The 57,671-nt window shown below is 73.0% G+C and carries 47 protein-coding genes and 2 tRNA genes (2 of these 49 cut by a window edge); 26 read left to right on the plus strand and 23 right to left on the minus strand.

Going from position 1 to position 57,671, the window contains the following annotated elements; translation table 11 throughout:
* Both malQ and ACF09E_RS06880 read right to left on the minus strand, forming a co-directional pair.
* On the minus strand, position 1 holds a 1-nt sliver of the coding sequence (malQ, locus tag ACF09E_RS06875) for a 4-alpha-glucanotransferase (RefSeq protein ID WP_392204197.1). It extends 2,081 nt beyond the left edge of the window; just 1 of its 2,082 coding nucleotides falls inside the window; the start codon is cut by the window's left edge — 1 of its three bases falls inside, at position 1; the stop codon falls past the left edge of the window.
* Between the two features lies 1 nt (position 2).
* Positions 3–200, minus strand: a complete 198-nt coding sequence (locus ACF09E_RS06880; protein WP_148004101.1) for a hypothetical protein — start codon at positions 198–200, stop codon at positions 3–5.
* Positions 201–438: 238 nt separating this feature from the next.
* Between ACF09E_RS06880 and ACF09E_RS06885 the strand changes: the two genes are divergently transcribed.
* Positions 439–3,609 carry a beta-N-acetylglucosaminidase domain-containing protein gene (locus tag ACF09E_RS06885; RefSeq protein WP_392204198.1) on the plus strand — a complete coding sequence of 1,057 codons (3,171 nt, stop codon included), beginning with the start codon at positions 439–441 and terminating at the stop codon, positions 3,607–3,609.
* A 103-nt stretch (positions 3,610–3,712) separates the two neighbouring features.
* Here the strand turns inward: ACF09E_RS06885 and ACF09E_RS06890 are convergent, their stop codons facing one another.
* Entirely contained in the window at positions 3,713–4,276 is a 564-nt protein-coding gene (locus ACF09E_RS06890) for an HNH endonuclease (RefSeq protein WP_392204199.1), read from the minus strand.
* Positions 4,277–4,533: 257 nt separating this feature from the next.
* Here ACF09E_RS06890 and ACF09E_RS06895 point away from each other — a divergent pair, with 257 nt between their 5' ends.
* The 14 genes from ACF09E_RS06895 to ACF09E_RS06960 all read left to right on the plus strand — a co-directional run bounded on the left by ACF09E_RS06895 (position 4,534) and on the right by ACF09E_RS06960 (position 23,582).
* Positions 4,534–5,595 carry a mechanosensitive ion channel family protein gene (locus ACF09E_RS06895; RefSeq protein WP_392204200.1) on the plus strand — a complete coding sequence of 354 codons (1,062 nt, stop codon included), beginning with the start codon at positions 4,534–4,536 and terminating at the stop codon, positions 5,593–5,595.
* Between the two features lie 214 nt (positions 5,596–5,809).
* Positions 5,810–7,024: an ROK family protein gene (locus tag ACF09E_RS06900; RefSeq protein ID WP_392204201.1), complete on the plus strand. Its 1,215-nt coding sequence runs from the start codon at positions 5,810–5,812 to the stop codon at positions 7,022–7,024.
* 60 nt (positions 7,025–7,084) lie between these two features.
* Entirely contained in the window at positions 7,085–8,428 is a 1,344-nt protein-coding gene (locus ACF09E_RS06905; protein WP_392204202.1) for an ABC transporter substrate-binding protein, read from the plus strand.
* 19 nt (positions 8,429–8,447) lie between these two features.
* Positions 8,448–9,407 carry a carbohydrate ABC transporter permease gene (locus tag ACF09E_RS06910; RefSeq protein ID WP_392204203.1) on the plus strand — a complete coding sequence of 320 codons (960 nt, stop codon included), beginning with the start codon at positions 8,448–8,450 and terminating at the stop codon, positions 9,405–9,407.
* Positions 9,408–9,410: 3 nt separating this feature from the next.
* The gene (locus ACF09E_RS06915; protein WP_392204204.1) at positions 9,411–10,307 is read left to right on the plus strand and encodes a carbohydrate ABC transporter permease; all 897 of its coding nucleotides are present in this window, start codon (positions 9,411–9,413) and stop codon (positions 10,305–10,307) included.
* Between the two features lie 8 nt (positions 10,308–10,315).
* Positions 10,316–11,581: a 6-phospho-beta-glucosidase gene (locus tag ACF09E_RS06920; RefSeq protein ID WP_392204205.1), complete on the plus strand. Its 1,266-nt coding sequence runs from the start codon at positions 10,316–10,318 to the stop codon at positions 11,579–11,581.
* Positions 11,572–12,561, plus strand: coding sequence for an N-acetylglucosamine kinase (locus ACF09E_RS06925; protein ID WP_392204206.1), 990 nt, complete (start codon positions 11,572–11,574; stop codon positions 12,559–12,561). The genes ACF09E_RS06920 and ACF09E_RS06925 overlap by 10 nt, the downstream gene beginning before the upstream one ends.
* 329 nt (positions 12,562–12,890) lie before the next feature.
* Positions 12,891–14,351, plus strand: coding sequence for a hypothetical protein (locus ACF09E_RS06930; RefSeq protein WP_392204207.1), 1,461 nt, complete (start codon positions 12,891–12,893; stop codon positions 14,349–14,351).
* Positions 14,352–14,362: 11 nt separating this feature from the next.
* Complete coding sequence (locus tag ACF09E_RS06935) at positions 14,363–15,400, plus strand: glutamate ABC transporter substrate-binding protein (RefSeq protein ID WP_392204208.1); 1,038 nt, start codon at positions 14,363–14,365, stop codon at positions 15,398–15,400.
* Between the two features lie 52 nt (positions 15,401–15,452).
* Positions 15,453–16,730: a hypothetical protein gene (locus ACF09E_RS06940; protein ID WP_392204209.1), complete on the plus strand. Its 1,278-nt coding sequence runs from the start codon at positions 15,453–15,455 to the stop codon at positions 16,728–16,730.
* Between the two features lie 62 nt (positions 16,731–16,792).
* Positions 16,793–19,348, plus strand: a complete 2,556-nt coding sequence (locus ACF09E_RS06945) for a tetratricopeptide repeat protein (protein WP_392204210.1) — start codon at positions 16,793–16,795, stop codon at positions 19,346–19,348.
* Positions 19,345–20,769, plus strand: a complete 1,425-nt coding sequence (locus ACF09E_RS06950) for a PP2C family serine/threonine-protein phosphatase (RefSeq protein ID WP_392204211.1) — start codon at positions 19,345–19,347, stop codon at positions 20,767–20,769. The genes ACF09E_RS06945 and ACF09E_RS06950 overlap by 4 nt, the downstream gene beginning before the upstream one ends.
* Positions 20,770–20,830: 61 nt before the next feature.
* Positions 20,831–22,165: a VWA domain-containing protein gene (locus ACF09E_RS06955; RefSeq protein ID WP_392204212.1), complete on the plus strand. Its 1,335-nt coding sequence runs from the start codon at positions 20,831–20,833 to the stop codon at positions 22,163–22,165.
* Between the two features lie 40 nt (positions 22,166–22,205).
* Complete coding sequence (locus ACF09E_RS06960) at positions 22,206–23,582, plus strand: FHA domain-containing protein (RefSeq protein WP_392204213.1); 1,377 nt, start codon at positions 22,206–22,208, stop codon at positions 23,580–23,582.
* Here ACF09E_RS06960 and ACF09E_RS06965 read toward each other — a convergent pair.
* Positions 23,563–24,537, minus strand: a complete 975-nt coding sequence (locus ACF09E_RS06965) for a methyltransferase domain-containing protein (RefSeq protein WP_392204214.1) — start codon at positions 24,535–24,537, stop codon at positions 23,563–23,565. The genes ACF09E_RS06960 and ACF09E_RS06965 overlap by 20 nt on opposite strands.
* A gap of 85 nt (positions 24,538–24,622) precedes the next feature.
* Between ACF09E_RS06965 and ACF09E_RS06970 the strand changes: the two genes are divergently transcribed.
* The 5 genes from ACF09E_RS06970 (at position 24,623) to ACF09E_RS06990 (ending at position 33,181) form a co-directional block, all read left to right on the plus strand.
* Positions 24,623–25,027, plus strand: coding sequence for a globin (locus ACF09E_RS06970; protein WP_392204215.1), 405 nt, complete (start codon positions 24,623–24,625; stop codon positions 25,025–25,027).
* A gap of 219 nt (positions 25,028–25,246) precedes the next feature.
* Positions 25,247–28,600 (plus strand): FtsX-like permease family protein, encoded by a 3,354-nt coding sequence (locus ACF09E_RS06975; RefSeq protein ID WP_392204216.1) that lies wholly within the window; start codon positions 25,247–25,249, stop codon positions 28,598–28,600.
* A gap of 86 nt (positions 28,601–28,686) precedes the next feature.
* Complete coding sequence (locus ACF09E_RS06980; RefSeq protein ID WP_392204435.1) at positions 28,687–31,509, plus strand: FtsX-like permease family protein; 2,823 nt, start codon at positions 28,687–28,689, stop codon at positions 31,507–31,509.
* Complete coding sequence (locus tag ACF09E_RS06985; protein ID WP_392204217.1) at positions 31,506–32,492, plus strand: ABC transporter ATP-binding protein; 987 nt, start codon at positions 31,506–31,508, stop codon at positions 32,490–32,492. The genes ACF09E_RS06980 and ACF09E_RS06985 overlap by 4 nt, the downstream gene beginning before the upstream one ends.
* 98 nt (positions 32,493–32,590) lie before the next feature.
* Positions 32,591–33,181 (plus strand): hypothetical protein, encoded by a 591-nt coding sequence (locus ACF09E_RS06990; protein ID WP_392204218.1) that lies wholly within the window; start codon positions 32,591–32,593, stop codon positions 33,179–33,181.
* A gap of 67 nt (positions 33,182–33,248) precedes the next feature.
* On the opposite strand, the gene ACF09E_RS06995 is transcribed toward ACF09E_RS06990, so the two are convergent.
* From ACF09E_RS06995 to ACF09E_RS07025, 7 genes are all read right to left on the minus strand, one after another.
* Positions 33,249–33,923: a hypothetical protein gene (locus ACF09E_RS06995; protein WP_392204219.1), complete on the minus strand. Its 675-nt coding sequence runs from the start codon at positions 33,921–33,923 to the stop codon at positions 33,249–33,251.
* A complete protein-coding gene (locus ACF09E_RS07000) occupies positions 33,920–34,342 on the minus strand; it encodes a thioesterase family protein (protein ID WP_189829675.1) in 423 nt (140 codons plus the stop codon). The genes ACF09E_RS06995 and ACF09E_RS07000 overlap by 4 nt, the downstream gene beginning before the upstream one ends.
* A gap of 2 nt (positions 34,343–34,344) precedes the next feature.
* On the minus strand, positions 34,345–36,009 hold the full coding sequence (gene ettA, locus ACF09E_RS07005; protein WP_361858088.1) for an energy-dependent translational throttle protein EttA: 1,665 nt from the start codon (positions 36,007–36,009) through the stop codon (positions 34,345–34,347).
* A gap of 259 nt (positions 36,010–36,268) precedes the next feature.
* A complete protein-coding gene (locus ACF09E_RS07010) occupies positions 36,269–37,720 on the minus strand; it encodes an LAETG motif-containing sortase-dependent surface protein (protein ID WP_392204220.1) in 1,452 nt (483 codons plus the stop codon).
* Between the two features lie 235 nt (positions 37,721–37,955).
* Complete coding sequence (locus tag ACF09E_RS07015) at positions 37,956–38,468, minus strand: single-stranded DNA-binding protein (RefSeq protein WP_392204221.1); 513 nt, start codon at positions 38,466–38,468, stop codon at positions 37,956–37,958.
* Between the two features lie 153 nt (positions 38,469–38,621).
* On the minus strand, positions 38,622–40,661 hold the full coding sequence (locus ACF09E_RS07020; RefSeq protein WP_392204222.1) for a GTPase: 2,040 nt from the start codon (positions 40,659–40,661) through the stop codon (positions 38,622–38,624).
* A gap of 1 nt (position 40,662) precedes the next feature.
* Positions 40,663–42,273, minus strand: a complete 1,611-nt coding sequence (locus ACF09E_RS07025; protein ID WP_388798665.1) for a dynamin family protein — start codon at positions 42,271–42,273, stop codon at positions 40,663–40,665.
* 303 nt (positions 42,274–42,576) lie between these two features.
* On the opposite strand from ACF09E_RS07025, the gene ACF09E_RS07030 reads away from it, so the two are divergent.
* Positions 42,577–42,649: transfer RNA gene (locus tag ACF09E_RS07030), tRNA-Arg, on the plus strand.
* Positions 42,650–42,838: 189 nt separating this feature from the next.
* Here ACF09E_RS07030 and ACF09E_RS07035 read toward each other — a convergent pair.
* On the minus strand, positions 42,839–43,612 hold the full coding sequence (locus ACF09E_RS07035; protein WP_392204223.1) for a DUF317 domain-containing protein: 774 nt from the start codon (positions 43,610–43,612) through the stop codon (positions 42,839–42,841).
* 297 nt (positions 43,613–43,909) lie between these two features.
* On the opposite strand from ACF09E_RS07035, the gene ACF09E_RS07040 reads away from it, so the two are divergent.
* Positions 43,910–44,245 carry a hypothetical protein gene (locus ACF09E_RS07040; protein WP_392204224.1) on the plus strand — a complete coding sequence of 112 codons (336 nt, stop codon included), beginning with the start codon at positions 43,910–43,912 and terminating at the stop codon, positions 44,243–44,245.
* An 18-nt stretch (positions 44,246–44,263) separates the two neighbouring features.
* Here the strand turns inward: ACF09E_RS07040 and ACF09E_RS07045 are convergent, their stop codons facing one another.
* Positions 44,264–45,760, minus strand: a complete 1,497-nt coding sequence (locus ACF09E_RS07045) for a S1 RNA-binding domain-containing protein (RefSeq protein WP_392204225.1) — start codon at positions 45,758–45,760, stop codon at positions 44,264–44,266.
* Between the two features lie 93 nt (positions 45,761–45,853).
* Entirely contained in the window at positions 45,854–46,213 is a 360-nt protein-coding gene (locus tag ACF09E_RS07050) for a hypothetical protein (protein ID WP_392204226.1), read from the minus strand.
* Between the two features lie 81 nt (positions 46,214–46,294).
* Between ACF09E_RS07050 and ACF09E_RS07055 the strand changes: the two genes are divergently transcribed.
* Complete coding sequence (locus ACF09E_RS07055; protein ID WP_392204227.1) at positions 46,295–47,113, plus strand: SUKH-3 domain-containing protein; 819 nt, start codon at positions 46,295–46,297, stop codon at positions 47,111–47,113.
* A 55-nt stretch (positions 47,114–47,168) separates the two neighbouring features.
* Here the strand turns inward: ACF09E_RS07055 and ACF09E_RS07060 are convergent, their stop codons facing one another.
* The 4 genes from ACF09E_RS07060 to ACF09E_RS07075 form a co-directional block, all read right to left on the minus strand.
* Positions 47,169–48,647, minus strand: coding sequence for a hypothetical protein (locus ACF09E_RS07060; protein ID WP_392204228.1), 1,479 nt, complete (start codon positions 48,645–48,647; stop codon positions 47,169–47,171).
* Positions 48,648–49,201: 554 nt separating this feature from the next.
* Positions 49,202–49,660, minus strand: a complete 459-nt coding sequence (locus ACF09E_RS07065) for an ASCH domain-containing protein (protein WP_392204436.1) — start codon at positions 49,658–49,660, stop codon at positions 49,202–49,204.
* Between the two features lie 17 nt (positions 49,661–49,677).
* Complete coding sequence (locus ACF09E_RS07070) at positions 49,678–51,759, minus strand: GNAT family N-acetyltransferase (RefSeq protein WP_392204229.1); 2,082 nt, start codon at positions 51,757–51,759, stop codon at positions 49,678–49,680.
* Between the two features lie 91 nt (positions 51,760–51,850).
* Positions 51,851–52,636 carry a hypothetical protein gene (locus tag ACF09E_RS07075; RefSeq protein ID WP_392204230.1) on the minus strand — a complete coding sequence of 262 codons (786 nt, stop codon included), beginning with the start codon at positions 52,634–52,636 and terminating at the stop codon, positions 51,851–51,853.
* A gap of 60 nt (positions 52,637–52,696) precedes the next feature.
* Here ACF09E_RS07075 and ACF09E_RS07080 point away from each other — a divergent pair, with 60 nt between their 5' ends.
* Positions 52,697–53,182, plus strand: coding sequence for a DUF4265 domain-containing protein (locus ACF09E_RS07080; RefSeq protein ID WP_392204231.1), 486 nt, complete (start codon positions 52,697–52,699; stop codon positions 53,180–53,182).
* 228 nt (positions 53,183–53,410) lie between these two features.
* Here ACF09E_RS07080 and ACF09E_RS07085 read toward each other — a convergent pair whose 3' ends face one another.
* From ACF09E_RS07085 to ACF09E_RS07095, 3 genes are read right to left on the minus strand one after another with little or no spacing between them, the layout of a single operon-like run.
* Positions 53,411–53,863, minus strand: coding sequence for a hypothetical protein (locus ACF09E_RS07085; RefSeq protein WP_392204232.1), 453 nt, complete (start codon positions 53,861–53,863; stop codon positions 53,411–53,413).
* 14 nt (positions 53,864–53,877) lie between these two features.
* The gene (locus ACF09E_RS07090) at positions 53,878–55,527 is read right to left on the minus strand and encodes a restriction endonuclease fold toxin-2 domain-containing protein (protein WP_361857961.1); all 1,650 of its coding nucleotides are present in this window, start codon (positions 55,525–55,527) and stop codon (positions 53,878–53,880) included.
* Between the two features lie 33 nt (positions 55,528–55,560).
* A complete protein-coding gene (locus ACF09E_RS07095) occupies positions 55,561–56,247 on the minus strand; it encodes a DUF6928 family protein (protein WP_392204233.1) in 687 nt (228 codons plus the stop codon).
* 80 nt (positions 56,248–56,327) lie between these two features.
* Here ACF09E_RS07095 and ACF09E_RS07100 point away from each other — a divergent pair.
* A tRNA-Arg gene (locus tag ACF09E_RS07100) sits at positions 56,328–56,418 on the plus strand.
* Positions 56,419–56,550: 132 nt separating this feature from the next.
* Positions 56,551–56,697 (plus strand): hypothetical protein, encoded by a 147-nt coding sequence (locus tag ACF09E_RS07105; RefSeq protein ID WP_392204234.1) that lies wholly within the window; start codon positions 56,551–56,553, stop codon positions 56,695–56,697.
* 43 nt (positions 56,698–56,740) lie between these two features.
* On the opposite strand, the gene ACF09E_RS07110 is transcribed toward ACF09E_RS07105, so the two are convergent.
* Together ACF09E_RS07110 and ACF09E_RS07115 are read right to left on the minus strand one after the other, a co-directional pair.
* On the minus strand, positions 56,741–57,181 hold the full coding sequence (locus tag ACF09E_RS07110; RefSeq protein WP_392204235.1) for a pyridoxamine 5'-phosphate oxidase family protein: 441 nt from the start codon (positions 57,179–57,181) through the stop codon (positions 56,741–56,743).
* Positions 57,182–57,340: 159 nt separating this feature from the next.
* A protein-coding gene (locus ACF09E_RS07115; RefSeq protein WP_392204236.1) for a GNAT family N-acetyltransferase crosses the window boundary here: on the minus strand, positions 57,341–57,671 show its 3' end. The gene runs 647 nt beyond the window's last position; only the last 331 of its 978 coding nucleotides appear in the window; its start codon lies beyond the right edge, outside the window; the stop codon is at positions 57,341–57,343.

A 57,671-nucleotide genomic window follows, 5' to 3' on the forward strand; every position in this document is an offset into this window, starting at 1 on the left:
CTTCACACTCCGGGGGACTCCGTGCCCGCACTTCCTGGGGCGCTGGGTTCGCTGGTGAGGGGGGCCGCCACGGTCAGCGGCGGTTCGCTGGTGAGGGGCTCGGCGTCGGGCAGCGGCGGCTCGCTGGTCAGCGGTTCGCCGGCCGGCGCCGTCTGCTGCGGAATCCGTATCCGTCCGAGGTGCTGGGCGGTCGTGGTCACGGGGATCTCCCGGTTCGTCTCGACTGGTGGGATCTGGGTAACGACTGAGCCCTACCCACCGCATCTCGTTTTACCGGCGGAATGTGGCGGAGTGACGTCACCTCGCCGTCGGACGGCCGGGCAAAGCCGACACATCGGCCATGTGCATTGACACCCCAGTGCGACGGGTGGTGGGGTCGTGACCCAGTCGTTACCGAACCGGCGGGCGGCCGGCGGCCCCGGTCGAAGGGAGACACCCGTGCACCTCGGGCACCTCGGGCGCAGCAGGCGCACGGCGACGGCCGTCGCCGCCGCCGTCATCGGAGGGCTCCTCGGCGGCGCGGTGCCGGGTGCGGCGCAGGCGGTCCCGGGGGTGGTCCCGGCCGGGAGTCCGGAGGCGGCGCCGTTCGCGCCGGGGGGCCCGGTCGCGCCCACGGCCTCCTCGACCCGGGCTCCTGCCGCGGCCCCCCGGACCGGCGCCTCCGCGCGCGTGCCCGCGGTCTGGCCGCGTCCTCAGTCGCTGACGGCCGCCGGGTCCGCGGTGCCGCTCGGGGACGAGGTGACGCTGCTCGCCGACGAGGACGCCGATCCGTACGCCCTCGCCGCCCTGCGCGAGCTGCTGCGGTCGGCCGGGGTGCGGACCGTCCACACCGGGCTGCCCGGGCGCGGACCGGTCCTGCGGGTCGCGGGTCCCTCCGGCGAGGGCGCCGAGGACGCCCTGAGCGCCCTGCGGGTGCCCGACCGCCTCGACCTTCCGCGCGGCGGCTACCGGCTCGCCACGGGCCGTCTGGGCGGCCGGGACACGGTCGTCCTGGACGGGGTGGGCGGCGACGGGCTGTTCCATGCCGTGCAGACGCTGCGTCAGCTCCTCGGCGCCGGGCGGGAGGTCCCCGGCGTGGTCGTCCGCGACTGGCCCGGAACGGCCGAGCGCGGGATCGTCGAGGGGTTCTACGGGACCCCCTGGACCGCCGCGCAGCGGCTCGCGCAGATCGACTTCCTGGGGCGGACCAAGCAGAACCGCTACCTGTACGCGCCGGGCGACGACCCGTACCGGAAGGCGCAGTGGCGCGACCCCTACCCGGCCGAGCAGCAGGCCGGGTTCCGGGCCCTCGCGGAGCGGGCCCGGGCCAACCACGTGACGCTGGGCTGGGCCGTGGCGCCCGCCCAGTCCATGTGCCTGTCCTCGCGGGCCGACCTGACGGCGCTGACCCGGAAGATCGACGCGATGTGGGAGCTCGGGGTGCGCTCCTTCCAGCTCCAGTTCCAGGACTCCTCGTACGACGAGTGGCACTGCGACCGGGACGCCGACGCCTTCGGGCGGGGGCCCGCGGCCGCGGCCGCCGCCCACGCGCGCGTGGCGAACACGGTCGCCCGGCACCTCGCCGAACGGCACCCGGACGCCGAGCCGCTGACGGTGATGCCGACGGAGTACTTCCAGGACGGCGCGACCGAGTACCGCAGCGGACTCGGCGAGGAGCTGGACGCGGACGTGCGGGTGGCGTGGACCGGGGTCGGCGTCGTGCCCCGCTCCATCACCGGCGGCGAGCTGGCGCGGACCCGGGCCGCCCTGGGCCGGCCGCTGGTCACCATGGACAACTACCCGGTCAACGACTACGCGCAGGACCGGCTCTTCCTCGGTCCCGCGCGGGGCCGGGAGCCGGCCGTGGCCGCCGGTTCGGCGGCCTTCCTCGCGCTCGCGATGGAGCAGCCCGCGGCCTCCCGCGTCCCGCTCTTCACCACCGCCGACTACGCCTGGAACCCGCGCGGCTACCGGCCGGAGGAGTCCTGGCGGGCGGCCGTCGACGACCTCGCCGGACCGGAGCCCGCCGCCCGCGAGGCGCTGCGGGCGCTCGCGGGGAACGGTGCCTCCTCCGTGCTCGACCCGGCGGCCGAGTCGGCGTACCTGAAGCCGCTCCTGGCGGCCTTCTGGGCCTCCCGTACGAGCGCGTCCGCCGACGCGGGCCCCGGGCGGGAGAAGGCGACCCGGGACCTGCGGGCCGCGTTCACCGTGATGCGCGAGGCCCCCGGACGGCTCGAGGACACGGCCGGCGGCACCCTCGGCGACGAGACGGGCCCCTGGCTCGGGCAGCTGTCGCGCTACGGCCTGGCCGGCGAGACGGCCGTCGACATGCTGGTCGCCCAGGAGTCGGGGGACGGTGCGGCCGCCTGGCGGACGCAGTTGGCCCTGGAGTCGCTGCGCGAGGAGCTGTCGGCCGGCCGGGTGACGGTCGGCGCGGGGGTGCTCGACCCGTTCCTCACGCGCGCGGTGGACCGGGCGAAGGCCTGGACCGGTGCCGACCGGACGCCCCGGGCGCGGACCGACCGCGCCCCCGACTCCTACACCGTGCGGCTCGACCGGGCGCGGCCCGTGGAGACCCTGACGGTGATGTCCGAGCCGGGTGCGGACGGCGCGGGGGACGCGCGCGTGGAGGCCTATGTCGAGGGCGAGGGCTGGCGGCCGCTCGGTCCGCTGTCGGCGTCCGGCTGGACGCAGGCCGAGCTGAAGGGGCTGCGGGCGGAGGCGCTGCGGGTCGTGTGGAGCGGCGGGGGCCCGGCCCCCGCGGTGCGCTCGCTGGTGCCGTGGTTCGCGGACGGGCCGCGCGCGGCGCTGGACCTGGCCCGGACGGAGACGGACGCGGAGATCGGCGGTCCGTCCCAGCGGGTGGACGTGGAGCTGTCGGGCGTGCGCGCGGGCGAGGTGCGGGGGCCGCTGTCGGCGAAGGCCCCCCGGGGGATCACCGTCCGGCTGCCGCGGCAGGCGGTGGTCGAGCGCGGCGCCCGGTCGACGGTTCCGCTGGAGGTGTCGGTGGCGGCGGACGCGCCCGCGGGCACGTACCGGGTGCCGGTGACGTTCGCGGGCGAGGAGCGGGTGCTGACGGTGCGGGCCTTCCCGCGCACGGCGGGCCCCGATCTGGCACGCACGGCGACGGCCTCCTCGTCGGGCGACGAGACGCCGGACTTCCCCGCGGCCCTGGCGGTGGACGGCGATCCGGCCACCCGCTGGTCCTCGCCGGCGGAGGACGGCGCCTGGTGGCAGCTGGAGCTGCCGGAGCCGGCCAGGATAGGGCAGGTGGTGCTGCACTGGCAGGACGCGTACGCCTCCCGGTACCGGGTCCAGGTCTCGGCCGACGGGCGGATCTGGCGCACGGCCGCGACGGTGGCGGAAGGCCGGGGCGGCCGGGAGTCGGTCCGGATGGACGCGGCGGACACGCGGTTCCTGCGGGTGCAGGGCGAGGAGCGGGCGACCCGGTACGGGTACTCGCTCTGGTCGGTGGAGACCTATGCGGTGGCCGGGGCGGAGCGGCCCGCGGGCGGGACGCCGCCGGAGCGGCCCGCCGGGGAGCCGGCGGACGGGTCGGCGGGCGCCGCCGCGGGTGCCGGACCGGGCGGTGCGCCGGCGGGCACGGCGGAGGAGCGGCCCGCCCCCTGAGGGGCGCACCGCTCCCGTGTCGCACCCGGCCCGCGTCGCCGCCCGCCCGGCCCCCGCGCCCGTGGGCGGAGGGCGGGGCGCGCACGGACGCGAAAGGCCCGGCTCAACCTGTCGCCAGCGCCCTCGCGGGGGCGTCGGCGGCGGAGTCGATCCGGGCCATCACGTCTTCGGCACCGTACGGCTGGAGGTAGGGCAGCCAGCGGGGGTCCCGGTGTCCGGTCCCGATGATCCGCCAGGCCAGACCGGTCGGCGGGGCCGGTTGGTGGCGCAGCCGCCAGCCGATCTCGCGCAGGTGCCGGTCGGCCTTGACGTGGTTGCAGCGGCGGCAGGCCGCCACGACGTTCTCCCAGGCGTGCGTGCCCCCGCGGCTGCGCGGGATGACGTGGTCGACGCTGGTCGCCACACCCCCGCAGTACATGCAGCGCCCGCCGTCACGGGCGAAGAGCGCCCTGCGGGTCAAGGGAACGGGCCCCCGGTAGGGGACCCGCACGAAGCGCTTCAGTCGCACCACGCTGGGCGCGGGGACGACTTGGGTCTCGCTGTGCAGGAAGGCGCCGGATTCCTCGAGGCAGAGAGCCTTGTTCTCCAGGACGAGGACGAGTGCGCGGCGGAGCGGTACGACGCCGAGCGGCTCGTACGACGCGTTGAGGACCAGGACATGCGGCACGGATGCCTCCTATGACGCCGGCGGCGCGTGGCTCGCGCCGGGACGAACTGCTCTCAGTCTCCCCTCATGCCTGGTCGGAACGCCACCACGTGCCGGGATCGGGGTGACGGCCCCGGCGTGTTCTCGACCACATCGGCATGTCTTCTCTCTGTCTGCCCGGGTGAGGTCCGTCTCTCCCTCGAACAGCGCTACGGGACCACGTCCGACGCCCCGTTACTGTGGATGCTCTGCGTACGCGATGCCCTGGAGGTCCACCCGTGTCCTGGTCCGCCCTTGCGGCTGCCACCGAACCCGAGCCCATTCCGGTGACCCTCGACGAGGCGGCGGAGAAGGCCACGAGTGCGGCGAGCTGGGTGGAGGAGAACTGGTCCACCTGGCTGAACACGGGGCTGCGCATCCTGCTGATCCTGATCGTCGCGCTGCTCCTGCGGATGGCGGTCCGGCGGGCCCTCACCAAGCTGATCGAGCGGATGAACCGCTCGGCGCAGGCGGTGGAGGGGACGGCCCTCGGCGGACTCCTCGTCAACACCGAGCGGCGGCGGCAGCGCTCGGAGGCGATCGGCTCCGTGCTGCGCTCGGTGGCGTCGTTCCTGATTCTGGGCACGGCCGGGCTGATGATCCTGGGCGCCTTCAAGATCGACCTGGCGCCGCTGCTGGCCTCGGCCGGTGTGGCGGGTGTGGCGATCGGTTTCGGCGCGCGGAACCTGGTGACGGACTTCCTGTCGGGCGTCTTCATGATCCTGGAGGACCAGTACGGCGTGGGCGACTCGGTCGACGCCGGCGTGGCCTCCGGCGAGGTCGTGGAGGTCGGCCTGCGGGTGACCAAGCTGCGCGGCGTGGACGGCGAGATCTGGTACGTGCGCAACGGCGAGATCAAGCGGATAGGGAACCTCAGCCAGGGCTGGGCGACCGCGGGGGTGGACGTGACCGTCCGGCCGACCGAGGACCTGGAGCGGGTGCGCGCCGTGATCGTCGAGGCGGCGGAGTCCATGGCCAAGGAGGAGCCGTGGAACGAGCGTCTCTGGGGCCCGGTGGAGGTGCTCGGGCTGAGCGAGGTGCTGCTCGACTCCATGACCGTCCGGGTCTCGGCGAAGACGATGCCGGGGAAGGCGCTGGGCGTGGAGCGCGAGCTGCGCTGGCGGATCAAGCAGGGCCTGGACCGGGCCGGCATCCGGATCGTGGGCGGGCTCCCGGCGCAGGCCGAGGAGGCGGCGGCCGATCCGACCGCGGGGATGGCGGCGCCCTCGGCCTTCGCCTCGGCGACCTCGCCGCAGTCCGCGGCGGCCACCCCGCTGCCGAAGACCGACCTCAACAAGTAGCCGCGCGCGGGAACGCGCACCCGGGACGCCCCCGGAGGTAACGCTTGGGTTGCCTTCGGGGGCGTCTCGCGTGCCCGGGTATTGACGCCCCCGTGACGGCCGCCTTATTTTCCTTCCACCGAATAGGAAACTTTCCTAACAGTGAAGTGGGAGAGACGGGCCGCCGCGAGGCAGCACAATGGCCCGACCAGCAGCCGAAGGCAGGTGCGACCTCATGGCCGGTACGACCCCGGGAACCCCCGGTACGCCCCGCGTGCTCCGCGCCATGAACGACCGGGCGGCGCTGGACCTGCTCCTGGAGCACGGCCCCCTCTCGCGGACCCGGATCGGCAAGCTCACCGGCCTGTCCAAGCCGACCGCCTCCCAGCTGCTCGCCCGCCTCGAAGCGGCCGGCCTCGTCGTCGCCACCGGCACCACCGCGGGCCGACCCGGACCGAACGCCCAGCTCTACGCGGTGAACGCGCGGGCCGCGTACGCCGCCGGACTCGACGTCAACCCCTTCCGCATCCACGCCGCCGTCGCCGACATCACGGGCGAGATCGTCGGCGAGTACGAGCTCCGCACCCCCGGCCGCGCCGCCTCCGGCGTCGTCCGCCAGGTCACCGACGCCCTCGACGGTGCCGTCAAGGCGGCCGGCATCACCCGCGCGGACGTCCGGCGCCTGGTCATCGGCACCCCCGGCGCCTTCGACCCGGCCACCGGACGCCTCCGGTACGCCTCCCACCTGCCCGGCTGGCACTCCCCCACCCTGCTGGAGGAGCTGGCCGCCGTCCTGCCGATGCCGTTCGAGTACGAGAACGACGTCAACCTCGTCGCCGTCGCCGAGCAGCGCGTCGGCGCGGCCCGCGGCCACGCGGACTTCGTCCTGCTCTGGAACGAGGAGGGCCTCGGCGCCGCCCTCGTCCTCGGCGGGCGGCTGCACCGCGGCTTCACCGGCGGCGCCGGCGAGGTCGGCTTCCTGCCCGTACCCGGCACCCCGCTCGTACGGCAGGTCACCAAGGCCAACTCCGGCGGCTTCCAGGAGCTCGCCGGCGTCCAGGCCGTGCCCCGGATCGCCCGCACCGTCGGGATCGACACCCCCGAGCAGCCCTACGTGCCGGTCGCGAGCGGGCTGCTCGCCCGGGCCGTCGAGACCCACGGCGAGGACCCCCGGTACGCGGACCTGCTCGACCGGTACGCCGAACGCGTCGCCATCGGGCTCTCCTCGATCGTCGCCGTCCTCGACCCCGAACTCATCGTGCTCTCCGGCGACGTCCTCGTCGCCGGCGGCGAACCCCTCCGCGCGCGCGTGCAGTCCGAACTGGCCGACCTCGCCGCATCCCGGCCCCGGCTCGTCCTCTCGGCCGTGCCCCGGCGGCCGGTGCTCCGCGGCGCCCTCGAAAGCGCCCTCGCCACCACCCGGGCCGAGGTCTTCGACACCTCGCGCTGACCCACCGACCCCCGCGTTCCCCCTTCCCCCGTAAGCCCTCCGCCACAGGGAGACTCCGTCATGCCCGCACGTCCGCGCAGAGCAGCCGCAGCGCTCGCCGCCACCGCCTCGATAGCCCTCTTCGCCTCGGCCTGTACGGGCTCCGCGAACAACGCGGCCTCCGACGACCCCAAGGCCGAGACCACCATCACCTTCTGGCACGGCTGGTCGGCGCCCGCCGAGGTCAAGGCGATCCAGAACAACATCGACCGCTTCACCAAGGCCCACCCGAACATCAAGGTCAAGGTCGTCGGGAACATCAACGACGACAAGCTCAGCCAGGCCCTGCGCGCGGGCGGCTCCAACGGACCGGACGTGGCCGCGTCCTTCACCACGTCCAACGTCGGCAAGTTCTGCCACTCCGGCGCCCTGGCGGACCTCAAGCCCTTCCTGGAGAAGGACAAGGTCGACCTCGACAAGACCTTCTCGAAGGTCCTCCAGAACTACACCCAGTTCGAGGGCAGGCGCTGCTCCCTGCCGCTGCTCTCCGACGCGTACGGCCTCTACTACAACAAGGACGCCTTCCGGAAGGCCGGCCTCGACCCCGAGGCCCCGCCGAAGACCTGGTCCCAGTTCGCCGAGGTCGCGAAGAAGCTCACCACGTCCAAGGGGGACTCCTACGAGCAGCTCGGCTTCATGCCGAACTACCTCGGCTACGAGACCGTCCCCAGCCACTACATGTCGCAGTGGAACCACCGGTACTTCGACGAGGACGGCAGGTCGCTCCTCGGCAAGGACCCGGCCTTCGCCGAGATGCTGACCTACCAGAAGTCGCTGGTCGACGGCCTGGGCGGATTCGCGAAGCTGGACAGGTACCGCACCACCTTCGGAGACGAGTGGGGCGCCAAGCACCCCTTCCACACCGGCCAGGTCGCCATGCAGCTGGACGGCGAGTGGCGGCTCAACTTCATCAAGGACGCCGGCGTGACCTTCGACGTCGGCGTGGCGCCGCTGCCCGTCGCCGACGACGAGGCGGCCGAGTACGGCAAGGGCTACCTCTCCGGCACGATCATCGGCATCGCCCCGCAGAGCAAGAAGCAGAACGCGGCCTGGGAGCTCGTCAAGTACATGACGATGGACACCGAGGCCGTGGTGAACTTCGCCAACGACATCGGCAACGTCCCCTCCACCCTGGAGGCCCTCAAGTCGCCGGACCTGAAGTTCGACGCCCGCTTCAAGACCTTCCTCGACATCGCCCGCCACCCCGCGTCCACCACCTCGGACGGCGCGGTCAACGGCAGCACGTACCAGGACACCTTCCAGGACTTCGCCCAGAAGTACGAGAAGGGCCAGGTCCCGGACCTGAAGAAGGGCCTCGCGGACACCGCCGCCCAGATCGACCGCGACATCGCCCAGGCGAAGTAAGACCCGGGGCCGGTATCTCATGTCCGACACCCTCGCCGGGCGTCAGGCGGCGCTGCGGTCGAAGCGCGTGCGCAACGCGCTTCGCACCGCGGCGTTCATGTCGCCCTGGCTGATCGGCTTCAGCGTCTTCTTCGCGTACCCGCTCGTCTCCACCGTCTACTTCTCCTTCATGCGGTACGACGGGCTCAACCCGCCGACCTGGCGGGGCCTGGAGAACTGGGACTACGTCTTCACCGACCTGCCGAAGTTCTGGCCGGCGATGCAGAACACCCTCTGGCTCGCGGTGGTCATGGTCGCCTGCCGGGTCGTCTTCGGCCTCGGCATCGGCCTGCTCATCACCAGGATCAAGACCGGCGCGGGGGTCTTCCGCACCCTGTTCTACCTGCCCTACCTGGCCCCTCCGGTGGCCGCGACGCTGGCCTTCGTCTTCCTGCTCAACCCGGGCACGGGGCCGGTCAACTCGCTCCTGGAGGGCATCGGGATCCCCGCCCCCTCCTGGTTCAACGACACCGCGTGGGCCAAGCCGGCCCTGACCGTCCTCGCCGTGTGGGGCGTCGGGGACCTCATGGTCATCTTCATGGCCGCGCTGCTCGACGTGCCGAAGGAGCAGTACGAGGCGGCGGAGCTGGACGGGGCCTCGGCCTGGCAGCGCTTCCGCTACGTCACCCTGCCGAACATCTCGCCGATCATCCTCTTCGCCGTGGTCACCGGGATCATCGGTGCGATGCAGTACTACACCCAGCCGATCGTGGCCGCGAAGGTCGCCTCGGGGGTGATGGGCGGCTCGGGCCAGACCTTCGAACCGGGCTACCCCGACGACTCCACGCTCACGCTGCCGCAGCTCGTCTACAACCTCGGCTTCGGCCGCTTCGACTACGGCGCGGCCAGCGTCGTGGCCCTCGTCCTGTTCGCCCTCTCCATGGCCTTCACGGCGCTGCTCATGCGCCGGCGGGGCGGCCTGATCGGCTCGGGTGACTGATCCATGACCTCCACGACCACCCTCGACCGGCCCGTCCGCCGGGCGACCGACGGCGCGGCCGCGAAGACGGCCCGCCGCAAGGCGCTCCTGCACTGGATCGCCGTGCACTCCCTCGGGATCGCCGCGGCCCTGTTCTTCGTGCTGCCGTTCGTCTTCGTCTTCCTGACGTCCCTGATGAGCGACCAGCAGGCCCTCACCCGCGACCTCACGCCGAACAGCTGGCACTGGGACAACTACGTCCGGGTCTTCCGGACCCCGGGCTTCCTGGACTGGTGGAGGAACTCGCTGCTGTACGCCGGACTCGGCACCGTCCTCGTGGTGGTGTCCTCGGTCCCGGTGGCGTACGCCCTCGCCAAGTTCCGCTTCCGCGGCCGGCACCTGTCGCTGCTGCTCGTCATCTCGATGATGATGCTGCCGCCGCAGGTGATCATCATCCCGATGTACCTGTTCTGGGCCAAGCAGATGGACCTGTCCGGCACGCTCTGGCCGCTGATCGTCCCCATGGCGTTCGGCGACGCCTTCGCCGTCTTCCTGCTGCGCCAGTTCCTGCTGACCATCCCGAACGAGTACATCGAGGCCGCCAGGATCGACGGGTGCGGCGAACTGCGCACCCTGCTCAAGGTCGTGCTTCCGATGGCGAAGCCCGGCATCGCCGCCGTGGCCCTGTTCCAGTTCTTCTACTGCTGGAACGACTACTTCGGACCCCAGATCTACACCTCCGAGAACCCGGCGGCCTACACGCTGAGTTACGGCCTGGAGTCCTTCAAGGGCGCGCACCACACCGACTGGAATCTGACCATGGCCGCGACCGTCCTGGTCATGGCCCCTGTGATCCTCGTCTTCTTCTTCGCCCAGAAGGCGTTCGTCGAGGGAGTCACACTGACCGGAGTGAAGGGCTGACTCACACCATGAAGCTCACTGTCGTAGGGGGCGGTTCCACCTACACCCCCGAACTGATCGACGGATTCGCACGACTGCGCGACACCCTGCCCCTCACCGAACTCGTCCTCGTCGACCCGGCGGCCGACCGGCTCGACCTGGTCGGCGGCCTGGCCCGGCGGATCTTCGCCCGGCAGGAGCACCCGGGGACGATCACCACCACCTCCGACCTCGACGCCGGGGTCGAGGGCGCCGACGCCGTCCTGCTCCAGCTGCGGGTCGGCGGGCAGGCCGCCCGCGAGCAGGACGAGACCTGGCCGCTGGAGTGCGGCTGCGTCGGGCAGGAGACCACCGGCGCCGGCGGTCTCGCCAAGGCGCTGCGCACGGTACCGGTCGTCCTGGACATCGCCGAGCGGGTCCGGCGCACCAACCCGGACGCCTGGATCATCGACTTCACCAACCCCGTCGGCATCGTCACGCGCGCGCTGCTCCAGGCAGGCCACAAGGCCGTCGGCCTGTGCAACGTGGCCATCGGCTTCCAGCGGAAGTTCGCCGCCCTGCTGGGCGTCGCCCCGGCCGAGGTCCACCTGGACCACGTCGGGCTCAACCACCTCACCTGGGAGCGGGCCGTACGCCTCGGCGGCCCCGAGGGCGAGAACGTGCTGCCCCGGCTGCTCGCCGAGCACGGCGACGCGATCGCCGACGACCTGCGGCTGCCGCGTCCGGTCCTGGACCGGCTCGGTGTCGTCCCCTCGTACTACCTGCGGTACTTCTACGCGCACGACGAGGTCGTCCGGGAGCTCGGCACCAAGCCCTCGCGGGCCGCCGAGGTCGCCGCGATGGAGAAGGAACTCCTGGACCTGTACGGGGACCCGGCGCTCGACGAGAAGCCGGCCCTGCTCGCCAGGCGGGGCGGCGCCTTCTACTCGGAGGCGGCCGTGGACCTGGCAGCCGGCCTGCTGGGCGGCGGCGGTTCGCCGTACCAGGTGGTCAACACGTACAACAACGGCACGCTGCCGTTCCTGCCGGACGACGCCGTCATCGAGACGCAGGCCGCCGTCGGTGCGCAGGGCGCCGTGCCGCTGCCCGTCGCGCCGGTGGACCCGCTGTACGCCGGTCTCGTCGCGAACGTCACGGCCTACGAGGACCTGGCGCTCGAAGCGGCGCTGCGCGGCGGCCGGGACCGGGTGTTCAAGGCCCTGCTCGCGCACCCGCTGGTGGGTCAGTACGCCTCCGCCGAAGGGCTCACCGACCGGCTGATCGCGCACAACCGGGAGCACCTCGCGTGGGCGTGAACCTGGACGGCGTCCTCCTCGCGATCGACGCGGGGAACAGCAAGACCGACGCCGCGGTCCTCGCCCAGGACGGCACCGTCCTCGGCGCGGCGCGCGGCGGCGGGTTCCAGCCGCCGGTGGTGGGGGTGGAGACGGCCGTCGACACCCTGGCGGAGATCGTCGGGCGCGCGTGGGCGGAGGCCGGCGGCGCCGGGTCCTCCCCCGCGTTCGCCCATGTCGCGGCCTGTCTCGCCAACGCGGACCTGCCCGTCGAGGAGACCGCCCTCCGGGCCGAGCTCCTCCGCAGGGGCTGGAGCCGGTCGGCGCGGGTGCACAACGACACCTTCGCGATCCTGCGGGCCGGGATCGACGAGCCGCGCGGGGTCGCGGTGGTCTGCGGGGCGGGCATCAACTGCGTCGGGATGACCCCGGACGGGCGGACCGCGCGCTTCCCGGCGATCGGGAAGATCTCCGGGGACTGGGGCGGCGGCAGCGGCATGGCCGAGGAGGCGCTCTGGTTCGCGGCGCGCGCCGAGGACGGGCGCGGGGAGCCCTCCGAGCTGGCCCGCGCGCTGCCGGCGCACTTCGGCCTGGAGACGATGTACGCCCTGATAGAGGCGCTGCACCTGGGGCACGTGCCCTTCGAGCGGCGGCACGAGCTCACCCCGGTCCTGTTCCGGGTGAGCGCGGACGGCGACCCGGTCGCGCTGTCCCTGGTGCACCGGCTCGCCGAGGAGGTCGTGGCGCTGTCCGCGGTCGCTCTGGGGCGGCTCGGCCTCCTGGAGGAGGAGACGCCGGTGATGCTGGGCGGCAGCGTGCTCGCCGCGCGGCATCCGCAGCTGGAGACGAGGATCCGCGAACTCCTCGCCGAGCGGGCGCCGAAGGCGGTCATCGGCTTCGTGACCGCGCCGCCGGTCCTCGGGGCGGGACTGCTGGCCCTGGACGAGGTCGCGGCGGGGCCGGTGGCCGCGGCGCGGCTGCGGGAGCACTACGGGGCCTGAGGCGCCGGCGGGTGCGGCCGCGGGGCGTCCCCTCCACCGGAGGGGACGCCCCGCCGGCATGTTCACCTGTTCGAGCGATGCCCGGAACGGAACCGATCACGGCCGGGCGACGTATTCAGAGTGAGGGGGTTCGCCCCGCGATGCGAGGGGGGTTCGCCCCGCGATGCGAGGGGGGTTCGCCCCGCGATGCGAGGGGGGTTCGCCCGCGGATGTGCCGGGGGCATACGGCACGATAAGAACAAGATCCAGTCAATCACGGTGTGCGGACGGCCCCCTGCGGCCATACTGCAGGCCGGACCGGCCGATGTCGGCGACCAGGGGGAGGTCACGTGACACACCCGCCGAACGCACCCGCCGCACCGGCGGGCAGCGCGGCGCAGGCGCCCGCGCGCCCGGCCGGCGTGCCCGCGCAGCCGTCGCCCCCGCCGGGTGCCGTCCCGCCCGCGGGGCGGAGCGCCTGGTCCGTGGGACGGGAGCGGCTGCGGGTCGCCACGACGACCGAGCCCGGCCGGCTGCAGATCCTCGGAGCCGTCCTGGCGCTGCTCGTCGTCGCGTTCGGCGCCGTCACCGCCCTGCAGGTCGACGACCGGACCACCGCAGCCGACGACGTCGTGAGCCGCAGCCAGCCGCTGTCCGCCGACGCCGCCGCGATCTACCGCTCCCTCGCGGACGCGGACACCACCGCGGCGAGCGGCTTCCTGGCGGGCACCCTGGAACCGGCCGCGTCCCGCGCGCGGTACGACCGGGACATCGCCACCGCCGCGCGGCTGCTGGTCAAGGCCGCGGCGAGCACCGACGGTTCGAGCGCCTCGGCCCGCGAGATCGCCACACTCAACGAGCAGCTCCCGCGCTACACGGGGCTGATCGAGCGGGCCCGCGCGGCCAACCGGCAGGGCCTGCCGCTGGGCGGGGCCTATCTGCGGTACGCGAGCCAGCAGATGACCAGCACGCTGCTGCCCGCCGCCGAGCGGCTGTACGAGGCCGAGACCGTACGGCTCCGGGAGGACGACGAGTCGGCCCGCACCTGGCCGCTGCTCGCCCTGGGCGTCGGGCTGCTGACCCTCGCCGTCCTGGCCTGGGCCCAGCGCCGCACCTACGCGCGGACGAACCGGGTCTTCAACCACGGTCTGCTCGCGGCGACCGCGGCGACGGTGGCCGTGCTGCTCTGGCTGCTCGCGGCGCACACGGTCGCCCGGGCAGGGCTCGACACCGCGCGGGCGCAGGGCCAGGAGTCCCTCCAGGCGCTCAACACGGCCCGGATCGGCTCGCTCACCGCCCGCGCCAACGAGAACCTGACCCTGGTCGCCCGGGGCGCCGTCCTCACCGAGGACGGCAAGAACGACAAGTACGAGGCCGCGTACACGTCGAGCATGGACACCCTGACGTCCGCGCTCGCCACGGCGCGGGAGCACGCGGACGACGACGCCGGCCGCGGCCCCGTCGACGAGGCGGCCTCCCGCACGGCCGAGTGGAAGGAGCGCCACCGGGACGCCCGCGCCAAGGACGAGGCGGGCGACTTCGAGGGCGCCCTCGAACGGACCGTCGGCTTCGGGGAGTCGGGGTCGGCGGAGCAGGCGGAGCAGGCGGAGAAGTCGACGGGACGGTCCTTCGACCAGGTCGACGCGGCCCTGGACCGCGCCCTCGCGCACGAGCAGGCCGAGTTCACCCGCGCCGCCGGGGACGCGAGGGACGCCCTGACCGCGCTGCCGCTCGGCGCAGCGGTCCTCGGGATACTGGGCGCGGCGGGTGCCGTGCTCGGCATCAACCGCAGACTGTCGGAGTACCGGTGAGAGGGGGCGGGATGCCGAACGGCACGTACCCGCTGGTGCGGCGGACGGCGCAGCGCTTCCGGGGCTGGGGCGGGGTGGCCGCGATGGCCGTGGCCTGCGGGCTCACCGCCTCGCTCACCCTGCTCCCGCTGGCCCACGACGGCGCCGACGCGGCGGCCGCCCCCGGCGCCGCGGGGCCGGGGCCCGGCATCGGCACCGGGGTGCAGATCAAGGCGGACACCTGCGACCGGCCCTGGGCCTCCCTGCCCCCCTCGACGGCGGACGGACCGGCGATCGAGGCGATCAGGAAGCGCGGGAAGCTCGTCGTCGGAGTCGACCAGTCCAGCTACCGCTGGGGCTACCGCAATCCGGAGACGCGTGCGCTCGAAGGCTTCGACATCGACCTGGCGCGGGCCGTCGCCGAGGACCTGCTGGGCAGTCGGGACGCCGTCATCTTCCGGGCGATCCCCACGAACCAGCGGATCGCCGCCCTGGACAGCGGCAAGGTCGACCTCGTCGTCCGCACCATGACGATCAACTGCAAGCGGATCCAGCAGGTCGCCTTCTCCACCGCCTACTTCCAGGCCGGCCAGCAGGTCCTGGCACCCAAGCTCGCCACCGACATCACCGGCTACGACACCTCGCTGAAGGGCAAGCGGGTCTGCACCGCCGAGGGATCCACGGCCTACGAGGCCCTGGAGGAGCAGTCGTTCGGCGCCCTCTTCAAGGACGAGGGCGACGGCACCAAGGACGACAGGGACCTGCTGACCGTGCCCAACCAGCTGGACTGCCTGGCCAGGCTCCAGATGGGCGAGGTCGACGCGGTCGTCACCGACAACGCGCTGGCGGCCGGTCAGGCCGCCCAGGACCCGGCGGTCGAGCTCAAGGGCAGACCGTTCACCACCGAGTTCTACGGCGTGGCCGCCAAGCTCGGCAACGACGACCTGGTCCGCCGGGTCAACCAGGTCCTCGTCGGCTACCGCAAGGGGCCCTGGCAGCAGGCGTACCGCACCTGGCTGGAGAAGGACCTGCCCGGGATCACCGGGCCGCCGGCCCCGCTGTACAAGTAGCGCCGGGCACCCCGTACGACCAGCCCCGTACACGGAGAGGAAGAGGTGATCGATGGGCGTCACGGGACCCCCTGGGCCGGTGATGGACCGGGACGAGGCGGACCGTGCGCTGGCGCGCCTCGGAGCCGAGCACAAGGCCGTCGAGGACTCGCTCCTCGCGCTCCAGGACCACGCGGGCCGCAGGCTGCTCGAAGGGGCGGAGCTCACCGGCACCACCCGGGACCGCTGGGCGGCGACCGAGCGGACCATCACGCTGCTCTGGACCTGCTTCGACGTGTACACCGGGGCCCTGCGGGAGGCCCGCGAGGTGCGCGCCCGGCGGCGCTGGCCCGGCCGTGACGAGCTGGTGGAGCTGACCGACCGGCTGCGCGGCGAGAGCGTGCACGTCGCGGGCGGGGCCGGCGAGCAGGGGCTGCTCGCCGAGCGGTTCACCCTGGAGGGCCTGGTCCGCCGGATGAACGAGCTGTACGCCTCCTCGCTCGACGTGGTGGTGACCGCCGACGCGGTCTGGTCCGCGCTGCCCGCCCGGATAGACCTCCTCGCCGCCGAGCTCGGCCGGACGCGCTCGCTCGCGCACTCGGTCGGGGTGCGGCCCGGGGAGCACCCGGCCGGGGACGAGCTGGAGGACATCACCACCGAGCTGGGCGCGCTGCGCTCCCAGGTCGTCACCGATCCGCTGGCGTTCTGGCGCCCGGCGACGGGGAGTTCGGCGCCCGGCGGAGGCCGTCCGGACACCGAGCGGTACGACCGGGCGGCGCTGGCGCTGGAGGACGTGCGGCGGGAGATCGAGGCCGTGCTCGCGGTCCGGCAGGACTCCGAGGACCGGCTGCTCCGGCTGCGGGACGTGCTGTCCCGGGCGGACCGGACGCTCGCCGAGGCGCGGGCCGCGCGCGGCGAGGTCCTCGCGAAGATCGCGGCCTCCGAGGTGCCGGCGGTCAGCGGGCCGCCGACGGCGCTCCAGGAGCGGCTGGTGGCCGCCGCCGAGTACCGCAGGCACGCCCAGTGGCACCGGCTCTCGCCGCTCCTGGAGTCCCTGGAGCGGGACGCGGAGGACGAACTGCTGCGGGCCCGCGAGTCGCTGACCGCGGTCACGGCTCCGCTCGCGGTCCGGGCCGAGCTGCGCGGCAGGCTCGACGCGTACAAGGCGAAGGTGGCGCGGCTCGGCGCGGCGGAGGACCCGCTGCTGGTGGAGCGGTACGACGCGGCCCGCCGGATGCTGTGGAGCGCGCCCTGCGACCTGCGGGTCGCGGAGCAGGCCGTGCTGCGCTACCAGCAGGCGGCGGCGGACGTGCTGTCCGGCCCGAGGGACGCGGAAGGACGACAGTGGTGAGCGGCGGGGAGACGGGTGTGGGGAGCTGTCAGCGTCCTTCGTGCGAGGGGTCGTACGAGGACATGGGAGGCGGCGAGCTGTACTGCGACACCTGCGGCCTCGCCCCGGTGGTCGCGGCCGGCGGGCTGATCGGTTCGACGCCCACGGGGGTCGCCGTGCCGGGCCGGAACCCGGGCGCGGGCGGCGGTGCCGTCGGGGGGCCGGACTCCGGTTCCTCGCGGAGCAGTTCGCGGGCGTCCTCGCGGGCCTCTTCCCGCTCGTCGACCTCCCGCCGTTCGGTCTCCGGGCGGCTCTCGCGCTCGCTGTCCGGGGCCTCCGCGTCGCGTTCGGTGTCGGTGCGCAGCTCCGGCACGTCGACCGGCCAGTCCGCCCGGAACCGGCTGGGAGCCGGTCTGGTGTCGATCCCGGAGGTGCCGCGGCCGGACCCGCGGGCCGCGGTCATGGAGAACCCCGAGGTCCCCGAGCGGAAGCGTTTCTGCTCCCGCGCGGACTGCGGTGCGCCCGTGGGCCGTTCGCGGGGCGAGCGACCGGGCCGCACGGAGGGCTTCTGCACCAAGTGCGGGCACCCGTACTCCTTCGTGCCTAAGCTGCGCGGCGGGGACATCGTCCACGGGCAGTACGAGGTCGCGGGCTGCCTCGCGCACGGCGGCCTCGGCTGGATCTACCTCGCCGTCGACCGGGCCGTCTCCGACCGCTGGGTCGTCCTCAAGGGCCTCCTCGACACCGGCGACCAGGACGCGATGGCCGCCGCGATCTCCGAGCGCCGCTTCCTCGCCGAGATCGAGCACTCCAACATCGTCCGCATCTACAACTTCGTCGAGCACCTCGACCAGCGCACCGGCTCCCTGGACGGCTACATCGTCATGGAGTACGTCGGCGGCAAGTCGCTCAAGGAGATCGCCAACGAGCGCCGGACCCCCGACGGCCGCCGCGATCCGCTGCCGGTCGAGCAGGCCTGCGCGTACGGGATCGAGGCCCTGGAGGCGCTCGGCCACCTGCACAGCCGCAACCTGCTGTACTGCGACTTCAAGGTGGACAACGCCATCCAGTCCGAGGACCAGCTGAAGCTCATCGACATGGGCGCGGTCCGGCGGATGGACGACGACGAGTCCGCGATCTACGGCACGGTCGGCTACCAGGCGCCGGAGGTGGCCGAGGTCGGGCCGTCGGTCGCGAGCGACCTGTACACGGTGGCGCGCACCCTCGCGGTGATGACCTTCGACTTCCAGGGCTACACGAACGTCTTCGTGGACTCGCTGCCCGACCCGGGCAACATCCCGGTCTTCCGGACGTACGAGTCGTTCTACCGCTTCCTGGTCCGGGCCACCGACCCGGACCCGGCGCGCCGGTTCTCCTCCGCCCAGGAGATGGCGGAGCAGCTGACGGGCGTGCTGCGGGAGGTCGTGGCCCTCCAGTCGGGGCGGCCGCGGCCCGCGCTGTCGACGCTGTTCGGCACGGAGGTGCGGGTCACGGACACGGCCCTGTTCGCCGAGCAGACGGACGACGTGTCGCTGCTCGGCGCACGGCGGGGCCGCAGGCAGCCGGTGGCACCGGGGGCCGCGGCGCCCGCCGCCGCACCGGGGGCGGCGGCCGGAGCCGTACCGGGGGTTGCGGCGGCCGGAGCCGTACCGCCGGGCGGGCCGGGGGGCACGGGCCCCTCCGCTCCCGCCGGTCCCGGGCTCGGGGCCCTGCTCGCGCCGCTGGACACGCCCGCCGTCGCGCTCGCCCTGCCCGTGCCCCGGGTCGACGCGGGCGACCCCAACGCCGGTCTCCTCGCGGGTCTCGCCGCCGCCGCGCCCGGTGAACTGCTCGCCGCGCTGCAGGCCGCGCCCGCTCCCTCCGCCGAGCTGCGGCTGCGGACCCTGCGGGCCGAGCTGGAGCTGGGCGACCTGCCGGGCGCCGCGCGGACCCTGGCCGGTCTGGAGGAACGCGACCCGGACGACTGGCGGGTCGTCTGGTACCGGGGGGTGGCCTCCCTGGTGACCGGCGACCACGAGCACGCGGCGCTCTCCTTCGACGCGGTCTACGACGCCTTCCCGGGCGAGCCCTCGCCTAAGCTGGCCCTGGGGATCTGCGCCGAGGTGCTGGGCCAGCTGGACAACGCCGCCGAGTACTACCACCTGGTGTGGACGACGGACCCGAGCTTCGTCAGCGCGGCCTTCGGTCTGGCCCGGGTGCAGCTCGCGGCCGGGGACCGGGCCGGGGCCGTACGGACCCTGGAGTCCGTGCCGGAGGCCTCGATCCACTACACCGCGGCCCGGGTCGCGGCCGTGCGGGCGCGGCTGCGGCGGCGCCCGGCGGGGGATCCGCTCGCCGCCGACCTGACGGCGGCCGCGGCCCAGGTCTCGGCGCTCCAGGGCTTCGGTCTGGACGCCGTACGGCGCGAGCAGTTGTCGACGGAGGTCCTCGGCACCGCCCTCGACTGGGTACTCTCCGGTAGTCCCGGTGCGGAACCGGGCGGCGGCGCGCTGCTGCTCGGAAGTGAACTGGACGAGCGCGGACTGCGCTTCGGCCTCGAACGCTCGTACCGGGTGCTGGCCCGGCTCGCCCAGCGGGGCGAGGAGAGGATCGAACTGGTGGAGCGGGCCAACCGCTTCCGCCCCCGGACGTGGGTGTGAGGATGTCCCAGAAGCCGAAGCCGTCGCACGGCCTCACCGTCTGCCCGGACTGCGCGGAGCCCCTGGAGTCGGGTGACCGGTTCTGCGGGGCGTGCGGCCACGACCTGGCGGCCGTGCCGGCCGCCGGGACGGAGCCGGACCGCCCGACCGTGGCCATCGTCACCCCCGTGGCCTGGCCGGACGCCCCGTCCCGCGACCCCGGTTCGCTGTCGACCGCCACCCAGCACCCCGGCGACCTGCCGGGCACCGACTCGGGCGGCAGGGACCTGCCGACGATGGAGGTCCGCACGGACGGGCCGGTGCCCCCGGCCGCCGGACCGGCCGGCCGGACCGCGGCGGGCAGCGGCGACTTCGAGCTGGCCGCGCCCGACCCGCGGACGGCGGTGCGGGCCGACCCGGCTCCGGCGGCCGCGGGCGCCCCCGCACCGCAGGCGGGAGCGGAGTCCGGACCGCCCGCCGGGCGTCCGGCACCGGTCCCGGCCGCCGCCGCCCCCGGCTCGGCCCTGTGCGTGGCCTGCCGGGCCGGGCGGGTCGACACCGACGGCTACTGCGAGAACTGCGGCCACGCGCAGCCCCGCGAGCGCGATCACATGGAGCGGGAGCTCGACGGCGTCGCCGCCGTCTCCGACCGCGGGCTGCGCCACCACCGCAACGAGGACGCGTTCGCCGTGTCGGCGACCACGCTCCCCGACGGCTCCCCCGCCACGCTCGCGATCGTGTGCGACGGCGTGTCCTCGGCCACCCGGCCCGACGAGGCCTCCGCCGCGGCGGCGGAGGCGGCCGGCGCCTCCCTGCTCGCCGCGCTGCCCCGGGGGACCCACCCGCAGCAGGCGATGCACGAGGCGATCGTGGCAGCCGCCGAGGCCGTCAACTCCCTCGCGGAGGAGCCGGGCGAGGACGGCGCCGAGCACGACCCGCAGCGCCACCGCAACGCCCCGGCCTGCACCATCGTGGGGTCCGTCGTCGCCGACGGCCTGCTCGTCGTCGGCTGGGTCGGCGACAGCCGCGTCTACTGGGTGCCGGACGACCGGGCCACCCCGGCGGCCCGGCTCACCGAGGACGACTCCTGGGCCGCGCAGATGGTCGCGGCCGGCCTGATGAACGAGGCGGAGGCCTACGCGGACGAGCGTGCCCACGCGATCACCGGCTGGCTCGGTGCCGACGCCTACGAACTGGAGCCGCACACGGCCGCGTTCAAGCCGGACCGGTCCGGCGTGGTCGTCGTCTGCACGGACGGTCTGTGGAACTACGCGGAGGGGGCCGAGGACATGGCCCGGGTCGTCCCGGCCGACGCCTCCGACCGGCCGCTGCACAGCGCCCAGGTCCTCGTCGGCCACGCCCTGGACGGCGGCGGCCACGACAACATCACGGTCGCGCTGGTGCCGTTCACCGCCGTGCCCCCCGGGGCGGGACCGGCCTGAGCGGCCTCCGGTACCCCGTCCCTCCGTCGTCCGACCGTCGTTGCCCGAGGAGCCGTAACGAATGGCCAACTTCTCCAAGTCGACCGTGCCGCAGTTCTCGGTGGACGTCTACCAGAACGAGTTCCTGCCCGAGGGCGGCCGGGACGTCAGCGCGATCGTCACGGTCACCTCGACCGGCGGCGGCACCACCGGCCGGCAGCCGCTCTCCCCGGCGGGCGGCGGCTCGGCCGGGGTCGTGATCATGGTCGACTGCTCCGGCTCGATGGACTATCCCGCCACCAAGATGCGCGGGGCCCGCGAGGCGACCGCCGCCGCCGTCGACACCCTGCGCGATGGCACGTCCTTCGCCGTGGTCGCGGGCACCCACCTGGCGAAGGAGGTCTACCCGGGGAACGGCGGCCTCGCCGTCGCCGACGCCCGGACCCGGGCCGAGGCCAAGGAGGCCCTGCGCCGGCTGAACGCGGGCGGCGGCACGGCGATCGGCACCTGGCTGCGGCTCGCCGACCGGCTGCTCTCCTCGGCCGACCACCTCACGATCCGGCACGGCATCCTGCTCACCGACGGCCGCAACGAGCACGAGTCGCCGGAGGAGCTGCGGGCCGCCCTCGACGCCTGCGCCGGCCGCTTCACCTGCGACGCGCGCGGGGTGGGCACCGACTGGGAGGTCAAGGAGGTCACCGGGATCGCCTCCGCGCTCCTCGGCTCCGCCGACATCGTCGCCGACCCGGCCGGCCTCGCCGCCGACTTCACCGCGATGATGGAGCAGACGATGGGGAAGGGCGTGGCCGACGTCACGCTGCGCCTGTGGACCCCGGTCGGGGTGGAGATCGCCTACGTGAAGCAGGTGGCCCCGACGGTCGAGGACCTGACCGCGCGGCGTACGGAGGCCGGGCCGCGTGCCGGGGACTACCCGACGGGCTCCTGGGGCGACGAGTCCCGCGACTACCACGTGAGCGTGCGGGTCCCGCAGGCCGCGATCGGGCAGGAGATGCTCGCGGCCCGGGTCTCGCTGATCGCGCCGGACCCGCTGGGCGGCGACCCGAGGCCGCTGTCCCAGGGACTGGTACGGGCGGTGTGGACCGACGACCTGGCGATGTCGACCTCGATCAACCCCCAGGTCGCCCACTACACGGGCCAGGCGGAGCTCGCGGACGTCATCCAGCAGGGGCTGGATGCCCGCAAATCGGGCGATCACGACGGCGCGACGGCGAAACTGGGCCGCGCCGTGCAGCTCGCGGCGGCCTCCGGCAACGCGGATACGGCGAAACTGCTTTCGAAGGTGGTCGACGTGGTCGACGCGGCGACCGGTACTGTGCGTTTGAAGGCGAAGGTCGCGGAAGCGGACGAGATGACACTCGAGACCCGCTCCACCAAGACCGTTCGCGTCAAGAGGTAGCCCGGCCAGGGGCCGGACGACGAGAGGGGGAAGCACCGACATGCCGACCTGCCCGAACGGACACCAGTCGGTCTCCGACGACTGGTGCGAGGTCTGCGGCCACCGCATGGCCGGGGCGGGTGCGCCGACGGGTGCCGTACCGCCGCCTCCCCCGCCGCCGCCCCCCGCCTACGGATACCCCGGCCCGGCCGGATCGAGCGGCCCCGGAGCCCCGGGGGGCTACGACGCGCCCGGTGCTCCCGGCGGCTTCGGCCCCGGTGGCGACCCGAACGCGACGGCCCAGGCCGAGCTCTGCCCGCAGTGCCGGACGCCGCGCGAGCACATGGCGCCGTTCTGCGAGGAGTGCCGCTGGAACTTCCTCACGAACACCGCGACCTCGTACACGCCGGTGGCCCCGCAGAACGTCCCGTCGGCGCAGCGTCCGTCGGGCCCCCCGCCCGGCCTGAACCTTCCGCCCGGCTTCCAGTCCACGCCGCCGGGCCGACCGGACCCGCAGGGACCGCCGGGGCCGCCGCCGGGCCAGGACCCGTTCGGCTACCAGGGTTCGCGGCCCTCGCAGGTCAACCGCCCGGCCGAGCCGCTGGGCGGTGAGCCCACCCACCACCAGACCCCGCCGCAGCGCCCGCAGGCGCAGCAGCCGCCCGGCCCGCCCGGTCAGGGCGACCCCTTCGGTCCCCCCGGCGGGCAGCCGCCGGCGCCTCCGGCGTACCTCCAGACGCCGTCCGCTCCGCCGGGGGCTCCCGCCCAGGCCCCGCCGCCGCCCGCGCCGCCGCAGCCGCGCGCGGACGACGACTGGGTCCTCTCCCCGCCGTCGCAGCACCAGGCACCGCCGCAGCCTCCGCAGCACCAGGCACCGCCTCCGCCGCAGCAGCACCAGGCGCCCCCGCAGCCTCCGCAGCACCAGGGGCCCCCGCCGCACATGGCACCCCCGCCGCCGCCCCAGCAACAGCAGCAGCAGCAGCAGCAGTTCCAGGCTCCCCCGCAGCACCAGTTCCCGCCGCCGCGGCAGCCCCAGTCCTGGACCGCGGTCATCGGTCCGGACCGCGAGTACTTCATGGCGATGATGCAGCGCAGCGGCCCGGAGGCCGGGGGGCTGAACCTGCCCGCGTACTCGCCGGACAAGCACCTGCCGCTCCGGGGCAACCAGATCTCCATCGGCCGCCGCCGGCACTCCACCGGCGAGTCCCCGGACATCGACCTGGCGGTACCTCCGGAGGACCCGGGCGTCTCGCACCAGCACGCCGTGCTCGTGCAGCAGCCGGACGGCTCGTGGGCGGTGGTGGACCAGAACTCCACCAACGGCACCACGATCAACGGCGGCGAGGAGCCGATCCAGCCCTACGTCCCCGTCCAGCTCCAGGACGGCGACCGGGTGCACGTCGGCGCCTGGACGACGATCACGATCCGGGTGGGCTGAAACCGCCGGTGGGCAGCGGCCAGGCGTAGGGCCCTCCGGGGTCGTCCAGCCAGGCCCACTGCCGCTCGCCGCTGACCGTCACACCGAAGCGCTCCCGCTCCGGCCGCCCCTCGCGCAGCCAGAGCGAGAGCGCTTCGTTCCGGTCCAGGGCCCGGTCGACCAGGCCCTGGAAGAAGCGGAACCGCTCGTCGCCCGCCGGGCCGTGCCGCGGGACGCGGCCCGCCACGCCCCGCAGGGCCACGAAGTAGGCGGAGGTCGCGAGGAACCGTCCCTCCGCGTGGCCTCCGTCGTGCACCCGCAGCAGCAGGAGCCCGGTGGAGAGCGGGGCGAGCACCAGGGCGCCCGGCCTGCACTGGGCGAGCCACGGGGGCGGGACCGAGGGCATGGCACAGGTCGCCACCACGCGGTCGAAGGGGGCGCGCTCGGGGCAGCCGCGGGCGCCGTCGGCGGCGACCACGGCCGGCCGGTGGCCGGCGGCGGCCAGATGGGTCCGGGCGGACTCGGCGATCTCCGCGTCCAGGTCGACGGTGGTGACGTGCTCCGCGCCGAGGCGGTGGCAGAGCAGGGCGGCGTGGTAGCCCGTACCGGCGCCGATCTCCAGGACGTCGTGGCCGTCGCGGACGTCGAGGGCGTGGAGCATCAGGGCCATCAGGGAGGGCTGGCTGGCGGAGGAGACCAGTTCGCCGTCCCGGACCCGGGTGGCGAGGGCGGTGTCCGCGTACGCCCCGCGCAGCCAGCGGTCCCGCCGCTCGGGGTCGGGGTCGCCGGACCAGAGCCGCTCGTATCCGCCGGTGCCGGGGATGTAGTAGTAGGGCACGAAGAGATGGCGCGGGACCTCGGCGAAGGCCCGCCGCCAGCGGTCGTCGCCGAGCACGCCCTGGGCGTCGATCTCCCGCACGAGCGCCCGCCGCGCCCGCGCGCCGGCCTCGGCGAACTCGTCCCGCCGCTCACCCATGCCTCCACTCTCCCGCCGCCGGGGGGCTCCGGCGAGCGGTCCTGGACCCCCGGACCTAGGACCGGGGGTCTGAGACGATGGAACGGTGAACGAGATTCCCGGGGAAGAAGTGCAGGAGCAGACCTTCTACGAGCAGGTCGGGGGCGAGGAGACCTTCCGCCGCCTGGTCCGCCGTTTCTACGAGGGCGTCGCGGGGGACCCGCTGCTCCGCCCGATGTACCCGGAGGAGGACCTGGGCCCGGCGGAGGAGCGGTTCGCGCTCTTCCTGATGCAGTACTGGGGCGGCCCCCGCACCTACAGCGACCACCGCGGCCACCCGCGCCTGCGGATGCGGCACGCTCCGTTCGCCGTGGACCGCGCGGCCCACGACGCGTGGCTCCGCCACATGCGCGCGGCGCTGGACGAGCTCGGTCTGGCCCCGGAGCACGAGGCCGAGCTGTGGCGCTACCTGACGTACGCGGCGGCCTCGATGGTGAACACGGCCGGCTGACGGCCCCTCACGTCCCCTCGTTCGCCCCCGTTCTCACATCCGCCCCACGGACGGACACATTCCGGAGCAGGAACGCCGAATAACGGTCACGATCGGGTCAAGGTCGGACCGTAAGCGGTTTCCAGCGGCACATGCACTCTGAAAGCATCCGGGGGAGGTTTCGGAGCGATCGGCACCCGCCCGACGTGCGCACCGTGATCCGGACGGCCAGGGGGATGGGTGACGGGATTCGTATTCCTGCGTGTCAGGGCGCACCGGCTGCTGCTCGCCGCGGCACTGCTCGCCGTGCTCCTGACGACCTCGGTGCTCGCCACCCTCGCCTCCTTCTCCGGGGCGATCGGGGACGCCGCGCTCCAGGCGGGCCTCCGGGGGCGCTCCGCGGCCGCCGCCTCCGTGCTCGTGAGCGGGCAGGTGCCCGCCGCCCAGCGGGCCGAGGCCGAGCAGGCCGTCCGGGAGGGCATGCGGAAGACCTTCGACGGGCTGCCCGTGGACCTGCGCCGGCTGGAGCGCTCGGGGCCGTACGCGCTGCCCCGGAGCCTCCAGCCGCCCGCCGCCCGCAAGGGCGACCCCGATCTCGCCCACTTCGCCGCCGTCGACCGCTCGCGGCTCTCCCTCGTCCGGGGCGCCTGGCCCTCGGCCGCCGTCTCCGACGGCGTCGTGGAGACGGCGCTGCCCGAGGAGGCCGCCCGGCGGCTGAACGTCGCCCCCGGGACCGTGCTCGACCTCACCGACCGGCTCGACGCCCGCAAGGCCAGGGCCCGGGTCACCGGCGTCTACCGGCCCGTCGACACCGGCGACCTGTACTGGCAGCTGGATCCCGCCGCCGGCCGCGGGGTGCGGACGGTCGCGTTCACCACGTACGGACCGCTGCTCGTCGACCCGGCCGTCCTGCGGTCCGGGGCCCTGACGACCGGCGAGACCGCCTGGCTGGGCTCCGCCGACTTCACCGGCCTCACCACCGACCGCATCGACGCCCTGCGCGCCGCCGCGACCGAGGGCCCGAAGGCCCTGGCCGCCGACAGCGCCGCCTTCGGCACGACCGTCGCGGCCTCCACCGCGCTCCCCACGGTGCTGGAGCAGACCCAGCGGGCCCTGCTCGTCTCCCGCTCCACCCTGCTGATCGTCGCCGTACAGCTGATCCTCCTCGCCGCGTACGCGCTGCTGCTCGTCGCCCGGCTGCTCAGCACCGAACGCTCGGGGGAGACCGCGCTGCTCCGGGCCCGCGGCGGTTCGCGGCGCCGGATCGCCGGACTCGCCGCCGCCGAGGCACTGCTCCTCGCCCTGCCCGCCGCGCTCGCCGCACCCCTCCTGTCCGGTCCGCTCACCGCGCTCTTCGCCGAGCGGTCCGCGCTCTCCGCCCTCGGCGTACGGCTGGACACCACCCCGTCGGCCCAGGTGTGGCTGGTGGCCGCCGCCGTCGCCCTGTGCTGCGCCGCGGCCGTCGTCGCACCCGCGCTGGCCGCCGGGGACGACGCCGCCGTCTCGCTCCGCACGGCCCGCTCGGCCGGCCTGCCCGGCCCCGTCCGGGCCGGTGCCGACCTCGGGCTGCTCGCCGTCGCCGCCGTCGCCTACTGGCAGTTGCAGCGCCCGGCGGCGTCCGGCGGCACCCTCGGCACGGACGAGCCCGGCGGCGGCTCCATCGACCCGGTCCTCGTCGCCGCCCCCGCCCTCGCCCTGCTCGCCGGCACCGTCCTGACCCTGCGTCTGCTCCCGCCCGCCGCCAGGCTGGCCGAGCGGCGCGCGGCCGGCGGGCGCGGGCTCTCCGCCGCCCTCGCCGGCTGGCAGTTCAGCCGCCGGCCGCTGCGCGGCGCCGGTCCCGTCCTGCTGCTCGTGCTCGCCGTGGCGATGGGCATGCTGGCCATCGGACAGAGCGGCTCCTGGGAGCGCTCGCAGCGCGACCAGGCCGACTTCCGGGTGGGCGCCGCCGTCCGCGTCCTCGGCGCCGGGCCGGGCGAGCCCACCCAGACCGAGCAGCTGGGATCCGTTCCCGGCGTCCGCTCGGCGGCCCCGGTGCACCGGGCCTCCATGGACGTGGCCGGGAAGAACGCGACCGTCCTCGCCGTGGACACCCGCGCCGCCGCCGGCGGCCTGCTGCTCCGCCCCGACCTCGCCGACGTCCCCGTCCGCTCCCTGCTCACCCCGCTCGCCCCCGCGGCCACCGCCCGTCCCGGCCTCCCGCTGCCCGTGGGCACCCGCACGTTCACCGCCGACCTGCGGCTCGCCGAGCGGAAGGTCGCCGCCCGGGTCACCGCCGTCCTGGAGGACCCGAACGGCGTCCCGTACCGCCGGGCCGTGGGCCCGCTGCCCGGCGACGGGCGCACCCACCGGCTGTCCCTCGACGTCGGCGCCCTGGCCGCGGCCCCCGGCGCCGGCGGCGACCGGGGTTCCGCCGGACTGCTCACCCTCACCGGTCTGGAGGTCACCGGGGAGGTCGCCGAGGGCGCGAAGGGCACCCAGACGCTCCACGTGGAGCGGTTCGGCGTCACGGGCGCCGACGGCGGCGAGACGGTCCACTCCCCCGCGACGGTCCTCGGCCCCTGGGTGCACTCCTTCGAGCAGACCTCGCAGGGCGACGCGCAGCGTCCCGTCCCCACCTCCGGTGTCCCCGGCGCCGCGGGGCCGGGCGGCCGTCCCGCCCCGTACGTCCTCACGTTCGCCGTCTCCGGCACCCCCGCCGGCGAGGTGTACTGGGGCGCGGAGGAGTTCGCCGTACGGATGAGGGCCCCCGGGCCCAAGCAGCCGAGCCGCCTCTCCGCCGTCGCCACCCGCACCTTCATGACCGCGTCCGGCGCCGCGCCCGGCGACCGTGTCGAGGTCCCGCTGGGCGGCCGCCGCGTCGACGTGACCGTCGACCGCGTCGTCGACGAACTGCCCACCACCGGCCCGGGCGCCGCCGCGGCGGCCGCGGGCGCGCCGGCCGCCACCCCCGAGGACGGCGGCGCGATCCTCCTCGACCTCGCCTCCGTCAACCGGTACCTCTCCACCGACGAGGCCTCCACCGTGCCGGCCACCGAGTGGTGGCTGACCGTGGCGCCCGGCCGGGCCGGCGAGGTCGCCGCCGCCCTGCGCGCCCGCCCGAACGCCGACCCCGCCCAGGTCCTCGTCCGGGACGAGGTCGCCGCCGAACTGCTCGGGGACCCGCTCGGCGCCGGACCCGACGCCGCGCTCATGGCGGTGGCCGCCGCGGCCGCCGCGCTCGCCGCCGTCGGCTTCGCGGTCGGCTCGGCCGGCGCCATGCGGGAGAGGTCCGCGGAGTTCGGCGTCCTCAGGGCGCTCGGCGCGCCCCGCCGCCGGCTCGCCCGGCTGATCGCCGCCGAGCAGGGCCTGCTCATCGGCATCGGCCTGCTCATCGGGATCGGACTCGGCGCCGTCCTGGCCCGCGCCGTCGTCCCGCTGGTCGTCCTGACCGGCCAGGCAGCCCGGCCCGTCCCCCCGGTCCTGGTCGAACTGCCCCTCGGCCAGGTGGCCCTGCTGCTCGCCGGCGTCGCCGCGCTGCCGCTCGCCATGGTCGCCGCGATCGCGCTGCGCCGCACCGATCCGGCCGTGACGCTGCGCCACCAGGCGGTGAACTGATGCCCGGCACCGCCGGGGAGCGCCCCGACGCGCACGAGCACCGGCAGCACCCCGAACCACCCGCCGTACGCAGGAAGGCACCCGACATGCCCCGGTCCCGGTCCCCCCGGTCCGAGAAGCCTGCCCGCGCCGTCGCGCCCTGGGTGCGGACCCGGCTGCGGACCGCCCCCTGGGCCGCCGTCTCCCTCGCCCTCCTCGTCCTCGCCACCGCCTACCTGGCGGCCGCCCTGCCGCGCGCCGTCGACGCGTACGAGACCGAGGGGCTGCGGCACGACATCCGGACCGCCGCACCCCGCAGCAGCGTCCTCGAACTGACCGCCGAACCGCCGGGCCTCGAACTCTCCCCGCAGGTACGCGAGGCGGGTCTGGCCCCCGCCGTGCTCGGGAGGCAGCGGGATCAGGCACGCGCCCTGCTGCCCGCCCCGCTGCGGACCGACCCCGAGCAGAGCGTCCACGGCGTGCGCACGGTCAAGCGGGTCGAGGGGCTCGACCCGTGGCTGCCCCGGCCGGACGGCATCTCCCCCGAGTTCGTGCTCTCCTCCCCCTCGGACCTGGCGGAGCACGCCACGCTCCGCGCGGGCCGTCTCCCCGCGGGCACCGCCCGCGCCCCCGAGGCCGCGGTCACCGCGCAGACCGCCGAGGCCCTGCGGATCAAGCCCGGCTCCGTCGTGCACGTGCCCGGCCGGGTCAGCGCCGAGCCCCTCGCGCTCACCGTCACCGGCATCGTGGAGCCGCGCGGTCCCGAGGGCCCGTACTGGGCGGTGGAGCCGCTGCTCCGCGCGCCGGCGCTCGCCCCGCTGGTCGGCCAGGAGGTCGCGTACTACTGGCAGGGCGCGCTGCTGCTCTCCCCCACCTCGGCGCCCGCGCTGCTCTCCACCACCGGGGAACCCGAGGTCTACTTCCGCTACCTGCCCACCGCCGACCACCTCACCGGCCGGGACGCCGGGCGCCTCGGCGCCGCGCTCGCCTCGGCGTCGGGCGGCCCCGACCTGGTGAGGCTGCGCGAGGTCGTGGGCCCCACCGGCGCGCTGACCACCGAACTCGACACGATCGTCGGCGCGTACGGATCGATGCGCGGGGCCATCGATCCGGTCGTCGCCGTCGCCGTCTTCGGGATCGGCGCGGTCGCGGCGGTCGTCCTCGCCATGACCGGCGGGCTCTTCGTCGCCCGCCGGGACGGCGAACTGGCGCTGATCCGCTCCCGCGGCGCCTCGCTCACCGGCATCGGACTGCGCCTGCTCGGCGAGACCTCCGCCGTCGCCGTACCCGCCGCGCTGCTCGCCCTGGTCCTCGCGGTGCTGACCGTACGGGGTCCGGACGGCGGCTCCGGGGGCGTACTCGGCGGGATCCCGCTGCTGCCCTCGGTGCTCGCCACCGTCGCCGTCGCCCTCGTGGCCATGCTCGTCCTGCCGCTGCGGGCCGTCGTCCTGCACCGGCGCCCGCGCCTGCACGGCGGCCGCGACGACCTGCTCACCGCCCGCCCGTCCCGGCGCCGCACGGTCCTCGAACTCACCCTGCTGGTCCTGGCCGTGGGCGCGGTCGCCTCCCTGCGGCTGCGCGGCACCGGCGACTCCGGGGACCACCTGGTGAGCGCCGCCCCGGTGCTCGTCGGTCTGATCGCCGCCATGGTCCTCGTCCGGATCTACCCGCTGCCGCTGCGGTGGGCGGCCCGCCCGGCCCGCCGGCTGCGCGGGGCGGTGGGTCCGCTGGCGCTGGCCCGCGCCGGACGCGCCTCCTCGACGGGCACCCTGCCCCTCCTCGCGCTCGTCCTCGCCCTGACCACCGCGGCCTTCGGCGGCTCCGTGCTGGCCGGCGTCGCCGCCGCCCGCGACCGGGCCGCGCTCCTGGCGACCGGCGCGGACGCCCGGATCGACGGCTCGGCCGAGTGGACCCCGCTGCCGGCCGGCCTGGTCGAGGCGGTGCGCGGGACGCCGGGCGTCCGGGACGTGGCGCCGCTGCAGATCGAGTACGGGGTGTCACTGCCGTCCCCCGGGAGCGACACCGCCCAGCCGATGAGCTCGGCGCTCGTGGGCGTCGAGCCCGAGACGTACACCCGGCTCGCGCGGCGGACCGACTTCGGCCCGTTCCCCGCGGCGCTGCTGGCCACGACGGGCAAGGGCGGCAAGGAGGTGGCGGCGGACACGGAGCGGGTGCTGCCCGCGATCGCCTCGCCCTCGGTCGCCGCGCGGCTCGGCGGCACGCCGCAGGAGATCGTGTCGGCGGCCGGGGTGTTCCGGGTGAAGGTCGTCGCCGTCCGGCCGGCCACCCCGGCCCTGCGGGGCGCGGACTTCCTCGTGGTCAACGCCGCCGACCTCACGCACCGGGCGGACACGGCGCTGCTCGTCACCGGCCCCTCGGACGGGGCCGCGCTGCGGGCCGTGGTGAAGGCGCGGTCCGACGCGCTGCTGGTGTCGACGCGGACCGAGGAACGCGCCGGCTACGTCGACTCGCCGCTCCAGTCGGGCGCCGAGCGGATCTACCTGGGCGCCATCGGCGCGGGCGCCGGGTTCGCCGTGGTGGCCGTGCTGCTCTCGCTCCTGCAGAGCGCGCCCGAGCGGACCACGCTCCTCGCCCGGCTGCGCACGATGGGTCTGACCCGCCGGCAGGGACGGCGGCTGCTCGGCCTCGAAGCGCTGCCGCAGGCGGTCCTCGCGGCCGTCGGCGGCACGCTCGTCGGCTGGGCGACGGTGCCGCTGCTCGCCCCCGGCATCGACCTGTTCCGGCTGGCGCTCGCGACGACCCCGGGATTCACCCCGCTGGACAGCGCGCCGCTGCGCGTGGACCCGTGGTCGCTGGCGGTCCCGGCGGTCGCGGTCGTGCTGATCACGGCGGTGGCGGCGGCCGGACAGGCCTGGTGGGCGGGACGCAGGGGCTCGATCAGGGAACTCAGGGCAGGAGACGCACGATGACGAAGACCGACACGCCCCGCCGGGCCGGCGCCGCCGGGTCCGCCTCCGACCCCACCACCCTGGAGGAGCTGGAGCGCAGGGCGACCGCCCGGCGCGACCGGCCCGACTACGGCCACGACGCGCTCATCGCCTGCGACCGCCTCGTCCGGATCTTCACCACGGACGGGGTGGAGGTGCAGGCCCTCCAGGGGCTCGACCTCCTGGTGCAGGAGGGCGAGCTGATGGCCCTGGTCGGCGCGTCCGGCTCCGGCAAGTCGACGCTCATGAACATCCTCGCCGGCCTGGACGTGCCGACCGCCGGCGCCGCCCGGGTCGCCGGGGCGGACCTGCTCGCGATGGACGGCAGGGCGCGGCTGCGCTACCGCCGCGAGGTCGTCGGCTTCGTCTGGCAGCAGACCGCCCGCAACCTGCTCCCCTATCTGACGGCCGCCCAGAACGTGGCGCTGCCGATGCAGTTGAGGGGCCGCGCGAAACGGAAGGCGGAGCGCGCCGAGGAGCTGCTGGCCATGCTGGGCATCGCGGACGCCCGCGACCGGCGGCCGCACCAGCTCTCCGGCGGCCAGCAGCAGCGGGTGGCCATCGCGGTCGCCCTGGCCAACAACCCGGCCGTGCTCCTCGCCGACGAGCCGACGGGCGAGCTGGACTCGGCCACGGGCGAGCAGGTGTTCGCGGCCTTCCGCCGCGCCAACGAGGAGCTGGGCACGACGATCGTGATCGTCACCCACGACCAGGCGGTCGCCTCCGAGGTCCGCCGCACGGTCGCCATCCGCGACGGCCGCACCTCCTCGGAGGTCCTGCGCCGCACGGAGGTCGACGAGCAGGGCAGGGAGTCCCTGGTGGCGCGGGAGTACGCGATGCTCGACCGGGCCGGCCGGCTCCAGCTCCCGGCCGAGTACACGGAGGCGCTCGACATGCGGCACCGTGTGGCCCTGGAGCTGGAGCAGGACCACATCGGGGTGTGGCGGGACGACGCCGAGGGCTGAGGGGTACGCGGTTCCGTGACGGCCGGCGCAACCGCGCACGCGCCCCGGGCGTCCCCGCCCACGGAACCGGCTGTCGATGTCGTCACGGGGGGTGTCCGATGGGCAAGGCCGTGCCGTACGCCGGGGCGGTGCTCGTGCCCGCCGTCGCCGGAGTGCTGCTGTGGCGGTGGGCCGCCTGGAGCCTCGGCGGCCCGCACGTGCTGCCGACCGCCCTCGCCGTCGGCGGCGGCGTCGTGCTGGCCGCTGTCGCGCTGGTGGCGCACAACGCGCTCTTCCGCGAGGGCGGGAGCATCGCCGCGGCCGTCCTGATCCTGGCGGGCCTGACGGCGGTCTGGGTGGAGGCGCGGGACGACGCCGTCCGCGGCGCGGTCGCCGACTGCGTCGTCGTGGGGAAGCCCAGGGTGACCCACCACCCCACCTTCGGCGAGGGCGCGCCGGCCGCCAAGACCCTGTTCCACCACACGCTGAGCTGTTCCGGCGGCTATCCCACCGAGTTCTCCGCCGAGGAGCGGATCGCCGAGCCGGGCGGCGCGGTCCGCATCGCGTACGACCCCGCCCGCCGCAGGGATCCCGTGCTCGAACGGCAGAACAAGGCCCACGGCTCCCCCGTCGTCCCCGCTTCGCTGCTCGCCCTCTCGGCCGCCCTCTCGGTCGTGTCGGTCGCCCGCGAGGGCCGCGGGGAGCGATGAGGAGACGGGCTCCGGAGCCCCGGCCGCCGGGCCGGGTCCGGGTCGGCTCAGGCCGTCGGGGCACTCGTCACGCCGGGCCGCCGGGGGTGACCGTCAGCGCCATGGACCCGGTGCGGACGACGATCGAGCCGTACGGGGTGCGCAGCCGCAGCCACGGGCCGGAGGCCAGGAGCGCGACCGGGGCGTCGGTGTCCGCGGGCGGCAGGAAGCCCAGCGACTGGGCCGCGTGCACCGCGCGCAGCGGAAGGCCGGTGGTGCCGAGGGTCCGGGACCAGATCTCGCGGCCGATGCCGTCCCGCTCGGCCCTGGTGCGCCGCTCCGCGGGCAGTTCCTCGTCCCGCGCACGGAACTCGGCGACGGCCGCGGCGACCGCGGCGCGCATGTCCGCGGCACCCGGCAGTCCGGGTACCGGCCGCCAGCCGACGCGGGGCGGGAGGACACCGGTCCACGGGGGGCCGGTGACGGAGTCGGGGACGACCGCCTTGCCCGCGGACTCCTCGACGCCGTCGAGGAGTTCACCGGCGGAGACGGTGACGTCGAGGTCGACGGCGTCCACGAGCCGGGCCGTCCGGACGGCGAGCACCTCGAAGGACGGCGGCCGGCCGAAGACGGCCAGTGCCCCGCCGCCCGCCTGGAGGCGGACGGCGGCGGCCCGGTCGTAGTGCACGAGCCGGGCCAGGAAGGCGGCGAGGGCCGCCGCCTCCCTGGCGTCGGCGAAGTGCAGCGGTGCGAGCACGGTCATGCGGCGGAGGTCATCCCGTCGTCGACGTACTCCTGGAGGAACTCGCGCTCCTCGGCGGAGATCCTGCGGGGCCGCTGCGCCTCCAGGTCGAAGGGCACGACGACCGTGGAGGCCCGCACGTAGGTGACCTCGGGGTCCTTGATCTCGTACGCGATCGTCAGCGACGCCGCGCCTATCTTCGTCACCCAGGACTCGATGGTCACCGGCTGGTGCCGGTGGACCAGCGGCCGCACGTAGTCGATCTCGTGCCGGGCCACGACGGACCCGCCGGAGAACGAGGGGGAACCGTCCCCCGGCGCGAGCCGGAACATGAAGTCGATCCGCGCCTCTTCCAGGTACCGCAGGAAGACGACGTTGTTGACGTGCCCGAAGGCGTCCATGTCCGACCAGCGCAGGGGACAGCTGTAGATGTGGCGCACGCTCAGCCTCGGGTCAGCTTCTTGTACGTGGCACGGTGCGGACGGGCCGCGTCCGGGCCGAGGCGCTCGATCTTGTTCTTCTCGTAGGACTCGAAGTTGCCCTCGAACCAGAACCACTTCGACTCGCCCTCGTACGCGAGGATGTGCGTCGCGACCCGGTCCAGGAACCAGCGGTCGTGGGAGATGACCACCGCGGCGCCCGGGAACTCCAGGAGCGCGTTCTCCAGCGAGGAGAGGGTCTCGACGTCGAGGTCGTTGGTGGGCTCGTCGAGGAGCAGCAGGTTGCCGCCCTGCTTGAGGGTGAGCGCGAGGTTCAGGCGGTTGCGCTCACCGCCGGAGAGCACACCGGCCGGCTTCTGCTGGTCCGGGCCCTTGAAGCCGAACGCGGAGACGTACGCGCGGGACGGCATCTCGACGTGGCCGACGTTGATGTAGTCGAGCTCGTCGGAGACGACGGCCCACAGCGTCTTCTTCGGGTCGATGTTGGCGCGGCTCTGGTCGACGTACGAGATCTTGACGGTCTCGCCGACCTTGACGGTGCCGGAGTCCGGGGTCTCCAGACCCTGGAGCATCTTGAAGAGCGTGGTCTTGCCGGCGCCGTTCGGGCCGATGACGCCGACGATGCCGTTGCGCGGGAGCGTGAAGGACAGGTCGTCGATGAGGACCTTGTCGCCGAAGGCCTTGGAGAGGTTCTCGACCTCGACGACGATGGAGCCCAGGCGCGGGCCCGGCGGGATCTGGATCTCCTCGAAGTCCAGCTTCCGCATCTTGTCGGCCTCGGCCGCCATCTCCTCGTAACGCGCGAGACGGGCCTTGGACTTGGCCTGGCGCCCCTTGGCGTTCGACCGGACCCACTCCAGCTCTTCCTTGAGACGCTTCGCGCGCTTGGCGTCCTTCTGGCCCTCGACCTTGAGGCGGGTGGCCTTGGTGTCGAGGTAGGTGGAGTAGTTGCCCTCGTACGGGTGGGCGCGGCCGCGGTCGAGCTCCAGGATCCACTCGGCCACGTTGTCGAGGAAGTAGCGGTCGTGGGTGACCGCGACGACGGTGCCGGGGTACTTGGCGAGGTGCTGCTCCAGCCAGTTCACCGACTCGGCGTCGAGGTGGTTGGTGGGCTCGTCGAGGAGGAGCAGGTCGGGCGCCTCCAGGAGCAGCTTGCAGAGCGCGACGCGGCGCTTCTCGCCACCGGAGAGGTTGGTGACGGGCCAGTCGCCGGGCGGGCAGCCCAGGGCGTCCATGGCCTGCTCCAGCTGCGTGTCGAGGTCCCAGGCGTTGGCGTGGTCCAGGTCCTCCTGGAGCTTGCCCATCTCGTCCATGAGCGCGTCCGAGTAGTCGGTCGCCATGAGCTCCGCGACCTCGTTGAAGCGCTTCAGCTTCCCCATGACCTCGGCGGCGCCGTCCTGCACGTTCTCCAGGACGGTCTTCGACTCGTCGAGCGGGGGCTCCTGGAGGAGCATGCCGACGGTGAAGCCCGGCGACAGGAACGCGTCGCCGTTGGACGGCTGCTCGAGGCCGGCCATGATCTTCAGAACGGTGGACTTACCGGCACCGTTCGGGCCGACCACACCGATCTTCGCGCCCGGCAGGAAGCTCAGCGTCACGTCATCGAGGATGACCTTGTCGCCGTGCGCCTTGCGCGCCTTGCGCATCGTGTAGATGTACTCAGCCAAGAGAAACCGTCCGGCAAAGAGTGAGTGGGCAGATACACCCATCTTGCCTGACCGGAACCCCCGGGCGGAAACCGGTGAGGCGCGGGCGGGGCCCGGCGGGGGCGGGGCGGCGGGGCCGCGGGGGCGCCGTACCGGGCGGTAGGGGGCGGAATCGAGCCCGGGACGTGCGACGACCCCGGACGCTGACGCGTTCCGGGGTCGTGCGGTGGTCACGGGACGATCGCGCTGTGACGCGGATCACTCACACCGGGGCCGGGGATCAGGCGCCGGCGGTCTTCTTCTTGCGGAGGAAGAACACCGCGCCGCCGCCGATCACGACGAGCGCGGCGGCGATGCCGGCGATCATCGGGGTGGCGTTGGAGCTGCCGGTCTCGGCGAGGTCGCCGCCACCGGTGGTGGTGGAGCCGGTGGTGCCGGTGGTGCCGCCCGTGGTGTCACCGGTCGAGGGAGCGGTGGTGGACGGGGCGGGGCTCGACGGCTCGGTCGAGGGCTCCTTGGTGGGGGTCTCGGACGGCTTCGGGCCGGGGGTGGCCGTCTTGCAGTCCAGGACGCCCTCGAAGGTCTCCTCGAAGCCGTTCGGGCCGGTGATGGTGAACTTGTAGGCCTCGTCCTCGGCGAGCGGGACCGGGATGGTCTTCTTCTCACCGGCGGCGACGGTGTACGAGGTGCCCTTCAGGTCGAAGGTCCAGGCCTCGTCGCCCTCGTTGGAGGCGATGACCTCCAGGCCGCCCTTGGCGCAGTCCTTGGCGACCGTGACGGCCGGGACGGCACCCTTCTTCGCCCACGTGGCCGAGGCCTCGGCGGTGACGGTCGACTCGCTGGAGCCGGCCAGGATCAGGGTCTGGGACGGGCCGTCGATGGAGACGAACGCGCGGCCCAGGGAGACCTTGGTGGAGGCCTCGGCGGTCAGACCGGCGGTGCCGTCGGCGGTGCCGGCGGCGACGTCGAAGTAGACCTGGTCGCCGTTCTTGGCCTCGGTGACGGGCTTGCCGTCCTTGTCGACGATCTTGACGCCGTCCGGGGTGCCCGGGGCGGTCGCCAGCTTCGCGATCTGGGCGTTGGTGGAGACGGTGATCGGACCGAGGCGCTCACCGGCCTTGCCCGCGACGGTGGACGGGGAGAGCGAGAGGGAGGCCTTCGGCTCCTCCAGCTTGACCGCGTCGTTCAGGAGCTGCTTGGTGAGCTTCCGGGCGTCCTTGCTCTTCGGCGTCGCCTTCACGTCGTCCGAGAGGGTCCAGATCGCGGCCTGGGTGGCCGCGGCGGCCTCGCCCTTGGAGAGGTCGACGCCGAGCTTCTGGCCGAGCTCCTCCGCGGAGCGCTTCGGGTAGCCGTTCTCGAGGATCCAGAGGATCTTCCCGGCGTTCTCGTTGTTGTGCAGGGAGGACTGGTCCCAGCCGACTTCCTTGTAGTCGAAGTCGTGCTTGGCCGGCGTCCGGAGATCGATGCAGTAGGTCTGGAGCGTGCCTCCGCCCTCGACCTGCATCTTGAAGAGGCCGCCGTCGACGCCCCACTTCTCACCGTTCTTCTCGGCGATGACGACGCTGTCCCACTCGGTCATGCCACCGAGCTTCGCCGTCACGCCACCGGTGCCCGGGGCACCGTCATCGGCCAGCGCCGGGCCGGCGGTCGCTATCGCACCGGCCATGACAAGGCCGGAGACGAGGGCGGCTGCGGCGAGGCGGGCAACGCCTCGTCCACGAACTGAATACATTGCTTTCCCCTCCGGGCGAGTCGCTCCACGAACAACGCACGAACAACGTCGGTTCGCGTGGGGGGAGCGCACGCCAGCAGATCACAGACCCGATGGGCTCACGTGCCACATGAGTACCCGGGAATCCTAGGGATGCGGAACCCCCCGGTGCCCGGCCATACGGTCAGATAACCATTCCGAATCGGAATCGTTATCACCCAGGGCGAGTTGGTAGACAAGTCGACACAACTCATGGTCAGGGCACGGTCACCAACCGCTCCGCCGCACCCTCCACGGCCTCTGCGGCGACCGCCCACGGGTCCCGCGCGGGCGCCTCCACGAGCCCCGGCCCCGACTCCTCCGGCACCCCCGGCCCGTGCTGCGCCCCGGGCCCCTGGTCGGCCCCGACGGGCCGCGCCGCACGGCGGAAGGCCGCCGTGCCACGGCTCAGATCATGACCCACGGCCAGCGCGGCCACGTCGACGAAGGTCGTGCGCCGACCGTCCCGCTCGTCTTCACGCACCCTCAGCCGGCCGTGCACCACGAGCGGTTCCCCGACGGAGACGGAGGCCGCCAGGTTGGCCCCGAGGGAGCGCCAGGCCGACACCGTATAGAAGCTGGTGGGGCCGTCCGACCAGAGGCCCCTCTCGCGGTCCCAGCGGCGCGCCGTCACCGCGAAGCGGAACCTGGCGACGCCTCCCGTCGCCGTGTCCCGGTACTCCACCGCCGTCGCCACGTTGCCGACGAGCGTCACCGTCGTGTCGTTCATGGTCCGTCCCCCCACCCTGCGTTCACGCTGCCGTGTCTTCACCGGTCGGGCACCATCGTGGCGCCCCGGAGGAGAAGCCGCCGGGGGCTGTGGAAAAGGGCGGCAATGGGGACGACTCCCCCACCCGGACGGGCGTACGGCTCCGGCGCGGGCCTACCTGCCCCGGGCCCCCGCGCGGGTCGCGCCGAGCCGGCCCGTGCCGCCGCGGGCGCCGCCGACGATCCGTGCCGACGGGCGCGCGCCCACCACCGTCGCGTACTGCTCGCGCACCTCGCGGTAGCGCACCAGTTCCGCCGCCACGGGGTCGAGCACCCGGGCCCGGCCGCAGGCCGCGGTCGCCTCGCGCAAGGTGCGTTCGGCCTCCTGCCCGTACCGCCGGGCGGGCCCCTTGACGGCACCTTCGCAGGCCCATTCGACGAGCGGTCCGCCGATGATGCCGCCGAGCATGACGAGGACCGGCGGGAGCAGCCCCGGTTCGACGACCCCCACGATCTGGCCCACCAGCCACAGCGCGCCGAAGATCTGCAGGAGCGTCATCACGGCCTGGGCGAGGACGGCGGCGGGCCACCAGGCGGGGCGGGGAGGCCGGGCGGCCGCGTCGCCGATGCCGGCCGTGAGTTCGTCGAGGGCCTCGGGCAGTCCCTCCGCCCCGCGTGCCGCCGCCTCGCGGACGGCCTGCGCCCAGGGGACGGGCAGGCCGCGGGAGGCCTCGTCGGCGACGATCCGGACGGCCTGCTCCACGCGTTGGCGTGCCGTCAGCTCGTCCTCGACCGGCGGGGTGGGGTGGGGGACGGCGGAGCCGTGCTCGCGGATCCGCTCGTACCAGCGGTAGAGACGCAGCCAGGGGGTGCCGCAGGCGCGGATGGCGCCGCGGCGCCAGACCCTTTCGGCGGCCTCGCCGGCGGCCTGGGCGCCGACGGCGACGGCGAGCCGGTCGGCGAAGGCCTCGCGGGCTCGCTCGTCGAGTCCGGCGCGGCCCTCGGCGAGGTAGGCGGGGCGGAGCCGGGCCGCGGCGGCGTCGACGTCGGCGGCCAGACGCCGCTCGGGAGCGGTGCGTTCCTGGACGAATCCGGCGATCATCTCCCGCAGTTCGGGGACGCCGTCGCCGGTGAGGGCGGAGACGGCGAGGACGGTGGCACCGGGCTCGCCGTGCTCGCCGAGGGCCACACCGTCCTCGTCGAGGAGGCGGCGGAGGTCGTCGAGGACGAGGTCGGCGGCCTCGGCGCCGAGCCGGTCGATCTGGTTGAGGACGACGAAGGTGACCTCGGCGTGTCCGGCGAGCGGCCGGAGGTAGCGCTCGTGGAGGGCGGCGTCGGCGTACTTCTCGGGGTCGACCACCCAGATGACGGCGTCGACGAGGCCCAGGACGCGGTCGACCTGGTCGCGGTGGGCGGTGACGGCCGAGTCGTGGTCGGGGAGGTCGATGAGGACGAGTCCCTGGAGCGCGGTGTCGGCGGCGCCGCCCGCGAGGGGCCGGCGGCGCAGCCGGCCGGGGACGGCGAGCCGGTCGAGCAGTCCCGCGGCGCCCTCGGACCAGCTGAGGGCGATGGGCGCGGAGGTGGTGGGACGGCGGAGCCCGGTCTCGGAGACGGGGACGCCGGCGAGGGCGTTGAAGAGGGTCGACTTGCCGCTGCCGGTGGCGCCTGCGATCGCGATCACGGTGTGCCGGGAGGAGAGCCGCTGCCGGGCGGCGGCCTCGTCGAGCACCCGCCCGGCCTCGGCGAGGGCCTCGCTCTCGACCCGCGTGCGGGAGAGCCCGACGAGTTCGTGGAGGGCGTCGAGCCGGGCGCGGAGCGGCCCGCCGTAGCTCCCGCCGAGGGGCGGCAGGGTGTCGGGCTCCCGGGACTCGTCCGCGCCGGGCAGGACGTCGGCGACGGCGACGGCGGCACGTTCGGCGGCGCGCCGGGCGATCAGCCCGTCGTCCCAACGACCCGCCTGCTCACGGTCGCGGGGGGCGCCGGCCGGGTGGGGGGCGCTGCTTCCTCCGGCGCGGCCGTTCTCGGGGGCGTCGCCGTTCCCGCCGGCGCGCCGGTGCGCCTCGGCGCGTCCCAGCGCGCCGGGGGTGTCCGGGTCTCGGGGACCGCCCGAGGCGCCGACCCCGGGCGCGCCCGGGGTCTCACGGCCGCTCAGGGCGCCTGCGGCGGCGTCGGCGCGGGGGCCGTCGCGCGACGCGTCGTCGTCCACGTGCACCACGTCACTTCTCCTTCTGCAGTACGGAGAGCGCGGCGATGAGCTCCGCCTGCGGCTCTGGGGTCACGTCGAGCGCTTCGAGGGGCGCGAGGCGCCGGTCGCGTTCGGCGTGCAGGACTCGGTCGACGTACGAGAGGACGAGGGCGCCGCCCTTGTCGCGCAGGCGCAGGGCGGCCTGGGCGCCGAGGAGTTCGGCGAGGCGCTCGCCCGCGGGCCGGGCGCGGCGGCCGCCGAGGAGGGAGGCGGCGAGGAGGGCGGCGACGGTGTCGGACTCGGGGAGGGCGGTGCGGGGGGCGGGGGGCCGGTCGACGGTGCCCGCCTCCTCGTCGGCGAGCTCCTCCAGGACGCGGCGCCAGCGCCGTACCTCCACGCCGATCCGCTCGGCCGCCTCGCGGTCGCCGCCGGTCCGGACGGGGCCGAGGGCGGCGGCCGCGGGTTCGCGGCGCCAGGCGTCGCGGACGCGCTCCTCGGCGGCGGAGACGGCGCAGTGGAGGAGGGCGGCGAGGGATTCGGCGAGGGCGTCGAGGAGTTCGTCGGCGGTGCTGTCGCGGGGGTAGGCGCGCCAGCGGGTGCGGGCGTCACCGGCGAGGACGGCGCCGCGGCCGAGCTGTTCGCGCACCCGCTTGGCCTGGGCGCCGTAGGCGGCCGTGACGGCGCCGCCGAGCCGGACGGCGGCGGCGTACTGCGCGGCGACCGCGCCGGCCAGTTCGGGCAGCCGGGCGTCGAGGGAGTCGATGACGCCGGTGGCGGTCCGCTCGGCGGCCTGCTGGCGGGCGGCGGGGTCCTCGGCACGGTGGGCGAGCCAGCCGCGGAGAGCGGCGACGGCGGAGTCGGGGAGGAGCCCGCTGGCGCCGTCGGCGGACTCGGGGAGCTCGGGGATGGTGAAGCGGGGCACGTCACCGAGACCGGCCTTGTCGAGGAGTGCCTCGTACTGGCGGGAGACCTCGCCGATGACCTGGTGGGGCACCCGGTCGAGGACGGTGACGAGGGTGGCGTCGTACTCCTTGGCGGTACGGAGCAGGTGCCAGGGCACGGCGTCGGCGTAGCGCGAGGCGGTGGTGACCATCACCCAGATGTCGGCGGCGCAGATCAACTCGGCGGCGAGGAGACGGTTCTCCACGACGAGGGAGTCGATGTCGGGCGCGTCGAGGAGGGCGAGGCCCCGGGGGACGGAGGAGGCGGTCTCGACGCGGAGGGCGTTCTCCTCGGGGGGCGGGGCGTCGTCGGCGTGCTCGTCGTCGGCCTGGGGCAGCCAGACGCGGGTGAGCTGCGGGAGGACGCGCATCCCGGCGAACCAGTGGTGGTCCTCGGGGTGACAGACGAGCACGGGGGTGCGGGTGGTGGGCCGGAGCACACCGGACTCGCTGACGCGCCGCCCGACAAGGGAGTTGACGAGGGTGGACTTGCCGGCCCCGGTGGACCCGCCGACGACGGCGAGCAGCGGGGCGTCGGGATCTTTCAGCCGGGGCACCAGGTAGTCGTCGAGCTGGGCGAGCAGCTCGGCCCGGGTCTGCCGGGCGCGTGGTGTGTCGGGGAGGGGGAGAGGAAGGCGCACGGCGGCGACACGGTCGCGCAGGGCGGAGAGTGCGTCGATCAGCTGAGGCCGTTCGTCCAAGGTCACCACATGCGAAGAATGCCCAATTTATGAGTGTTTTTGAAGCCTATTGCGGCCCTGCGCGCCGAAGAGAAGGGTGGTGGCGGGAAGGCTCAGGCATAACGAGTGCACAACACCCGCCGCGAGGGGCGTGAAAACCGCTGCGCGAATCGCACCTGCCTGCGATTATCGTTCCGCTTCACCGAACCTCCACATCGTGCCACGCAGGTGAAGCAACCGGGCCAAGGCGATCGGAGCCCTATCCTTGTCCCGGCAGGCCACACCCCACCCACAAGGGGCTCCTGGCCACACGGCCACCACCCGGCCCCCGTAGCTCAGTGGATAGAGCAGGTGCCTTCTAAGCACTTGGCCGCAGGTTCGAGTCCTGCCGGGGGCGCACAGGCGAAGACCCTCCTTCGGGAGGGTCTTTTTGCTGTTCAGAGGTGGTTTTCGGCCGAGGGTAGGGGTGCCAGGGCGAGGACATCAGATGGCCTGATCTGTCCGGCTGAAACCGGCCAGAGGCGGCCTCTGACGGCTGGTTTTCCCGAAAACTTCCCGAATTTTTGAGATCGCCCGCTGCCCTGCCTCACTCCGACCGGCGTGCTCTCCTCTGTCGATCAACCCCCTGCTGGATGACGGTGAGCCACCCCTCGACTCCCGTCGGCAGGGTGGACCGGGGCACGGGGTTGGGCGAGGCAAGCGAGGAAGCGAAGATCGCGGCCAGGTCGTGCGGCACGCCGGCGCTGAAGCTGGCGCACCACAGGTACGGGTCCCCGACGACAGGCTCGGCCCACGCCTGCCATCCGAGCTGTCCGGGCCGCGGATCGGCATCGCGCACGAGCGGTGGCACCTCCTCCAGCGAGACGCCGGCGGACAAACCAGGGGCGAGGGCGGCGGTGCGGGGGCGGCCGATGTCGCGAACCCACCCCTGAGCGCAGACCGCCGCGAGGACGGTCTCGGGTCCATCAAGGGAAGAGGAGGGCTCCCGGCGGGCGTCGAGCGCGAGCAGGAAGTCGGTCAGCACTTCGTACGGGATGCCGGCGGTGAAGCACGCGTTCCACTCCGCCAGCGCACTGGTGGGATGCGACCGGACTGAGATCTGCCAGGCCACCGGGAGGTCTCCCAGTTCGAACGGACAGGCTGCGTGTGTCCACTCGGCACCGCACAGTTCGTTCGGGCTCACATAGAGAAGGGTGTCGCGGGCTGTCGGCCACATACGCCAGCCTGCGGAGGCGAGGGCCGCTCCCACCTGGTCGGCGAGAGCATCGTCGTCGCCTGCCAGATGGCGAGGGGTGACCCAGTACAGCGAGTCCGGGAGGGAGGGGTTACTGAAGCGGTACGGGTGCAGGGGCGCCTCCATAGGATCGAGGTTCTGGGCGGTCGTCTACGTTGACATGGCAGTGGGGCCGTAATCAGCCCCTTGGCGCTCTTCCTCGTCTGCCTCCGGCGAACTGGTGCCCTTTGACAGCTGTGGAGCCCCAAATCTCGCGGCACACCCTCAGGCCCGATGCCACATCTATGACACCTGCGCCGTCTCCAAGAGAGCCGCGGGTCGGGGCGCTCACCTTTCGGGAGGAAGGTCGCCATCGCAGCCAGGAATCTACGGGGACAGGTCGATGGCAGGGCACTACAGTCCGAGAGCAGGAGAGGGGGCCTGATGGCGCTGAACAAGAAGGGTTCTCGGCGGATCGCAGTCGACGGGGCCGCCTACCGTTGGCGGATCCGCCGGAAGCCGTCCTACATGCAGGGACTGTGCTGGACGCCTTTGGCCTACGCCGTCGAACTCGCTGACGACGACCGCCCGGGCAGGACGTTGGTTGTCACCACTGGCCAACCGCACCCCAGTAACTGGCTGGGCGTTGAAGCGGAGCCCATCAGGCCGGATCATGTTGCCGCCAGTATCAAAGAGGCACTGGCGCAGGGCTGGGAGCCTGCCGCGTCCGGCTCCCCCTTCCCGCTTGACCAGTCGGCGACTTTCGTCCCGTCGCCTTGATCGTCAGACGGCCTGGGGCTAGAGCCCTGAAACAGCTTGCCGGTGCGAGAGGGTGATTCGACGCCGGACCGTGTCGATGTCAAGGATCTTGACCAGTAGGGCGTCCCCCACCTGAATGCCGAGCTGCGGGTGTTCCAGGTGCTCGTCGGCCAGCTCGGAGTTGTGTACCAGCCCCTCGAAACCGTTCTCCACCTCTTCAATGCGTACGAAGACGCCGAACGGTATGAGTTTGGTGACGCGGCCGACGAGGATCTGGCCGATCTGCACGGTCAGCAGCGGCATCGGATCTTCGTGCAGGGCCTTGAGGGACAGTGATACGCGTTCGCGGACGGGATCGACGTCGAGAATTTCGGCGTTGATCTCCTGACCGACGGAGACGATGTCTGATGGGTGGTCGAAAGGTCGCCATGACAGCTCGGGGATATTGATCATCGCTTCGAAGCCGCCGATGTCCACGAAGGTGACGCCGAAGTCGGCGATCCAGGTCACCGTGCCGGTGACGGTCTCGCCTCGGCAAAGGGTCTTGAGGAAGGCCCAGTTCCGGTCGCTCGGCGTCGGCTCGGTCTGCCAGCGGGCCCGTACCACTCCGTCGTCGTCAGGCATGACAGCGGTGAACAGAGGCACACATTCATCGGCATACACGGACAGGAGCGCTGCAGCCTCGGCATTGGACAGCCGGGCGGCCAACTCCGCGAACTCGTCCTCGTCAGCGACAGCGCTGTGGATCCGGCCGCCCTTGTCCTGCCAGACACATTCGACGAGGCCCTCGGCGGGGAGGGCAGCGATGACTGCGTCGACGTCGGTGGACAGGTCCGGCCACACGGCCAGCCGGGCGCGGGGAGCGATCCCGGCGCGAACCGTGTCGATGGAGTCGCGCGTGAGGCGGTGCCACCGCGAGGCGCCTTCGATGTACGTCTCTTCCAGGAGCCCGGCGCGGCATGCGGCGACTGCCCAGTTCAGACCGGCCCAGAACTCGTCGTCGCCGGGCCGCTGGACATCTGCGCCATCCGTCTCCATCTCGTACGGAGAGGAGTCCAGGCGTTCCGGGAACAGCCCCAGCGCGCGGGTTCGGGCCAGCGCCTCCCCGCAAGGCCGGCTACTGCCGATATAGAGGTACTGGTCCCATCCCACATGGACCGCGAACGCGCCTTCTGTCTCCAGCCGGCACCAGGCGCCGTTGTCACGCAACATGCCGCGCACCAGCTCCAGAGCGATGTCGAGCGGTACCTCTGCCCCGTCGTGAAAACCGGTCGGACCGGCCGGGAAGAGCCCGGCCAGCCCGAAGCCGTCCACCAGAGGCTCCGAACCGAAGTGCGCAAGGGACGGGACCTGCGGTTCACGTACGGCCAGGTGATCGACGCCGGTGTCTTGGGCGAAGGCCGCGACCGCCTGAAGATAAGACGCCTCGATCTCGCCGTGATCGCTGACGGTGCCCTCGCTGCCGGTGTAATGCCCGTGTTCGTCACGGTCGGCAGGGTCGTACTTGGTGACGCGGTAGACGTAGGGGAGCTGCACCGTCCCATCATCCAGCACGCTACCTGCCACCCCCGCGAGGAATTCCCATGGAGGTGAGACAGGCTTCCCGAGCCATCGAAGAAGGGAAGCCGCTCACCAGGAGATGAGACGGCCCTTCGGTGTGTGCGTGAGCGTCACGCAGCCGATCCAGTCGCCGCTTTCCGGGTACTCCCAGTTGTCCGCGTCGGCCAAGGCGTTCATCAGCTCTTCGCGGGCGAGGGGCGGACCGGGCTGTTCGCCGGCGCCCCCGCTCGGAGGCGTCCAGGGAATGACACGGCACACATCGATCCACCCCCTGTCGATCAGGGGAAGGAGGATGGGAACCAGCTCTCCGGGCGGCGCCGATGCGAGAGGTTCGTCCAGATCGCCGCGGACGCCCGGGAGGATGTCGATCTCTAAGGCGTTGAGCATGAAGGCGCGCTCGGCGGCGGAGAGGTCTTCTGGAGCGTTCACATCGGGATCGTCGCACGGCTGATGCCGGTGGCCACAGGCCGATCCGTTGACGGAGGCGATTGGCACCGTCAGGGTCGGTGCATGGATTCCACCCCCGCATCGCCCGGTCGCCCAGCAGCCTGGTCGAAGCTGCTGGAGACGTACCCTCCTCGGCCCTCTGATGATCAGCAGGGTCCGCCGTCCCTGGGATGCCTGATCGAGGCCGCCGGCCGTAACTCCACGCTCGGTGCGATGTACCCCTGGGTGTCGATGCAGCAGCTGAGTATGTCCACGGAGAACAGCTGGGAGGAATGGGGGCATGCCCCGCTCCCGGCGATGTTCGCCCGGCCCGACGGGTACGAGGTGGTGGGCCACGACCGGCGGGGAGAGATCGTCCGGCTGACGACACCCGATCCGGCCGAGGCCGCCGCGTTCGCAGCGGGCCTGATGCGCACCGATGACGCTGTAAGGCCGGAGCGGCCGTATGGCTGGCCGTCCGAGGTGGAAACGGTTCTGCGGGAGGCGGGCTGGCATCCCGGGCGGGCCGTCGATACGGCGAGGTGGACACGGCAGCTGGAACAGGACGGCTTCCGCTCTCATGCCGCTGCCGAGAATTTCCTGCGCGAGTTCGGCGGGCTGGCCACGGGGCACGGTGGCGCCGGGATCACGCGCGCTCGGGAGGTGTTCGATCTTGACCCGCTTCTGGCGCAGGGCGAGGCCGACCGCTTCTACGAGTGGGGCGAGGAGATCGGCCACCGCCTCTTCCCGGTCGGCGAACTTGCCGGCAGGTTCCTCGGGCTGGACGAGGACGGTGAGCTGTACGTCGTCGACGGCTGGCTTGCCCGCTTCGGCCGCATGCCCAAGGCCATGGAGAACCTGGTGCTCGGCGTCATGCCCGTTCGCATGCCGGAACCCGAGTAGGCCGGGGCGCAGGAGAACGTCCCGCGCCGCCGGCACAACGCTCGTGGTCGTTCACTCAGGGCGTCGCGGTATTCCTGAAGGTGGCGAGGAGCGCCCGGGCGCGTTCCCGGAAGGCCTCGTCCTGGCGGATGATGCGATTCTCAACTCCCGAGCGGACCACCCGGGCGTCGCCGTCGGCGAGGACTTCGAGCCGGCGCAGGTGGTCGCCGTTCAGGGCGGCGCCTCCGAGGGCTTCCAGGGCGTCGCAGGCCCCTGCCGGATCGGCGTCCGACTCGGCGGACGCCAGGGCGGCCGAGGCGAGCGCGGCGTGGTCCAGAGCGGCAGGGTCCGCCACGGCTACGAGGGCCAGCGCCGCGGCCGGCGCCTGCACCGGATCGTCGAGGGCCGCCTCCAGCCTGGCGGTGAGCGGACGACCGGCCGGGCCGAGGAGCGCGGTCGCCCGGGCGACCCTCGCCACCGACCAGCGGGTCCACTGGCTCTGCGCGGCGCGGTCGAAGACCGACGCAAGGACGGCGACGACGGGTTCCGGGTCCCCCGTGACACGCCACAGGGCTTCGGCGAGGGCCGTGTCCGTGTCCAGCGCGGGCGTGGTGTCCTTGCCCGGGTCACTGAGCGCCCCACGCAGGAGTGGCGCCAGAGCCGCTCCTCGGGAACCGAGCGCGGCAGCGGTCCTGGCGGCATCGCGCAGGTCCCAGCCACCACGGCCGAGTTCCGGTTCGAGGCATCGCAGCAGCGGCGCGGGATCGTCCGTGAGGTCGTACAGGGCCTTCGCCGCCGGGAGGACGTCCCGTTGGGCTGCCGCACGCAGCGCGGCGACGGCCATGTCGCGATCCGACGGAGCACAGTCTGCCGCGACGGAGACAAGGGCACGTGAGGCTTGGCCAGGAAGGTGCGGGACCGCTGCGCACAGCTCGGGCAGCGCAGCCGCCGCCTCGGCGCCCCACCCGGCCAACAGGCTGGTCAGCTGCCATGGTTCGTTGCCGCGGAGTGCCGCGGGCCGGGAGAGGCGGGAGCGAACGGCATCGAGGAGTTCCCTGTCGAACGGGAAGGCCGCGCTTTCTGAGTCCCACAGTCCGGTCGCCGCGTCGAGGGCACGCGGGCGGCGCCCGAGACCGGCGGCGAGGAGCGGGGCAGCCTGCTCGGGTGCGACGAGCACGAGTGCGGCCAGAGCACGGTCGGCGTGATCGTCCTCCCGGTCCAGGTTCCGTCCCGCGAGAGGGGCGAGCACGTCCGCAGCCGGTTCGGCAGCGTCGGCCAGCCGCCCCAAGAGAGACGCCATGTCCACCACTGTCTTGTCGTCGACAGCCGCCGCACGCAGGCTCTCCACCAACTGCTGCGGGGCACTGCGCGAGAGCATGCAGGCGCGGTCGGCCGCCCAGGCGCCTTCGGCCCGGACCTCGGCCCGGCTGTCGCGCAGGGCCGCGTCGACCAGGGCGAACGCCGCCTCCCGCTCCGGCCCACGATCCCGGCCCAGGAGGGCCTCGACGACGGCGGCGAGCGGCTCGCCGCGTTCGAGGTCGAAGTCGGAACGCAAGGAACCGGCCTGCGGGGAACGGAACGACGTCGAAGCCGCAATAAAGCGTTTCCAGGGACAGCTGAGCGCGCTGCAGGAAAGAATTCCGGGCCTTCCCATCTGAAGCGTGTCACCTAAGCTCGCATATGGGATTTCCCTGTAGATCTTAGGCGTTGAAGGTGACTTGTTTCCGGCGGAGACTTACCAAGGGGTGAAGTTGCGGCAGGCAGGCCCCCGTATTACCCGCAGACAGAAGGGGGCCCTGCAGGCTGCGGGCTAGACCATGCTGGCCGACCACGTCTTCTTCAATACCGGACCCGCCACCCCTCACCGCCAACACTTCGGCGGGATTTACCGTCCCGCCGAACACCGCCGAGTGAGGGCGCGCGCCGAGCGCGCCTTCGCCTACTTGAAGCATCGCGCGATCCTCCGTGACTGCCGCCAGCGCAACGGCCGCCTTCCTCCCAATAGTCCACACGGTTGCCCTACTTGCACATGGCCGATCTGGGCGTGAGGTCAGAGTGATCCCGAAATCAGGCTGCAACTTGCGTGAACACAACCATCCGCAGCCCGCTTTAGGCAGACACTAGGCCATGCAGAACACCGTGGAGTGAACCGCTGGAGTCGGGAACCGCCGCAGCTACCGACCGTAGGTCGTTGCAGGTCAAGTACCTGTAGCTCTGGGGCGGATGGAACGATCCGGAGGCCCGAAGGGCAGCCAACGGTACGGGGTCCTCGAAGGCCATCGGCTCTTCAAGTGACAGACCGCTGGCCCGGATCGCGCCGCTCATGTACTCGTCGTACTCGCGCCGGCTGATTCCGGCGCTCGTACGGCTGGCCGACCAGACCTCGCGGGGGGAAGCGACCTGCACGGAGGCGATCCGCGCCATGCCCACGATGGCCATCGTGGGCGCGGTCGCGTAGAGGAGTACTGGGGTTCCAGGTGGGGCGGCGACGCGTTGACGACGTACCTCGACCGTCTTAGTCCCGGCCAGGATCGCCGTGGCGAACCGAGGGTGGACGGACAGCAGCATCGCGCGCTCCGGATCGCTCACGTCTTTCGGTGCCCCTCTTCGTACACGGCCTGGAACAGCGCGTTACTGATCTTCGACAGCGACATCAGCGACAACGGTAGCCCCAGCCCCTTGGCCAACGCGGTCAATCGCGAATGCGTCACCTGTACGGGAAAGATCTCTGTGTCCGAGAACCTCAACGCCATGAGCTTGCCCGCCGGTTCGGCTTTCGCCCGCACTTCAGCACGACCATATACGCCCAGGTGTTCGAATCGCGAGAAGAGGGTGTCAGGATCGCCGACGACCACCTCGTCCAGCCGCGAACAGCCGATCACCATCTTGCCCTGCTGCCCCGCGGTGCCTCCGCTGACGTACCAAAGGATCCGGCCAGGGACGCTCTCCCCACGGTGACCGGCGGACCGATAGTAGACATGCTCACGACTGATGCCGATCACGTCGTCACGCGGCACGAGCATGGCCGGCACGTTGAACAGCTCCGTGGACCAGCGGGGCTGTACGGGAGCGATGAAGGAAGGCAGCGCCGTGTCGACGAGCTTCGCCGGCCACCACACTCGCTCGGCCACGCTCGCGATCTCAGGCGACACCTGAGCCGGCAGGCGCGGTGTCGTACGCCCGGCGCGTTCCGCGATGGCTCCTGCCGCCTCGGAGACGGCCTCGGCCGGTCCGCACAGGTCGACGATGAGGGCCGTGAAGCCGCTTTCGTCCTCGGTGAATCCGTCGGCGCCCGCAGCTGACATGGCAGCCTGGGAGAGGTACGGATCGGCGATGCGGACGACCTGCGCGCCTCGTTCCCGCCCCAGCCGCTTCAGCATGAAGAGCAGCTGTCGGGCGAGCGTCTCCTCCAGTGGGTGTGCCGCGGTCCGCAGGAAGGCGACGTTCAGTGTGCGGCCGTCCATGGCCCAGGCGTACAGGGCGACCGGATGTCCGTCACCGTCCCGGAGCAGCTCCCTTCGCCACAACACTCCGTCGGCGCCAAGGGCCTTCAGCCGTTCCGCGAAGGCGGTACCACTGTCGCCGTCGGCCTGCTCGAAGAAGGCGACCAGCTCCCCTTCACTTCCGGACGTGACCTCCTCGGCGGAGAACGCCGTGCCCATGAGATCCGCCGGGCGATAGACCTGGGCTTGGCGGAGTTCGTCCACATGAAGGGTCACCATGGCCGGCGAGACGACCCTGACGCGTGCTACTTCCCAGGCGATGTCGGCCAGCCGCTCCAACTCAGGATCACGCGTTACCAGCACCTGCAGACCCGCGCAGGATGTCTCGGCCACGTACCGCAGTCGGGCACGTAGCGTGCCGTCGATCGGCGCTTCCGGCAGTTCCTTGCTGACGGCCGTGGTCAACTCCTGCTGGCGGGCCGATACCGCGGCCGCATCGGGAGACGCGGAGCGAAGCCGGGACAGACCGTTGCGTTGATGCTTCCTCTCATCGCGGTTCTCGATCTCCCGCACGTCAAGGAGGAGCTGCGGTGTGTACGTGAGCTCGATCAGGTCTGCGAGCCATCCGGCCTCAAGGGCCCTCGACTCCTCGACAGCCCGCTCGGCACCCGTGCCGCGAAGCCCGGAGAAGACGCTGTAGTCGACCGTCACGACCAGCAGGGCGTCGCTCTGTGCCTCGGTGAACAGATCCTCGTGACCGAGGTCAAGCCACCAGGTATCGAGGGTCTCTTGATCACCGCCCCGTCCGAGCCCCTCGCCCTTCGGCACGAAGCCGAGACCGCTCCACATGGAACTGAGCCCATAGTCCCGCCGGCATCTGGCCCGGATGCCGAGCCGGTGTCCTTGGCGACGGCGAAGCTCCGCGATCAGGAGCCCAGCGATCCCGCTCCCTCGGCGTTCCTCTGCCACACACAGGTGCACGAGACGCACGTACTGACTGCGCTTGGGCAACCCGAAAAGCGCGTAGCCGACGAGCTCGTCCCCCTCCAGCGCGACCAGCAGCCCACCGTCGTCCGCGTACTTTCGGTACGCGGGTGGCGTGAGCAGGCCCAGACGCTTTGTGTACCGGTCGCCCAGGGCGATGGCGGCACTGAGTAGGTCAGGCTGCTCTCCCGTCACTGGCAGCACTTTGATCGCCATCTGCATCCCCTCCGGTTCGATCACCGCCCCAAGCGCATACTGCCTAAACCGGAGCGGCCAAGCCACTGATTGATCAGAACCGGCTAGTGGCGGGAAACACGCGGTGCGGGCCTCGTCACCAACCTCCAGCAGGTACGGGCCCGTCAGATGAGTGGTGGGGTTCATTCTCGGCCGCGTACTGGTCCCCGATGACAAAACTGCTCGCGCATTCGGGGCATTCGGCGCGGCCGAACAGCCAGGTGAGCCCCTCTGCCAACTGGGCAAAGCCGAGGTCACAGGCTGTTTCGTGCATCCATGCGGCCAAGCCGTCGAGGTCGCTCGGGTCGGCTTGGTTGAGGGGGCGGCGGCGGATGTCTCCCTGGTCCCAGTCGCGATGGGCAGAGTAGCGGCCGTAGATACCGATCGCGATGGTGACGCTGAGGTGGCAGTGAGGGCAGCCGACCCCGTAGAAGCCGTCTTCGAAGTCGTACTCTGCCAGGCTCCACACGCTCGCCCCGGCGAATGCGAGATGAGCGCGGAAGAGGGCCATCGCGGTCTCCGTTGACAAGTCATTGTCGTTGAGGCGCCGGGAGACCATCTGTTTCAGTTCGACGATCACCGGAGCCAAGGTCCTGATGAGATCGTCGGCGCCGTGGTCCTGATGGACTCCCGCCATGATTGCTCCGGCCAGGTCCAACGCCCGGTCCACGGCAGTCGTCTCACCGGCGCAGGCGATATCCCGCAGATACGGGAGCGCGGCAAAGCTCGCCGCCGAGACGGTGAGCCCCTCGGTAGCCAGGAGGTGCCAGAGTTCCTGCCATGCCTCCTCATCGCTGGACGGCGATCGCAGAACCCGCTCGAGAACGGGCGGAACCTCGTCGTACGGCCCGCGCCCGTACCTCGCCAACTGCCATTCGATCATTCGCCGATTCAAGCACGGGCCGCACGGGTCCGAATCGGAGAGATCGTGCATCCTGACCGGATGACGCAGACCGAAGTCGAACATGTGAAGGTGCACTTCCGCCTTGAGACGGACGGTGATTGGCCGCCTGCCTCAGTGGAGAGTCTGTGGGCTCTCGACCAAGGCGATGGCACCGTACGACTCGACAACACTCCTTGGTTCGTACGCGGCGTGGCGTGCGGAGATGTCCTCACCACCCACCCCGACGAGGACGGCGTTCACTGGGCGGGCCAGGTGGTCTCGCCGTCGCAGAACTGCACGATCCGGCTGATCGTGCTGCGTGACAAGGGATCTGGCGCAGCGCGGCAAAGTGTTCTGAACGCCTTCGCGGAACTGGGAGTGGGTGGAGAGGGGATCGAACGGTTCGGTATGGTCGCTCTCGATGTGCCGCCGGAGGTAGACCTCGCAAAGGTCCAGCGGCTCCTCGATCACGGCGTGGCCCAGGAGTGGTGGGACATGGAGGAGGGCTGCATCACCGACGCCTGGCGGGCAGCACGGGCCCGATGAGATGCACGCGCTCCGGCCACCCGCCGACAGTGTCGGCACAAGTCCCATCCGGGCAGAGGCAGAGCGGCCTGCGTTGCTCCACCGGGCCGCCTCTTCGAGCCCGGCCCGCTCCTGGGCTCGGCGGGCGGTATGCGGGTCTGTGAAACCGTGGTCTCCTACGTTCCGTCGGCCGATAAGAGCGACGGGGAGCAGCGTCACACAGGCGACAGCCCCCTGATAGGCCGCCGGTCAGTAGTCGAATGCGTCGAGGTGCCGGCGCAGCAGGTCACCGATGTCTTCGCGGCCCCCTTCGATCGGCAGCGGCGAGGGGGTGTCCTCGCCGTTCGCCATGGCGAGGCTGCTCGCGAAGCGCACGAGGTTGGGCGTCGGAGCGAAGGAGTCGCGCAGCCAGACGGCGAAGGCGCCGGCTTCGTCCGCGGTCACGTCGGTGAGGGTGATGTAGGCGTAGTCGGGTTCGGTGATGGCCGCGGTGCCGTCCACCCACACGTCCGGCGCCAGCTCGATCTCGAAGTCCAGCACGGTCATCTCGTGGACGCCGGACCTCCGATGCCCGATGGTGGGGTCGGGGAACGCCTCGCGCAGCGCCCGCTCCAGGGAGTCCAGCGTGGCGTGCCAGGCTCCGCCGTTCCCCTCGGGGGGATAGAAGGCGAAGTTCGTCCGGATGTTTCGTTCCGTGGCCATGGTCTTCCTCGTTCTCAGGGGACGTACCGCGTCGAGCCGGGCGTGCCCGTCATCGCCATCATGGACTGCCAGTAGACGGCGTTGTCCCTGCCGTTCGTCACGATCTCCAGACCCCTGATCTCGCTGTTGGCGGGGTTGGCCATGGCCTGCTTGTACCGGACGAGTTCCTTCTCGTCGCCCGCGTACATGGAGTCGACGACGGGGTCCCATGCGATCTTCCCCTGGTTGTTGATCTTCACAGGCTTCGCCAGGGTCTCCTCGACCCTGTCGAGCGTGCGGAAGCTCTTCTTCGTGCAGTCCGGGTCCCGCACGTGCTTCGCCTCGACGAGGTGGCCGTCGAGGGGACGTATGCCGTCCACCATCAGTCCGCGCTTGCTGCCGAGCAACGGCACTTCCCGCTCGGGGTAGCCGGCCACGCGGAGCTGGTAGGCGTTGTCCGGGGCCGCCGGGCCACCGCCGCCTGCCAGGCCGCCGGGCCGGAGGGTGTTCGTCCACGCGCGGAACTGCTGCTGCTCCGCCGCGGTGAGCAGACGGGTCGTGCCCGGGACAGGCGGAATGGGGTCGGCGAAGGAGATACCGGGGTCGACCGGGTTGATCATCGGCGCCAGAGCCGGCGCCCGTCCCGTGTACGAGGCCAGCACGATCGGTATCGGGATGGGAGCAGGCGCCGGGATGAGGGGCGGCAGGAACGGCAGCCCCGGGAGAGCGGGAGCTGTCGGCGGGTCTGCGGCGGGCAGCTTGATGCGGGCTGCGGACGAGTCCAGCGCATGTCCCACGGAGCCGAGGTCCCGGATCCAGGAGTCCCCGAGTACGGCGTCGAGCAGTCCGCCGTCGTATCCGTTGCCGCCGAACATCGGCTGGTCCCAGGGCATGTCGACCGCGAAGAGGTCCATCTTGCGCTCGGCGATCTTCCCCTTGGCAGACTCCACGTGCTCGGCATACCGGTCGCATGCCTTGGCTATCTGCGTGCAGGCGGCGACGAGATTCGTCACCAGCGGCTCGCCTTCCTCCGCCTTCGCCGGCGGGCAGGTAAGACCGACGCTGTGCTTGACGTACGTCTGGAAGGCGTCGGCGGCCTCGCCGGAGTGTGCCTTACTCGCGGTGAGAGCGTACGCCTGCGCGTCCTCCAGGAAGCGTTGCATGAGCACCCCTGCGTGACGCCAGGAGCCGGCGACGTCCCGGATCTTCTCCGGCGAGCCACGGAAGCGGTCGCTGCCGCCGCCGGGGGCGTACTGCTGGTACCAGGCGGTCTCCCCCACCACCTCGGGGAGCTCCTGGCCCAGCCCGAGGTAGTTCTCGGTGCAGTCGGCACCGGGGTCACCCATCCCCGCTGTGAGGTCGGCCTGCCGTCCCAGGAAGGCCGAGACCTGCCGGCTCTCCTCGGCCATGAACTCGCGGGCGTTGCGCATCAGCCCCTTGCTCGTCTCGCCAAGGACGTAGGAGCTGAAGCCCATCTTGTCGAGCGTCGCGGAGGCTGCCGAGACGTACACCTTGGCGAAGGCTCGCCCGGCCTCGTCGTCCCCTGCCATCCCGTGTTGCCGCGCCAGTTCGTGGCCGACGGCGATAGCCGTGTCACGCGCTCCCCGCATCGTGTCGAGGAGCCCCATGGAGCCGCGGATCATTCCCTCCGCGATGAACTTGACGTCCGGAGCAAGACCGGCCACCGTCGCACCCCCTTGCAGACGTGAATCGTCAACCTATCTCAGGCGGATGCCATCGTCCGGGCAGTGTCCGCTGCTCGGCTCATTGCTGTCGGCGAACAGGCGGAAACCGAGCAGTGGCACCCCGTCAGGGTCGACGTCGTCGGGGGCGGGTCGGCCTTCCAGGAGGAAGCCGAAGCAGGCGCGCAGGGCTTCGTTGCCCAGTTCCAGCGGATGGAAGGGCAGCGCGTACGGCTCCTCGCCCCACTCCGGGTCGAACTCCACGGGACGGTCACCCGCCCAGTAGGGCATCTCGAAGGGGAACGGGTCGCCGATGTTCTCCGCGATGCCGCCGTTCGGGGAGAGGCTCAGCGAGCGGATCAGACGGCCGTCCTCCCAGACCGCGAAGGCGAGCCAGTCCGAGACGCTGTGCAGCGCGTGCAGGATCACCCGGCGGCCTGCTGCTGCTTCCAGGAGGTGCGCCGGCAGTCCCGACGGGCGGTCGAGCATCAGACGCCGGTCGCAGACCAAGTCCACGCCCTGGAGACTCGCTGCGTACGTGAGGCCGTCCGGCGGGTACGTCGCCTCTCCCAGGACCTCCCCCTCCGTCGGCTCCGCACGACAGCCCGGGAAGACTGGGGCGATCAGCGCTGCCGTGTCCTCGACTGTCGGCTCACCGGCCGCCTTCAGCGCCGAGGCCACACCTCCGTCCGCGTACGCCAGTAGCGCCGTCTTCGCTCCCATGCGCCGTACGCTAGCCGCAGCAACTGACAGCCCCGCCGTCCCGAAAACGCCCGAAGTTTTCGGGAGAAGCCGACGGTCATGCCCGTTGGCGCAGGTCAGCACCACCCCACTCCCCCATCCACCAAGTGCCTTCTAAGCACTTGGCCGCAGGTTCGAGTCCTGCCGGGGGCGCTCCGCGTAAGACCCTCCTTCGGGAGGGTCTTCTTACTGGTCAGGGGTGGGTTCGCGGGCTTTCAGGGGGGCGAGCCCGGGGGCGGGGCGTGGGTTCTCGGCTGTCCGAGGGGGTCGTTAGAGTCAGTCGGCATGGGGGATCGGACACGCGTCAAGCGCTGCAAGCAGTGTCATCGGCCGCTCGACGACGGGCGGTGGCGGCGTCCCAAGCGGTTCTGCAGTCGCCGGCACCGGCTGCGGTACTGGGTCGGCGAGGTCATGGAAGCCGTCCTCAGCTGACCGTCGCGTCCGCCGCCGGGGGTGAAGAGCCCGCCCGGCGGCCTCAGTTCCCGGACGGGACGTCCAGCGCCGTCCCGTACAGGCGGGCCACCCGGACGAGGATGACCACGCGCCGGTCCGGCAGCGGCTGCTCCCCTGCGGGCGCGTCGTCGGCCGGGTCCACGATCTCCGCCTCGCCCTCCGCCACCGCGAACGACCAGACGTCGGGCCCGTTCACATGCAGGGCCACATGCGGGTCGCGGCGCAGTTGGCGGACCTTGAGCCGGTCGGCGGTGGAGGAGATCCTCAGGACGCGCTCCTCCGCGCTCCATTCGTGGAGGACCGTCGACAGGTGCGGGTGACCGGTGCTCCTGACGCTCGCGAGGACACCGAACCGCTGCCGCGACAGCAGCCGGGAGAGCTCCCCGTCCGTCAGCGCGCGGGGCGCCGGGCCGTCGTTCGGGGTGGCGCCGGCGGGTGCGTCGGTGACGGTGCGCTCGCTCATGGGGCAGCCCTCTTCACTGGTCGGGGTGATGCCGCCGAACGGGCGGGCGCCGTCGACACCGGCGCCCGCCCCGCCGGACGGATACAGGAACCGTAGCAGATGGTTTCGTTGCAGACTATCTTTTACGGTTCCGGTCGCCTCCCGCTTCGCCCCGCTCCGTCAGTCGGCGAGGAGGTCCAACTGGTACTCGTGCGTACTGCGGTGGAAGCGGAAGCCCAGTCGCCGGTTCACGGCCAGCATGTGCGTGTTCTCCTGCGCGTTGTCCGTCTCGACCTCCCCGATCCCCGGGTGCTCGGCCCGGAGCCTGCGCACCATCTCCGCCTTGAGCCACAGCCCGAGCCCGTGACCGCGGTGGGCCGGCGCCACCGCCGTGTCGTACTGCTGCGCCCGCCGGGCCTCCCCCGACCTGATGACGATCTCGGTGTACCCCGCCATCTCCCCCTTGCCCAGCGCCGCGGTCGTCAGCAGCAGGTCGCCCCGCTCGGCCAGC

The sequence above is a fragment of the Streptomyces sp. NPDC014891 genome, assembly GCF_043081085.1.
Taxonomy (GTDB): domain Bacteria; phylum Actinomycetota; class Actinomycetes; order Streptomycetales; family Streptomycetaceae; genus Streptomyces.

Excerpts from the sequence above, each read along its gene's own strand:
- ACF09E_RS06900 (WP_392204201.1), top strand. The coding sequence starts at position 5,810 with ATGGCCGGTACGACCCCGGGAACCCCCGGTACGCCCCGCGTGCTCCGC.
- ACF09E_RS06905 (WP_392204202.1), top strand. The coding sequence starts at position 7,085 with ATGCCCGCACGTCCGCGCAGAGCAGCCGCAGCGCTCGCCGCCACCGCC.
- ACF09E_RS06910 (WP_392204203.1), top strand. The coding sequence starts at position 8,448 with ATGTCCGACACCCTCGCCGGGCGTCAGGCGGCGCTGCGGTCGAAGCGC.
- ACF09E_RS06915 (WP_392204204.1), top strand. The coding sequence starts at position 9,411 with ATGACCTCCACGACCACCCTCGACCGGCCCGTCCGCCGGGCGACCGAC.
- ACF09E_RS06920 (WP_392204205.1), top strand. The coding sequence starts at position 10,316 with ATGAAGCTCACTGTCGTAGGGGGCGGTTCCACCTACACCCCCGAACTG.
- ACF09E_RS06935 (WP_392204208.1), top strand. The coding sequence starts at position 14,363 with ATGCCGAACGGCACGTACCCGCTGGTGCGGCGGACGGCGCAGCGCTTC.
- ACF09E_RS06940 (WP_392204209.1), top strand. The coding sequence starts at position 15,453 with ATGGGCGTCACGGGACCCCCTGGGCCGGTGATGGACCGGGACGAGGCG.
- ACF09E_RS06945 (WP_392204210.1), top strand. The coding sequence starts at position 16,793 with ATGGGAGGCGGCGAGCTGTACTGCGACACCTGCGGCCTCGCCCCGGTG.
- ACF09E_RS06955 (WP_392204212.1), top strand. The coding sequence starts at position 20,831 with ATGGCCAACTTCTCCAAGTCGACCGTGCCGCAGTTCTCGGTGGACGTC.
- ACF09E_RS06960 (WP_392204213.1), top strand. The coding sequence starts at position 22,206 with ATGCCGACCTGCCCGAACGGACACCAGTCGGTCTCCGACGACTGGTGC.
- ACF09E_RS06965 (WP_392204214.1), bottom strand. The coding sequence starts at position 24,537 with ATGGGTGAGCGGCGGGACGAGTTCGCCGAGGCCGGCGCGCGGGCGCGG.
- ACF09E_RS06980 (WP_392204435.1), top strand. The coding sequence starts at position 28,687 with ATGCCCCGGTCCCGGTCCCCCCGGTCCGAGAAGCCTGCCCGCGCCGTC.
- ACF09E_RS06985 (WP_392204217.1), top strand. The coding sequence starts at position 31,506 with ATGACGAAGACCGACACGCCCCGCCGGGCCGGCGCCGCCGGGTCCGCC.
- ACF09E_RS06990 (WP_392204218.1), top strand. The coding sequence starts at position 32,591 with ATGGGCAAGGCCGTGCCGTACGCCGGGGCGGTGCTCGTGCCCGCCGTC.
- ACF09E_RS06995 (WP_392204219.1), bottom strand. The coding sequence starts at position 33,923 with ATGACCGTGCTCGCACCGCTGCACTTCGCCGACGCCAGGGAGGCGGCG.
- ACF09E_RS07010 (WP_392204220.1), bottom strand. The coding sequence starts at position 37,720 with ATGTATTCAGTTCGTGGACGAGGCGTTGCCCGCCTCGCCGCAGCCGCC.
- ACF09E_RS07015 (WP_392204221.1), bottom strand. The coding sequence starts at position 38,468 with ATGAACGACACGACGGTGACGCTCGTCGGCAACGTGGCGACGGCGGTG.
- ACF09E_RS07035 (WP_392204223.1), bottom strand. The coding sequence starts at position 43,612 with ATGGAGGCGCCCCTGCACCCGTACCGCTTCAGTAACCCCTCCCTCCCG.
- ACF09E_RS07040 (WP_392204224.1), top strand. The coding sequence starts at position 43,910 with ATGGCGCTGAACAAGAAGGGTTCTCGGCGGATCGCAGTCGACGGGGCC.
- ACF09E_RS07055 (WP_392204227.1), top strand. The coding sequence starts at position 46,295 with ATGGATTCCACCCCCGCATCGCCCGGTCGCCCAGCAGCCTGGTCGAAG.
- ACF09E_RS07065 (WP_392204436.1), bottom strand. The coding sequence starts at position 49,660 with ATGCTGCTGTCCGTCCACCCTCGGTTCGCCACGGCGATCCTGGCCGGG.
- ACF09E_RS07075 (WP_392204230.1), bottom strand. The coding sequence starts at position 52,636 with ATGATCGAATGGCAGTTGGCGAGGTACGGGCGCGGGCCGTACGACGAG.
- ACF09E_RS07080 (WP_392204231.1), top strand. The coding sequence starts at position 52,697 with ATGACGCAGACCGAAGTCGAACATGTGAAGGTGCACTTCCGCCTTGAG.
- ACF09E_RS07085 (WP_392204232.1), bottom strand. The coding sequence starts at position 53,863 with ATGGCCACGGAACGAAACATCCGGACGAACTTCGCCTTCTATCCCCCC.
- ACF09E_RS07095 (WP_392204233.1), bottom strand. The coding sequence starts at position 56,247 with ATGGGAGCGAAGACGGCGCTACTGGCGTACGCGGACGGAGGTGTGGCC.
- ACF09E_RS07105 (WP_392204234.1), top strand. The coding sequence starts at position 56,551 with ATGGGGGATCGGACACGCGTCAAGCGCTGCAAGCAGTGTCATCGGCCG.
- ACF09E_RS07110 (WP_392204235.1), bottom strand. The coding sequence starts at position 57,181 with ATGAGCGAGCGCACCGTCACCGACGCACCCGCCGGCGCCACCCCGAAC.